Genomic DNA, 57,141 nt, shown 5'->3' with positions numbered 1-57,141 from the left:
GTGGCGACCTCCGCCATCGCCTGCGCCGGGGCATCGTGATTGACCAGCACGTTGAAGATGTTGCGGATGTCGACCTCGATCGTCATGCCGAAGGTCGCCGCCGTGCCGGCCGCGATCTCGCGCATGCGGCGGCGCACCAGCTCGCCCGTCTCCTCCGAGAAGGTACGGATCGTGCCGGCCAGCACCGCCTCCTCCGGAATGACGTTGTAGGCCGAACCGGCATGGACCTGGGTGATCGAGAGCACGGCGGCCTCGCGCGGGTCGGCATTGCGGCTGACAATGGTCTGCAGCGCTGCGGCCAGGCTCATGGCCGCCATGACAGGATCGCGCCCCATATGCGGCATGGCCCCGTGGCTGCCCTTGCCGGTGATCTTGATATCGAAGAAATCCGCGCCGGCCATGGCCGGGCCGGGGAAAACCGAGATCTGGCCGGACTCGAGATTGGGTGCGTTGTGCAACCCGTAGATCTCGTCGCAGGGGAAGCGCTCGAACAGCTTTTCCGCGATCATCCGGCGCGCGCCACCGAGCCCTTCCTCCGCCGGCTGGAAGACGAAGATCGCCGTGCCCTTGAAGCCCCGGTTCTCCGCAAGGTAGCGCGCGGCACCGAGCAGCATGGTGGTGTGCCCGTCATGGCCGCAGGCGTGCATCTTGCCGGCCACGGTCGAACGCCAGGGCAGGTTGGTGGTCTCCTGGATCGGCAGCGCGTCCATATCGGCCCGCAGCCCGATGCGCCGGCCCGGCCCGGCCTGGCCGTGCAGCACGCCGACGACGCCGGTCGTGCCGATACCGGTATGGACCTCGATGCCCAGCTCCCTCAGCTTGTCGGCGACGATGCCGGCGGTACGGACCTCCTCGAAGCCGATCTCGGGATGGGCGTGGAGATCGCGGCGGATCGCCGTGAGGTCATCCTTGAAGGCGTCGATCTGCGGCAGAACGGGCATAGGAACTCCAGGCGATGAAAGGCTGATGCGAGGGAGGACGTGCTCAGGCGAACGGCCTGCCGAGCGGTGATGTGCGCAGGCCCTGGCGCAGCCGGCGCCATGGCAGGACCGCCGGATCGACCGGCATCGGGCCGGGTGCCGCGCAGACGAGGATCGTCTCGGCGATCGGCTCGAAATCGGCGCGGAAATGCACCGAGCTCTTGTTGACGAGAATCGCCTGCTCCTCCGGTTCGATGCCGACCTGCCGATACATCGCCCGGTCGGCCAGCTGCGCCTTGCGCGAGCCGACGACGATGCGCACCCCGCCGATGCGCAGGCAGGCGCTCGGCCCCAGATTCATGCGCGAGCCGCCATAGAAGGGACCCGGCGCGACGAAGCGCCCGTCGGAAAGCTTCTCCACGGTGAAGCTCGCCACGAGCGGGGCGTCGCCGGGAATGCGGGACTTCGCGCCAAGTGCGAGCGTGACGATCGCGCCCTCGCCCGCCTCGTGAGCGGCAGCGGCGGCCTCGGGGTCGACGATGACGCCGATTGCGGCACGCTCAGCGTCGTTGCGCACGAGGGCCGCTGCCATGCCCATCGTGTCGGAATCACCCCCGGCGCCGGGATTGTCCTGCGTATCGGAGATCACGATCGGCTTCGTCGCGCTCGCTGCGAGCCGCATCGCCTCGCGCACCCCGGCATCGGGATCGAAGACCGTGCCCTTGAAGGCGGCCTCGCTCGCCATCACCCGCCGGGCGACCGCGTCGGCCGCCGCGTCGGCCTCGGCCTGCGTCGTGCCGTAGGCGACGACGGTCGGCCCGCAATCCGGAAAGTCGGCGGCCGGGAAGCCGGGCAGGAAGGAAAGGCTCGGCACCGTCTCGCTCTCCAGCGCGGCGAGCTCCGCATAGATCGTACGACAAGGTTCCATCGCCGTTGCCTGCCAGGCAATGGGAATGAGATAGGGAATTTGCCGGAAGGCCTTGGTTGGACGCCTTTTGGTGCCGAGCAGGCCAGCCAGGGCCTGCGCGGCGCGGGCACCGGTCAGGGCCATGTCGACATGCGGATAGGTGCGGTAGGCGACGAGCATGTCGGCAGCCTCGACCATCAGCGGCGTGACGTTGCCATGCAGGTCGAGACTCGCGACCAGCGGCACGTCCGGTCCGATCACGGCGCGTACCCGGCGCAGCAGCTCGCCTTCGCCGTCGTCGAAATTCTCGCTCACCATCGCGCCGTGCAGGTCGAGATAGACGCCGTCGATCGGCAGCGTCGCGCGAATCCGCTCCACCAGCTCGCCTGCGATCGTCTCGAAGGCCCCGGCCGTGACATGGGCCGAAGGGCTGGCGGCACACCATAGCGTCGGCACGGCTTCCCAGCCCTTCTCGCGGGCCACGTCGAGAAAGCCGGAGGCGCCGACATTGACGTTGGTCACGGCCGCGAAGATCGCCTCGCCCCGCGCCAGCGGCGGCCAGCCTCCGCCTTGCTGGAAGGCGTCCATCCCCGCCTTGCTCGGCGCGAAGGTATTGGTTTCATGCAGGAAACCGCCGAAGGCGATGCGGCTGGACATCGAAGGCTCCGATCGAGAAGAGCCGAGGTAAACACGCCACGCCGCGCCGACCAAGTGAGAAATTTCACCGCGGCTGCCCGGATATTGAGCTTTCAATCGCGAAATTCGCACAGGGTCGGCTTCAGGCCCAACTCCTCCCGGGTCTCTCGTGTCCAGGGCGGCCGCTGCCTCCAGCGCGTCTAACGCTGCAGCCCGATGCTCTTGAATGAGGCCTGGCGGGGCATCGGTAAGCTCGTGCGTCAGGCGACAGCGAGCGTCGTCGCGCGAGGTGGCGCCCCCGCCGGTGCGCTCGCCGCATCGAGGCGCGCAATCTGCTCCGCTGAAAGCTTCAGCGCCGCCGCGCCCAGATTACTCTCCAACTGCCCGAGCGAACGCGGGCCGATGATCGGCACGGCCCCGTGTGTCATGGCCCAGGCGATGGCGACGCGATCGGGACTGGCGCTGGCCTCTTCGGCGACCTGCAGTACGGCGTCGACGGTGGCTGAGCGTTGCGGCGTGTTCTCAGCCTGAAAGACGCGGCCACCAAATCCTTCGGCGCGCCCTGTCTCACCCTTGCGATATTTGCCGGTCAGCACGCCGCCGCCCAGAGGCGACCATGTCACAGCGGCGATTCCCAAGGCGTGACAGGCGGGGAACAGATCGGCCTCGGGTTCGCGATGGACGAGGCTGTGCTCGAACTGCGCGGCGGCAATTGGCACGGCTCGCGTCAGCTCAGTCAGCGTCGCCGCGCGTACCAGCCGCCAGGCGGGGAAGTTGGAGAGACCGGCGTAGAGAATCTTGCCGGCGCGCGCGAGATCGTCGAGGCCGCGCACGATCTCTTCCATGGGCGTCAGGCCATCGGGATGATGCACCCAGTAGAGGTCGATCCGATCGGTCTTCAGGCGCCGCAGGCTCGCCTCGACCGAGGCGATCATGGCCTTGCGGCTGTTGCCCTTCACCAGCCGGTTGGCGTCCGGCGAGGCGCCATTGCTAAACTTGGTGGCGAGGACGAAATCCTCGCGCCGCCCCTCCAGCGCCTTGCCCAATATCTCTTCCGACTGGCCGAACTGGTAGACGTCGGCCGTGTCGATGAAATTGCCGCCTGCCGCGGCGTAGGCGTCCAGAATGGCCACCGCCGTTTCAGGATCGGCGCCATACCCCCAGCCGGTGCCGAAATTGCCGGTGCCAAGCGCGAGTCTGGAAAGCTGAAGGCCGGTACGGCCGAACGTCATATGGTCCATCTGATATGTCCTTGTGGGCGGTGCTGGCGTTCAGGCGGCCAGGAAGGCCTTGGCCTTCCTCAGGAAGGCGTCGTGATACTGGAAGATGCCGCCATGGCCGGCGTCGGGGTACAGGACAAGCTGCGCGCCGGGGATGCGTCGCGCCAGATCGACCGAATTCTCGCTCGGCACCATGATGTCATGGTCGCCGTTCGCGACGAGGACGGGCGTGCGGACGCCATCCAGTGGCTGCGGCGCCTGGAGGCCCCAGGCCTTGATGGCCTTCAACTGGCGCAGGAAGGCCGTCAGCGAGACCGCCTTGTCACGATCCCCCGTCCGCTCCTTCAATCGCGCGAGAAACTCGAAGGCCGCTCGCTTGCCTGCCGCGCTCGACGTGAAGAAGAGATAGAACTTGGGATCGCGAAAGGTCAGCAGCCCTTTGATGATGAGTGGCCACGACACCGGACCGACCCGCTCGATCCCGGTCCCGCCCGCAGGACCCGTGCCGGCAAGGATGGCGCGGCGGACAAGATCGGGCGCGTCGAGGAGGATTTGCTGCGCGACGAAGCCGCCGAGGGAAAAGCCGATCAGGTCGACCGATTTCAAGCCAAGCGCGCGGATCGTGGCGATCGTGTCCTTGGCCATTTCTGCCACTGTGAGCGGCGCCCTGCCGCCCGAGCTGCCGATGCCGCGATAGTCGAGCGCATAGACCGGTCGATCGGCAGCCAGGCCCTCGACGATGGGAGGATCGAAATTGTCGAGGTTCGCGCCCCAGTGATTGAGCAGCACCACCGGCACGCCGGTATCAGGCCCGAGACGGCGATAGGCGAAGCGCGTGCCGGCAGCCTCGACGTGGCGAGTGGGTGCCGCCTTCCAGTCTGCGCTGCGGATATGGGTGGCCATGGCGAAATCCTTGTTTCCGAAAATCGCGTCACTTGAGCGTGACGACGACCTTGCCCTTGGCGCGACCAGTGTCGATGTAGGCGAGTGCGTCGTTCACCTGCGCGAAGGGGAAGGCACGATCGACCACCGGGCGGATCGTGCCGTCTTCGATCAGCCTGGTGATCCGCTCAAGCTGCCCTCCGTCGGCGTGCATGAAGAGAAAGGAATACTCGACGCCCGCGCGCTTCGCCTTGCGCCGGATGCCCGCGCTGAGCAGGCGCAGCACGAGCCGAAGCACCACGTTCAAGCCCTGGCTGCGTGCGAAAGCGGGATCGGGAGCGCCGGAGATCGAGATGAGCTTGCCGCCGGGCTTCAGCACCTTCAGCGATTTTTCCAGCGTCGTGGCATCGAGCGTGTGGAGGACGAGGTCGTAGCCCGACAGCTCTTCCTCGAAGTTCTGGCTGCGATAGTCGATGACGACATCAGCCCCGAGCTCCTTCACCATTGCGGCATTGGCGGCGCTCGCCGTCGTCGCGACGGTGGCGCCGAGATGCTTGGCGAGCTGGATGGCGAAGGTGCCGACACCGCCCGACCCGGCGTGGATCAGCACCTTCTGTCCCGGCTTGATCTGCGCGCGCTCGACCAGCGCCTGCCAGACAGTCAGCCCGATCAGCGGGATCGATGCGGCCTCGGCCATCGAGATATTGCCCGGCTTGAGCGCCAGATCGCTCTCGTTGACGACGATCCGTTCGGCAAAGGCGCCGATCCGCCCGTCACGGGGACGGGCATAGACGGCGTCGCCGACTTTGAAGCGCCGCACGTTTGCTCCGACGCTGATCACGGTGCCCGCCAGATCGTGCCCAAGCACGAGCGGCGTCTTGTAGGGTAGGACCAGCTTGAATGCACCGTCCCGGATCTTGGAATCGATCGGGTTGAGCCCTGCCGCGGCAACCTCGACCAGCACGTCGTCGGGACCTGGCACGGGTTCGGGCATGTCGCCCAGACGCAGCGCCTGTTTCTTGCCGTAGCGATCGAGGATGAAGGCCTTCATGATGCTGTTCCTCCAGATCAGGCGTCAGCCATGACGGCGGTGGGATAATCGGTGTTTCGTTTGATGCTCAGGCGCCCGTGCGATACCGCTCGGCGGGACGTGCATTCCGGTAGTTCGGAAGCATGGCCTGACGCGCGGCCTCAAGCGCGTCCCACTGCCCGGCATCGGGAAGCGGCGGGATTGTCACAGCTTCGCGGCGGTCGAAGCCCACCAGCGCCGCATCGACCAGATCGCCCACCTCCATAACCCCGGTCATGGTATCGACCTCGGCACCGACATAGTCCCAGATCTCTGTTCGCGTCGTGGCGGGAAGCACGGCCTGGACGTAGACGCCCTTTGGGCCGAGCTCGAGGCTGAGTCCCTGCGACAGGAACAGAACGAAGGCCTTGGTTGCGCCGTAGACGCTCATTCCGAATTCCGGCGCCAGGCCGACCACGGAGCCGATGTTGACGATCGCCCCTTCGCCGGTCTCTGCAAGTCGCGGAGCGATGGCGCTGGCAAGCCGCAGAGGTGCGGTCGTATTGAGCGCCACGAGGCGTGCCACATCATCGGTGCTCTGCTCGATGAAGCTGCCGCCAATGGCGGTTCCGGCGTTGTTGACGAGAACCCCGATACGGACATCGTCGCGCAGCCTGGTCTCCACCGCCGCAAGGTCTCCCGGTCGCGTAAGGTCGGCCTGGATGATGTCGATCGCCACGCCCGTCTCCTGACGCAGCCGATCCGCCAAGGCTTCCATGCGCGCGGTGTTACGGGCGACCAGCACCAGGTCGTGCCCGCGGCGCGCGAAGCGCTCGGCATAGGCGGCGCCGATGCCGGTGGAGGCGCCGGTGATGAGAACTGACGGAATGACGGTCATAGGGTTGCTCTCTTTTGTGGTCGCATTTATATTCATGACGATCATCATGATTGATGCTAAATATGATGGCCATCATGTAAGTGTCAATGGTGCTCGCGGAGAATTTTGAAATGAAGGTCAGTCGAGAACAGATGGCGGAGAACCGTCGCCGGATCCTGGATGCGGCCAGCCGGCTGTTTCGCGACAAGGGGTTCGACGCGGTCGGCGTCGCGGAGGTGATGAAAGCCGCCGGTCTCACCCATGGCGGATTCTATGGCCACTTCAGCTCGAAGGACGATCTGATCGCGCAGACCCTTGCCCATGTCCTCACCGTGGACGCGGGCGGAGGGGGCGATTTTCGCTCGTATGTAGATGCTTATCTTTCAACCGGTCATCGCGACAACTGCGCCGGTGGTTGCCCGACCGCTGCCCTGGCTGCGGCCGTGCGCCATCAAACCCCGGCTGCACGCGCGGCCATGACCCAGGGGCTGCGGTCGCAGCTTGACCGGATCGGCGAGGCGCTCCCGGAGTTGGATGTGGCGGACAGACGCCGCGTGGCGATCGGAAGCTTTGCGGCGATGGTGGGAGCTATGATCCTCGCCCGGGCGGTAGACGATCCCGCGCTCTCGGATGAGGTCCTGGAGCAGACGCGTGATTGGATCGATGCCGGGATCAATACGGCATCCGCCAGCTAAGGGCTCTGTCCGGTGTCCTGATACGGCCGAATCTGGCCTTGGTGCTAGGTCCCTTCGACGATTTGCTGCACCATCTCGAAGAAGCTCCGGACCAGAGGCAGGCGGCGCCGCTCCGCCCGGCAGGCCACATATTCTCCGACGCTGAAATCAGCGCCGGTCAAGGTCAGCCGCTTCAGGTTGGAGTCAGGTCTGAATTCGGCTTCGAAGACGACGCCAATGCCGAAGCCGGCCGCGACCGCCTCTCGAACAGCTTCGCGCGATTGCACTTCGAGCAGGTTCATCGGTTTGACGGCAGCCATCGACAGCCTGTTCTCGATGACCTCCCTCGTGATGGATCCCCGTTCGCGCAAGACGATATCCTGCCCTGCGAACGCTTCGATGGGGATGCTGTCGTGCCGAGCGAGTTCGTGGTCGGCCGCGATGAACGCGATCAGATTGTCCGACCGCAGCTTGATGCTGTGGATGCGAGGATCGGAGTTCGGGCGCGCCGTGATCGCGACATCGGCGACGAAATCCATGATCTGATCGACGACCTCGGACGAGTTGCCGATGGTCAGCGAGAAGGTGAGCCCCGGGTAGTTCGCACGCATCTTCGCGAGGGCCGCCATGACATGCGTCGCGCTGTCAGCCGCAATCCGCAGATGGCCGCGCTGCAACGTTCGCGTGCCGGCCAGGAGAGCCTGCGCCTCGTCCTGGGCGGTGAACAACCGGGCGGTGATCACGAAAAGGCTCTGCCCGAGCGGGGTGAGCCTAACCTGCCTGCCCATCCGATCGAAGAGACGCACACCATACGCGTCCTCAAGCGCCTTCACCTGCGTGGAGAGCGTAGGCTGGCTGAGATTCTTGGCCTTCGCCGCGCTGGTAAAACTTCCCGCTTCGGCCACGGCATGAAACGCAGCGAGGCCGGAATAGCTGACGGCCATATCTATAGATCCTCTCTATATCAAACATGAAGAGGATGTATTGGACCTATGTCAAGAGCGTGTTCTAGCGTCGGCCATCCGCTGGAAAACGAGAGCGAGACCTGCAATGGCCCAAGCCCGACGCCCCGCCACCTCCGAAACCGGCGACCCGCTGCTTCTGACGCCGGGGCCTTTGACGACCAGCCGCGCCATCAAGGAGGCCATGGTGCATGACTGGGGCTCGCGCGACGCGACCTTCGTCGGCATCAACAAGGCGGTTCTGGAAGAGCTGCCGAAGATCATCCATGGCGGCGAGGATTTCGTCACCGTGCCGATGCAGGGCTCCGGCACCTTCGCCGTCGAGGCGATGCTGACCACCTTCGTGCCGCGCGACGGCAAGATCCTCGTCCTGATAAACGGGGCCTATGGCCAGCGCGCCAGGCGCATCCTGGAGATCGCCGGCCGCGCCGTCGCCGTCCACGAGACCGCCGAGGACACCCCGCCCGATCTCACCGAGATCGACCGGATGCTGGTCACGGATACCGCTATCACCCACATCTTCACCGTCCATTGCGAGACGACCAGCGGCATCCGCAACCCGGTCGAGGCGATCGCCGCGCTCGCCAAGCGTCATGGCCGCCGCCTGTTGATCGACTCGATGAGCGCGTTCGGCGCCCTGCCGCTCGACAGCCGCGAGGTCTATTTCGACGCGGTCGCCGCCTCCTCGAACAAGTGCATCCAGGGCGTTCCCGGGCTCGGCTTCGTCATCGCCCGCAAGAGCGCACTGGCCGAGACCAAAGGCAATGCCACGACGCTGGTGCTCGATCTCCATGACCAGAATGCCGGCTTCGAGCGCACCGGGCAGTACCGCTTCACCCCGCCGATCCATGTCATCGTCGCCTTCCACGCAGCCTTGCAGGAATTCTGGGCCGAGGGCGGCGTCGCAGGCCGCGGCGAGCGCTATGCCGAGAACGCCCGTATCCTGATCGAGGGCATGGAAGGGCTGGGCTTCCGCACGCTGCTGCCGGCGGCCCGGCAGGCGCCGATCATCGTCACCTTCCACATGCCGCAGGACAAGAACTTCGTCTTCCAGCGCTTCTACGACGCGCTGAAGGATGCCGGCTACGTCATCTATCCCGGCAAGCTGACGGTCGCGGACAGTTTCCGCATCGGCTGCATCGGGGCGCTGGGCGCCCAGGACATGCGCGCCTTCGTCGCCACGGTGTCGGATGTCCTTGATGAGATGGGCGTCGGCCTGAAGTCGGCCGCTTGAGGAGGTGATGATGAACATGCATTCGAAAGTCGGGTCGGATGTCGTCGCGAACGGTCGCGGATACGCTCGGCCGCAGCGCCCGACGGTTGTGATCTGCATGGACGGTTCGGAGCCGGCCTATATCGAGGCGGCGAGCGCCAAGGGCCTGACGCCGAACCTCGACCGGATCATGCGGACCGGCGCCAGCACATACGCCTATTCGGTGATCCCGAGCTTCACCAACCCCAACAACCTCTCGATCATCACCGGCCGCCCGCCGGCCTGGCACGGCATCGCCGGCAACTTCTTCTACGACCGCGAGGCCAAGGAAGAGGTGATGATGAACGATGCCCGCTTCCTCCGGGCGCCGACCATCCTCGCCGAGTTCCAGAAGGCCGGCTTCAAGGTCGCGATGGTCACCGCCAAGGACAAGCTGCGCACCTTGCTCGGCAAGGGGCTGGATTTCGCCTCGGGCAGCGCGATCGCCTTCTCCTCGGAGAAGGCCGACAAGGCCAACAAGGCCGAGAACGGCATCGAGAACGTGCTCGGTTTCGTCGGCATGCCGGTGCCGTCGGTCTACTCGGCCGATCTCTCGGAATTCGTCTTCGCCGCCGGCGTCAAGCTGCTGGAGACCTTCAAGCCCGACCTGATGTATCTCTCGACCACCGACTATGTGCAGCACAAGGCCGGCCCCGGCTCCGAGATGGCAGACTCGTTCTACGCCATGTTCGACGGTTATGTCGGCAAGCTCGACGCACTCGGCTGCACGCTGGTCATCACCGCCGACCACGGCATGAACGACAAGCACCTCGCCAATGGCGAGCCGGATGTCGTCTATCTCCAGAGCCTGATGGATGAGTGGTACGGCAAGGGCACGATGCGGGTGATCCTGCCGATCACCGACCCCTATGTCGTCCATCACGGCGCACTCGGCTCCTTCGCCACGGTCTATCTGCCGGATGGCACCAGCCAGGAGGAGGTCGCAGCCCGCATCTCCGGGATCGAGGGCATCGCGCTGGCGGTGACCTCGGCGGAAGCCTGCGAGCGCTTCGAGCTGCCGGCCGACCGGATCGGCGATGTCGTGGTCGTCTCGACGCGCCAGAAGGTCATCGGCACCTCGCCGGACCGGCACGATCTCTCCGGCCTGACCGAGCCCTTGCGCTCGCATGGCGGCATCACCGAGCAGCGCGTGCCGATGATCGCCAACCGGCCGATCACGGTGCCGCAGGGCCGCACGCTCCGCAATTTCGACGTCTTCGACGTCGCCCTGAACCTGGTGAACTAAGATGAACGCGACGGTGAAGCCGCCGGTGCGGCGCGAGGCGATGCGCATCGCCGGCAAGCTGGTCACGACCGACGACATGGTCGAGGTCAGGAACCCCTATGATAACAGCGTGGTCGGCCTGATCCCGGCGGCTCGGCCCGAGCATGTGCGCGAGGCCTTCGCCAAGGCCAGGGCCTTCAAGCCGACGCTCTCGCGCTACGAGCGCCAGCAGATCCTGCAGAAGACCGCCGAGCTGCTGCGCGACCGCAAGGAGCTCTTCGCCAAGCTGATCACGGCGGAAGCCGGCCTGTGCTGGAAGGACTCGCTCTATGAAGCCAGCCGCGCCTACGACGTCTGGTCCTTCGCGGCGCAGCTCACCATCAAGGATGATGGCGAGATGTTCTCCTGCGACATCTCGCCGAACGGCAAGGCGCGCAAGATCTTCACGACGCGCCAGCCGCTGCTCGGCGTGATCTCGGCGATCACCCCGTTCAACCACCCGCTCAACATGGTCAGCCACAAGCTGGCCCCGGCGATCGCGACCAATAACCGTCTCGTCCTGAAGCCGACGGAACTGACCCCGCTGACCGCGCTGGCACTCGCCGACGTGCTCTACGAAGCGGGCCTGCCGCCGGAGATGCTCTCGGTCGTCACCGGAAACCCCTCGACCATGGGCGATGCGATGATCACCGATCCCGACGCGGACCTGGTGACCTTCACCGGCTCGGTGCGCGTCGGCAAGCACATCGCCGCGACCGCAGGCTACAAGCGCATCGTGCTGGAGCTCGGCGGCAACGACCCGCTGATCGTCATGGAGGATGCCGATCTCGATAAGGCTGCCGAACTCGCCGTCACCGGCGCGACCAAGAACTCCGGCCAGCGCTGCACGGCGGTGAAGCGCATCCTGGTGGTCGAGAGCGTCGCCGACGCCTTCGCCAAGCTCGTCGTCGAAAAGGCGAAGAAGCTGAAATGCGGCGATCCGATGGATCCGAATACCGATGTCGGCTGCGTCATCAACGCCCGCTCGGCCGCGCTCTTCCAGGCCCGCGTCGACGACGCCGTCAGCAAGGGCGCCGAGGTGCTCCACGGCAAGCGGGCGGAAGGGGCGCTGTTCCATCCGACCGTTGTCGACAGGATCCCCTACACCTGCGAGCTGGTGCATGAGGAAACCTTCGGCCCGGTGATCCCGATCATCCGCGTGCCCGACGACATCGCGCAGGTGATCGCGATCTCGAACTCGACCGCCTATGGTCTCTCCTCCGGCATCTGCACCAACCGCTACGATTACATCCAGCGCTTTGTCGCCGATCTCGAGGTCGGCACCGTCAATCTCTGGGAAGTCCCGGGCTACCGGATCGAGATGTCCCCCTTCGGCGGCATCAAGGATTCCGGCCTCGGCTACAAGGAGGGCGTCGTCGAGGCCATGAAATCCTTCACCAACGTCAAGACCTGGTCCATGCCCTGGACCGCGTGAACAAGAAAAGCCAGCGCAGGCGGAGCGATCCGCCTGCGTTTTTGCATATCAGGGGAAGAAAACGTCCGAAGAGCGTTCAAACTGATCATAAAGAGGGGATGAGATCATGAAGAACTGGCTAGCTTCCTGCGTCATCGGTGCCTTTGCGCTCGCACTTCCGGGGGTCGCTCACGCGCAGAAGACCAAGGTGACGATCTACACCGCGCTGGAGAATGACCAGCTCGCACCTTTCAAGTCGTCGATCGAGAAGGCGGTGCCAGAGGCGGAGGTCGTCTGGGTCCGCGACTCCACCGGCGTCATCACCGCCCGCTTCCTCGCCGAGAAGGACAATCCCCGCGCCGACATGGTGATGGGCCTGGCGGCGTCCAGCCTCCTGATGTTCGAGAAGGCAGGCCTGCTCGAAACCTACAAGCCTGCCGGGGCCGATGCCCTGAAGCCGGTCTTCCGCGATCCCAACAGCCCCTATACCTGGACCGGCATGGACGCCTATCTCGGCGTCGTCTGCTATAATACCGCCGAGGCCAAGGGCGTCCCGGTCCCGACCTCCTGGAAGGACCTGCTCAACCCGGCCTTCAAGGGCAAGATCGTGATGCCGCATCCGGCTTCGTCGGGCACCGGCTACCTCATGGTCGCCGGCTGGCTGCAGAGCATGGGCGAGGCCGAGGGCTGGAAGTTCATGGATGGTCTGCACGAGAATATCGGCGCCTACCTGCATTCGGGCTCGGCGCCTTGCGTCCAGGCGGCGCGCGGCGAGCGCACGATCGGGCTGGCGCTCGACATGCGCGGCGCCTCCGAGAAGAGCAAGGGCGCGCCGATCGAGGTGGTGATCCCGAAGGAAGGCGTGGGCTGGGAGATGGAAGCCAGCGCCATCGTCAAGGGCTCGAAGAACCTCGCGCTCGCCAAGAAGATCGCCGACTGGTCGACCACGAAGGACGCCAACGAGCTCTACTCCAAGACCTATGCGATCGTCGCCGCGCCCGGCGTCGAGAACAAGCCGGCGAACTACCCCGCCAATGCCGAGGCGGGGATGATCAAAAACGACCTCGGCTGGATGGCCGATAACCGCGAACGGGTGCTTGCCGAGTGGTCGAAGCGCTACGAGTCGAAGGCTGCGCCGAAGAACTGAGCCTCTGCCATGCCGTCGGCCGCGTGGGCGGCCGGCGGCATGATCCGTGCAAGACGCAAGAGAAGTCCCGCCGCTCTTCGCGGGACGGATCTCTGTCCGTTCAGATGAAGGCCGGCATGATGTCCAGCAATACGACACCCTTCCTCTCCATCCGCCAGGTCGCCAAGAATTTCGGCGCGTTCAAGGCGTTGCGCGACATCAACCTGGATATCCATCGCGGCGAATTCGTCTGCTTCCTCGGCCCGTCCGGCTGCGGCAAGACCACCTTGCTGCGCGCGGTCGCCGGCCTCGATCTTCAGGACAGCGGCACGATCCATATGGGCGGGCGCGATGTCTCGCATGCCAGCCCTTCCGAGCGCGATTTCGGCATCGTCTTCCAGTCCTATGCGCTCTTTCCCAATCTCACCGTCGCCGACAATGTCGGCTACGGGCTGGTCAACCGCCGCCGCTCCCGCGACGAGATCAGCAAGCGCGTGAGCGAGCTTCTCGCCCTCGTCGGCCTGCCGGAACAGGGCAGGAAATATCCGGTCCAGCTCTCGGGCGGCCAGCAGCAGCGCGTGGCGCTCGCGCGGGCTCTCGCCACCTCGCCGGAACTGCTGCTGCTCGACGAGCCGCTTTCGGCGCTCGATGCCAAGGTGCGGGTGCGCCTGCGCGACGAGATGCGCTCGCTGCAGCAGCGGCTCGGCGTGACCACGATCATGGTGACCCATGACCAGGAGGAAGCCTTGGCGATGGCCGACCGCATCGTCGTGATGCGGGACGGCGCCGTCGAGCAGGTCGGCTCGCCCGAAGAGATCTACCGGCGCCCCGCGACACCCTTCGTCGCCGATTTCGTCGGGCACATGACCTTCATGGACGCGATCGTGACCGGTCCGGGCAAGGTCCGCGTCGACGAGCTCGACCTCGTCGTCGCCAACGCAGCGCCCTTCGCCGTGGGCACGCCGGTGAGGCTCGCGATGCGGCCCGAGGAAGTCCGCACACGCGGCATCGGCGATGACACGCCGAACCGCTTCGAGGCGACGATCGGGAACCTCGCCTTCCTCGGCTCCTATTGCCGCGCGCATCTCCAGCCGACGAGCTCGCGCGCGACCAGCATCGCCGCCGATTTCTCGACCAATGCGATGCGCGATCTCGGCATCGTTCCCGGACAGGTCCGCGCCGTCGCCTTTCCGCCCGAGGCGCTGCACGTCTTTGCCGGGGATGGACGATGAGCGATCTGGCACAGCCCCTGCCGATGACCGATACGCCCGTGAAAGTCGCGCCGCTGCGGATCAGCGAGCGCCATGTCGCCGGCGCGCTCATCCTGGCGCTCTGCGCGGTGCTGGTCCTGATCATCGCGCTGCCGCTCTGGGCGCTGCTGTCCAAGAGCCTGGAGGACACGCAAGGCAAGTTCGTCGGCCTCGCCAATTTCGTCAGCTACGCGACGACGCCCTCGCTGTTCTATTCGCTGCTCAACAGCCTGCTCGTCGCCGGCGTGACCACCGTGATCGTGGTGCCGCTCGCCTTCCTGTATGCCTATGCTTTGCGCCGGAGCTGCATCCCGGCCAAAGGCGCGTTCTATGCCGCCGCGATGGTGCCGGTCTTCGCGCCCTCGCTGCTGTCGGGTCTCGCGCTGATCTATCTTTTCGGCAATCAGGGCATCCTGAAATCCCTGATGATGGGCGCCTCGCTCTATGGCCCCATCGGCATCATCGCGGCCGAAGTGCTCTACTGCTTCCCGCACGCGATGCTGATCCTCGTCACGGCGCTGGCGCTTTCCGACGGGCGCCTGCGCGAGGCAGCGGACGCGATGGGCACCTCGCGCTGGCGCATCTTCCACACGATCACCTTGCCGGGCGCGCGCTATGGCGTGATCAGCGCGACCTTCGTCGTCTTTACGCTGGTCATCACCGATTTCGGCATTCCCAAGGTCATCGGCGGCCAGTTCAGCGTGCTGGCGACTGATGCCTACCGGCAGGTCGTCGGCCAGCAGAATTTCCCGATGGGCGCCGTCGTCGGCATCATCCTGCTGGTGCCGGCCGTGCTCGCCTTCTTCGTCGACCGCGTCGTGCAGCGGCGTCAAAGCGCCATGCTCTCGGCCCGCGCCGTACCTTACGCCCCGCATCCGGACCGGCGCCGCGACCTCGCGCTGCTCGGCTTCGTCGGCCTGATCGCGCTCGCCATCGTCGGCCCCTATGCGGTCGCCTTCTGGGGCTCCTTCGTCAAATACTGGCCCTATAACCTGTCGCTGACGCTGAGCAATTACGACTTCGCCCAAGTGGAGCCCGACGGCTGGGGCACCTATGCCAACTCGCTGATGCTGGCCTCGCTCACGGCGGTGATCGGCACGGCGCTGATCTTCACCGGTGCCTATCTGATCGAGAAGGTGAAGCTCTTCCCGCGCCTGCGCGCCTTCGCCCAGTTCCTGGCGATGCTGCCGATGGCGGTGCCCGGCCTCGTGCTCGGCCTCGGCTATGTCTTCTTCTACAATGCCGGCTGGAACCCGCTCGGCTTCCTCTACGGGACGCTGACGATCCTGGTGATCAACACCGTCGCGCATTTCTACACGGTCGGGCATATCACGGCGCTGACCAGCCTGAAGCAGCTCGACGGCGAGTTCGAGTCGGTCTCGGCTTCGCTCAAGGTGCCGTTCTGGTCGACCTTCCGGCGCGTCACCGCGCCGATCTGCCTGCCGGCGATCCTCGACATCGCCGTCTATGTCTTCGTCAACGCGCTGACCACGGTCTCCGCCGTGATCTTCCTCTATGGAGCAGACACCAAGCTCGCCTCGATCGCGATCGTCCATATGGACGAGGCCGGCGCCATGGCTTCCGCAGCGGGCATGGCGAGCATCATCATGGTCACCGCCATCGCGGTGAAGCTCGCTCATGTCGGCCTCGACCAACTGGTCTTCGGCCGCTTGCAGCAATGGCGCCAGCGCTAGGATGCCGAGCATGCGCCTGGGCGTGATCGCCGATGTCCATGGAAACCTGCTCGCGCTCGAAGCCGTGCTCGCGAGGCTCGACGAGATGTCCGTCGATCGCCTCATCAATCTCGGCGATTGCGCTTCCGGACCGCTCTGGCCGGCCGAGTCCGTCGCGCTGCTGCGTTCGCGCGACATGAGCCACGTCCGGGGCAATCACGACCGGGCTCTCGGCGCGCCCTCGCCCGAGGGACTGGGGGCATCCGACGGCTATGCCTGGCGCGTGCTCGATCCGCAGGCGCGCGGCTGGCTGGCGGGCCTGCCGGTCGAGACCATGGTCGAAGGGGCGCTCTGCTTCCATGCAACCCCCGACCATGACGAAACCTACCTGATGGAAGAGGTGTATGATGGCCGTCTCGTGCCTTCGTCGATCGCGGCGATCGAACAGCGCCTCAAGGGACGGACGGCGCCGCTGATGCTCTGCGGGCACAGCCATCTGCCGCGCGCTGCGCGACTGAGTTCCGGTGCGATCGTGCTCAATCCCGGCAGCGTCGGGAATCCGGCCTATGACGACACGAACCCGACCCATGTTTCCGAAAGCGGCATGCCTCATGCCCGCTTTGCCGTCGTGACGCTCGGCGAGGAGATCGCGATCGAACATCACCTCGCGATCTACGATTGGGAGCGCTCGGCCAAACGGGCAGAGGCGAATGGACGCGCCGACTGGGCGCACGCCTTGCGAACCGGGACAGCGCTTCCGTAGCACGGCGCGCTCAACCGCGCAGGGATCGTGCCAGCGCGAAGAAGGCCTGGATCGCCTTGCTGTTGCGGCGCTCGTGCAGGCAGATCAGCTTCTCGTGCATCTTGAGCGGCGGCCCGTCGAGCGGAATGCGGACGAGCCGCGGATCGTCCTCGCCGAACTCGGCCGCCGAGACGAAGCCGATCCCGCCGCCCGCCGCCACGATGGCGCGCACCGCCTCGCGGCCCTCGGCCTCGACCGCATGAGCGAGCGTAACGCCCTGCTCCGCCGCATGCTGTTCCAGCAATTGCCGCGTACGCGACCCGCGCTCGCGCATGACCAGCGGCCAGCTCGCCAGCTCTTGCAGCGAAAGCGCTGAGCGCGCCGCAGCCGGATGACCTTTGGCGGCAAAGGCGATGATCGGCGAGACATTGAGCGGCAGCACTTCGAAGGGCCGCTCGTCGCCGAGTTCGCCGAGCACACCGATCTCGGCATCGTAGCCGATCAGCGTCTCGACGATGCTGCCGGTATTGCCCTGCGCGATCGAGACCTGGATGCCGGGATGGCGTTCGCGAAAGGCGGTGAGCACATCGAGCACATGATGCACGGAATCCGCGACGATCCTGAGCGCGCCGGTCCGCAGCGAACGCTCCTCCTGCAACAGCTCCAGCGCCTCGCCCTCGGCACCGAACAGGCGATGCGTGACGGCGAGCAGCTTGTGCCCCGCGGGCGTCAGGACGACCTGGCGGTGCCGGCGGCTGAATAGCGCGACATCGTATTCCTCTTCCAGCTTGCGGACCTGATCCGAAATCGCCGGCTGGGTGAGGTTGAGCGCGAGCGCCGCTTTCGAGAAGCCGCCGGACAACGCGACCTGATGGAAGGCACGGAGCTGAACGTAGCGCATGGCGGGCGGAGCCTCGAAAAGCCGACGCGGAATGATATCGCTGAAATTTATACTAGGATATGAAATAGCGATTTTTCAGATTGATGGAACGAAGGCATTCTGAGCCTCGACAGCGCCCGACAGGCGCGAACCGAGGCCTTTGCCATGCGCGCCGAAACCGCCGCCATCGTCCATACCGAAGGCGAATCCAACACCTCCGCGGCGCGCAGCGACTGGTCCGCCAGCATCGGCGATGCCGGAACCCGCGCATTGCTGGCGCGCGACTCTGCCGCCTTCCTGCACCAGAGCCTGTCCAGCCCATGCCTGACCGCCATCGCCAAGGCCGAGGGCATCTGGATCGAGGACACGATGGGGCGCCGCTACATGGATTTCCATGGCAACAGCGTCCACCATATCGGCTATGGCCACCCGCGCCTGAAGGAGGCGATCAAGGCACAGCTCGACGAGCTCTGCTTTGCGCCGCGGCGCTTTACCTGCGAGCCGGCGGTCGAGCTTGCCGAGACTCTCGGGCGGCTGGCGCCGGGCGATCTCGGCAAGGTGCTCTTCACCACCGGCGGCTCCGACGCCATCGAGGTCGCGCTCAGGCTCGCTCGCGCCGCGACCGGCCGCTTCAAGACGCTGTCCTTCTGGGACGCCTTCCACGGCGCCGGCTTCGGCGCCTCCAGTGTCGGCGGCGAGGCGACTTTTCGGTCCGGCATCGCCGGGCCGCTTCTGCCGGGAGCGGAGCATGTCGCGCCTTGGGCGAACCATCACTGCGCCTATGGCCACAACAGCCTCGAGGATTCGGCACGCGCCTGCGCCAGCATGATCTCCTATGTGCTGGGCCGGGAGGGCGATTTCGCGGCGCTTGTCGCGGAGCCGATGCGGGCGACGCCCAATCCGCCGGCGCCAGGCTTCTGGAAGCAGATCCGCGAAGCGTGTGATCGCCACGGCACGCTCCTGATCTTCGACGAGATCCCGACGGGGCTGGGCAAGACCGGCCGCTTCTTCACATGCGAGCATGACGGGGTGATGCCTGACATCCTCGTCCTCGGCAAGGCGCTGGGCGGCGGCATCCTCCCGATCGCCGCTGCGATCGCCCGGCGCGACCTCGATGTCGCTGGCGACTATGCGATCGGTCACTACACCCATGAAAAGAACCCGGTGACGACGCGCGCAGCGCTGACCACGATCGCGATCATCCGCGAGGAAGGATTGCCGGAGCGCGCGGCCGAGCTCGGCGGCGAGGCGATGCAGCGCCTGCGCATGTTCGCCGAGAGCTCGCGCCATGTCGGCGACGTGCGTGGACGCGGGCTGATGTTCGGCGTCGAGATCGTGGCGGACAAAGACGACATGGCGCCGGACAACGCGCTCGCCGAGCGGGTCTATTATCGCTGCCTCGAGGCCGGGCTCAGTTTCAAGATCAGCCAGGGCAATGTGCTGACGCTGTCGCCGCCGCTGGTCATCGCGCAGTCCGATCTCGAGCGGGCGCTCGGCATCGTCGAGACGGCGATCGCCGCGGGCTGAGCCACGCATTCTCCCCACGAAAGCCAGGGATGTAGCCGTTGAAGGCCGTCAGGACGGATCGCGAATTGGAATGCCCGGATATCGATGCCGGCCTCAGGGCGCGCGGCGTCGAGCTCGTCACCTTGCCGGACGGGATCCCTGAGGCCGAGCTGATCGAAGCCATCGTCGACGCCGATCTGCTGTTGATGTGCTACACGCCGATCACCGCGCGCGTCATCGCCGCCGCGCCGAAGCTGAAGGGAATCGTCAAATACGGCGTCGGCATCGATGCGATCGACATTCCCGCGGCCATCGCGCGCGGGATACCGGTCGTGAACGTGCCCGAATACGCCGAAGAGACGGTTGCCGAGGGCGCCTTTGCCCTCATGATCGCGCTGGCCAAGCGGATGCCGGCGATCGGCCGCGCCATGCCGGCCGAGGGCTGGATCTGGCCGGAGCAGCGCTGGCTCGGCCGCGACATCTCCGGAGCGACGCTCGGCCTCGTCGGCGCGGGCAAGATCGGGCGCAGCATGGCCAGGATGGCGGGGCAAGGGTTTCGTGCCCGCGTGCTCGGCTATGACCCCCATGTCGACGGGGCCACGCTGGCCGCGGCAGGGATCGAAAAAGTCGACGACCTGCGGACGATGCTGCGCGCCTGCGACTTCGTCTCGCTGCATTGCGTCCTGAATGCCGCCACGCGGGGATTGATCGGCCAGACCGAACTCGACTGCCTGAAGCCCTCCGCCGTGCTGGTCAATGTCTCGCGCGGCGCGCTGATCGACGAGGCGGCGCTGGTCGAGGCGGTGCTGGCGGGGAGGCTCGGCGGCGTCGGGCTCGACGTCTACAGCCAGGAGCCGCTCGCCCGTTCCGGCCATCCGCTCAGCCCCTTGTTCGGGCGCGAGGACGTCATCCTGTTCCCGCACCTGACCTTCTTCACGGCCGAGGCGATGCGGCGGCTCTCGGACGACACGCTGGCGCGCTGCTTCGAGATCCTCGACGGCAGGCCGGTCCAGATCCGCTCGCACGACCCGCGCCTGCGGGCGCAGACGCGGAATGTGGCTTTCGCCTGAGCCATCATGGTCCAGGTGATCGTTTTCCTCGGAAACGCAGCGTCATCCCGGGCTTGACCCGGGATCCATCGGAGGGCTCCGGAGCTCTACGATGGATCCCGGATCGGCGCTGCTGCGCAGCTTGTCCGGGATGACGGTGTGGTTCTGAGGAGAACGCGTCGGTCTTATCGGAAGATCACCGTGCGGCGGCCGGCGAGCATCACGCGGCGCTCGATATGGAGCCTGAGCGCCCGCGCCAGCACGACCGCCTCGATATCGCGCCCGGCACTGACCAGATCGTCCGGCGTCAGCGAGTGGTCGGCGCGGCCAACGTCCTGGTCGATGATCGGGCCTTCGTCGAGATCGGAGGTCACATAATGCGCGGTGGCTCCGATCAGCTTCACGCCGCGATCATAGGCCTGATGGTAGGGCTTCGCGCCCTTGAAGCTCGGCAGGAACGAGTGGTGGATGTTGATCGCCCGCCCGTCGAGCGCGCGGCAGAGGTCGTTCGAGAGCACCTGCATGTAGCGGGCGAGGATGACCAGCGATGCTTCGGTCTGCGCGACGATCTCCAGCAGCTTGGCCTCCTGCTCGGCCTTGGTGGCCGCCGCGACCGGCAGGTAATGGAACGGAATGCCGTAATTCTGAGCCAGCGGCTCGAAATCGCGGTGGTTCGAGACGATGGCCGGGATTTCGATGTTGAGATTGCCGGTCGCCTGCCGGAACAGCAGGTCGTTCAGGCAATGGCCGAAGCGCGAAACCATCAGGACGACGCGCTGCGGGCGCGTCGGGTCGATGGTATCCCATGCCATGCGGAAGGTTCCGGCGACGCCGTCGAATTCGCGCCGGAAGGCGGCCTCGTCGAAGCGATCGCCCGCCGCAAAGGCGACGCGCATGAAGAAGTGGGCGTCGCGCGGATCACTGAACTGCGCGCTCTCCAGGATGTTGCAACCGTGCCGGTAAAGCACGCCGCTGACGGCGTGGACGATGCCGGGCCGGTCCTCGCAGGAAAGGGTGAGGATACGGACGGGCTTCTGCACGGCGATGTCGCGGGGAATGCTGAGCGAGAGCGGCGCAAGGTCGGTCATGGCCGCGCGCCTCACGCCGGCTTGCGATCGAGAGGTGCCGCGAGGCTGGCCGTGACGGCGACGGCCGTCCCTGCCAGATCGATCGTCCATTTGCGGGCATCGAGCCAGGCTTGATCGATCGGTTCGTGGCTTTCGGCCCAGCCGAGCGCGACGATTCCATCGACAGTCGCACCGAAGGCCGCCGAGGTGATCTCGCCGACGGGCTTGCCGTCGGCCAGGATCGCCTCGCCGCCCCAAGCCATCTGGCCGGTCGGACGTGGGCCGATGAGCGCGATGAGCCTTTTGATGCGTGGTTCGGCCTTGGCGGCGACAAGGGCTTCGCGACCCATGAATTCGCCCTTGTTCAGATTCACGGCGAAGCCGAGACCGGCCTCGTAGGGATTGATATCGGGCGTCAGCTCACGTCCCCAGGCGCGAAAGCCCTTCTCGATGCGCAGTGAATCGACGGCGTAGTAGCCGACATCCATGAGGCCGAGATCGGCCCCGGCCTTGTGGAGCGCGTCATAGATCGCTGGCGTGAACTCGACGGGAGCGTACAGCTCGAAGCCCTCACCGAGATAGGAACGGCGGCACGCCCAGCTCGTGGCATAACCGATCGTGATCTTGCGGATGGCATTGGCCGGGAAATCGGCGAGGTCGAAGGAGGTCGGCGAGAGACGGGCCAGGATCTCCGCCGCATTCGGCCCGGCAAGCGAGAGCACGGCATAGGCCGAGGTCACGTCCGTCAGCGTCGCGCCCTCCGGGAGCTGGCGCCTGATCCAATGCGCGTCGCGCGTCGCCTGGGCGGTACCGGTCAGCAGAAGATAGGTGTCCGGCGCAATCCGGGCCGCCGTCAGGTCGCTCTCGAAAGTGCCGCGCGCGTTCAGGAGAGCGGTGTAGACGGAGGTGCCCACGGGCACGGCAACGTCGTTGGCGGCCAGACGCTGCAGCGCAGCCTGGGCCTTTGGCCCCTGCAGCAGGAACTTGGCGAAGCTCGACATGTCGACGAGGCCCGCTGCCTCGCGGCAGGCCCGGTGCTCGGCCGCGACCGTCTCGAACCAGTTCTGCGGCCCGAAGGAATAGCGGATCACGCGCTCCTCCTCGGAGCGGGCAAAGTAGTTCGCGCGCTCCCAACCCATTTTCGAGCCGAAGACGGCGCCCTTGGCCGCCAGGCGATCGTAGAGCGGCGAGCGCCGGAAGGGCCTTGCCGTATCGAGCTCGCGGTTCGGCCAGGGCATGGCGTAGTGAAGGCCGAGCGTCTCCTTGATACGGTCCTTCAGCCAGGCCGGGTTGTTGTTGAAATCCGCGAAGCGGCGAATGTCGACCGGCCAGAGATCGCTCGTCGCCTCGCCCTCGACGATCCACTCGGCCAGCGCCCGGCCGGCGCCGCCGGCCGAGGCGATGCCCATCGAGTTGAAGCCGGCCCCGACATAGACGCCGGCCACTTCCGGCGCCTCGCCGAGCAGAAAGTTGTTGTCGGGCGTGAAGCTCTCGGGACCGTTGAGGAAGGTCTTGATCTCGGCTGTCTCCAGCGCCGGCACGCGCTCCAGCGCGTTCTCCATCAGGATGCCGAACTGGTCCCAATCGTCGGGCAGGAGCTGGAACTCGAACGGGTGGGGGATGCCGTCCATGCCCCAGGGCTTCGCGTCCGGCTCGAACCCGCCCATCACGAGCCCGCCGACCTCCTCCTTGAAATAGATATAGCCGTCGGGATCGCGCATCACCGGCAGGTCCGGCGAGACGCCGGCGATCTTGCCGGTGACGATGTACATATGCTCGGCCGAATGCAGCGGCACAGACACACCGCACATCTGGCCGATGGCGCGCGACCATTGCCCGGCGCAGATGACGAGAACCTCGCATTCGACCCGGCCCTGATCGGTCTGCACCGCCTTGACCCGGCCCTTCTCGGTCTCGACGCCGGTGACGCGGATGCCCTCGCGCACGGTCGCGCCGCCGCTGCGGGCGCCGCGTGCCAGCGCCTGCGTGATATCGGAGGGGTTCGCCTTGCCGTCGCCGGGAAGCCAGACCCCGCCAAGCAGATCGTCGGTGCGCATCACCGGCCATTTGTCACCGGCCTCCTGCGGGCTGAGCTCCTCGATCTCGACGCCCTGTGCCCGCGCCGCCGAAATCGTCCGGCGCAACTGCGTCATGCGCTCCGGCGTCCGGGCGACGGAAACCGAACCGCAGCGTTTCCACCCGGTTGCGAGCCCGGTTTCGTTCTCCAGCGAGGCGTAGAGCTCCGTCGAATAGCGGATCAGGCGCGTCATGCTGGACTGGCTGCGGAGCTGCCCGACGAGGCCCGCCGCATGCCAGGTCGTGCCCGAGGAGAGGCGCCCCTGCTCAAGCAGCAGCACGTCGCGCCAGCCGAGCTTGGTCAGGTGGTAGGCGACCGAGCAGCCGATGATACCGCCGCCGATAATGACGACGCGAGATTGGGAAGGAATGGACATGAGCGCCTCCGCGATGAAGGCAGCCTATCGCGTCAAAACACAAAAAACAACAAAAACCACAAAATCAGTCAAATTAACCGGCGAGCACGCGAACCCTGTTTTCGGCGAGTTTTGCACCGATCGTCTCTGGCGGAAGCCGGTCGACCAGCAATGCAGCGCAACGCTCCTCGCCCTCGATCCGACTGGGTAAAACCAGCCCGAACTTGCTGCTGTCGGCCATGAGAAAGCCTTGCTCCGCCGCGTGCAGAAGCGCACCCCGGATCGCCGCTCCGGCGCGGTTGTAGTCGGTGAGCCGACCTTCCATGTCGACCCCTCCGACGCTGACAAAGGAAAGGTCTGCCGAGAGGCGCGCAATCGCCCGCAGGGCCTCGGAACCTGAGGTGGCGTCCTCATTGCGGTCGAACTCGCCGCCGATCAGAAAGACCCGGGCCCCCGGCAAGCGGCTGACCAACCGCGCGTTTTCCAGGGACGTCGTGTGGACCACCAGCCTCTTGCGGTCCGATCTGGCCAGCGCGCGGGCTACGGCTTCGGTCGTCGTGCCGGAATCGAGCAGGATCGTCATGCCGTCGCCGAGCATCGAGGCCGCCAGGCTGGCGATCCGTTCCTTGCCCTCGCGATTCACGGACCGGCGGCTCGCGAACGATGCTTCCGAGCGCTCGTTGCGAATGGCTCCGCCATGAACGATCGACAGCCGTCCGTCTGCGGACAAGACCTTGAGGTCGCGCCGGATGGTTTCGCGCGAAACCTCAAGCGATCGGGCAAGCTCCTCGACAGTGACGGATTCCAGCCGATCGAGGTCGTCCAGGATGGCGCGATGCCGTCGCGCTGCGATATCGCGTGTCATGCAAACGAGACCAAAAGTCCGATCCAGCGGATGAATTCAATCGGCATATGCCCGCGACGGGCGCTTGGCAATCGAGCTCGCTTGGCCATTGGCGCAGCGGGAACAAGCCTCTTCTGGCAGGATCAGGAGCCCAGATTCGCCATCGACCTCCAGTGCCCCGCCAGTGACAGGACGATCGCACAGAGCGCGGCGCCGTTCGGAGTGTCGGCCGCCCGAAGCATTCGTCTGCTCCGCTCCTGCTTCCCGCGAGGGTTTCCAGATATGTAAGGCCGATCTCTTCGCGGCTGCGCGGCTCGGTGCAAGCCGCATATTCGCTGGTCAGCGGCCGCTGCATGGGGATCGGCGGATCCGGTTGCTCGAACGGGATTGGGCGACTGGCGCGGCACGCAAGCCGGAGTTTGCATCGCGGCCCGTTCGCAAACTGTCCGGTGAGATCAACGTCGACCGTTCTGTCGCGGAATCGAACCTAAGATGGCTGCGGGGTCGTTGGTGGCCAGTCCAAACGATCGATGCTATTGGAGGCGGTCTTTGCAGCTTGATCCAATTCGATGCAGCTGAACCCGCTTCTTCACGCTGAGCTTGTCACAGGTCGAAGGCAGTCAGCTCTCATCGATCTTTGGTCGACGACAGGCTTTGCTGCGGCCGTGAGCGAGGTGACCGGCCCACATCTCTACGAGTTTGGCGAACTGCCTGTCCCGACGGTCGCGATCACACTCTACGACGTCCGCCGCCACGTGTTGATCGAAGATGGTCGGATCCGGCGCGACGGGCCTGTTCATGCGGGGCGTTTTCGCATCGGGCAGCCGGGGCGCAGTGTCGTCGTGGATGCGGTGCCCGAGGTCGGATCCGGAAAACTGCTTCTGCTCTACCTTGGCAAAGCGCTGCTCAAGGAGGTCGGTGCCGCGCGCGGATCAGCCGCCCCGATCGCTCTGATGGACATGGCTTGGGATATCGAAGATCCGCTGCTGAAAATGTCGGCCCAGCGGCTGGTCGAAGCGAGCGACAGCGGCCAGCGGCCCAATGCGCTCTTGGCCGAGCAGATCGCCTACACGCTCGCGCTGCACCTGTCGGACCGTTACGCAGCTCCTGGCTCGCCGAAATCCGATCGTCTCCCGAGCCTGGACGAGACGATGCGCGCCCGCGTTGCAGAGTTCGTACAAGCCAACGCCAGCGCTCCGGTCACCTTGGCTGAGATGGCGCAAGTGGCTGGCATGACCCCTTCCAGCTTCATCCGAAGTTTCAAGCGCTCCACCGGTCTTACACCGCACCGTTTCGTGGTGGAACAACGCGTGCTCGCCGCCCGGCGACTGCTCGCGAACTCCAATCTGCCGATCGTCGAGATCGCCCTCGCGGTTGGCTTCTCCTCGCAGTCGCATTTCGGCGTCGCTTTTCGAGCCATAACGGGCGAGAGTCCGGCGCGCTATCGCCGCCTGCAGCGCGGGCACGGATAATTTTTCGACAAAACGGCGGACGTTGGTGTGCCGTTGGAGAATTTTCCGGCAGACGTCTCCCAACGTTTTGGAAGACCTCTCCTTCGAGCTGATCGCCCATGGAAGGCGAATGCAAGGGAGGTTACGAATGCCGACATCTTCAAGCACGATCACGCCGGTCGAGGATACCAGCCTGACCGGCTTCTACAGGGACATGACCGCTCCCGAGAAGCGCACCTTCTGGGCCTGCGCGACGGGCTGGGCGCTCGACGGCATGGACTTCATGATCTATCCGCTGGTGATCGGCACGATCATTATGCTCTGGCAGGTCGATGCCGGCACCGCGGGTCTTGCCGGGACGGTAACCTTGCTTGCCTCAGCGCTCGGCGGCTGGGGGGCCGGCTATCTCGCCGACCGCATCGGCCGGGTCCGTACCCTGCAGCTGACGATCATCTGGTTCTCGTTCTTTTCGCTGCTCTGTGCGTTCGCGCAGAATTTCGAGCAGCTCCTCATCTACCGCGCCTTGCTGGGCCTCGGCTTTGGTGGCGAATGGGCCGCGGGTGCGGTGCTGATGGGCGAGACGATTCGCGCGCAATACCGGGGCCGGGCCGTCGGCTCGGTCCAGTCGGGTTGGGCCGTCGGCTGGGGGCTCGCCGTGCTGGCGCAGGCCGCGCTGTTCTCCCTGCTGCCGGCCGAGCAGGCCTGGCGCTGGATGTTCGCGATGGGAGCGCTGCCGGCGCTGCTGGTCCTCTATCTGCGCGCCTATGTGAAGGAGCCGGAGATCTCGGTCGAGGCTCGCGCCAAGCTGGCCATCTCCGGCGATCGCCCGTCGATCCTCGAGATTTTCCAGGGCCCGATCCTGAAGACGACGATTCTCGCTTCGCTCGTCACCACCGGTTGCCAGGGCGGCTACTACGCCATCACCTTCTGGGTGCCGCGTTTCCTGACGACCGAACGGAAACTCTCCATCGTGAGCTCGACCGGCTATCTCTCGGCGCTCATCATCGGCTCCTTCATAGGCTACCTCGTCGGCGCGTGGTTCGCGGACAAATACGGCCGCCGCAGCCTGTTCCTGACCTTTTCGCTGGGGGCTATGGTGGTCGTCCTCGCCTATACGCAGCTCCCACTCTCGAACGAGCTGCTCTGGGTTCTCGGCTTCCCGCTCGGCTTCTTCGCCTCCGGCTATTTCTCCGGCATGGGCGCCTTCTTGACGGAACTCTATCCGACCAGGCTGCGCGGCTCCGGCCAGGGCTTCTGCTACAACTTCGGGCGCGGTGTCGGCGCGCTCTTCCCCTTCCTCGTCGGCTATCTGTCGCAGATCACGACTCTCGCCAACGCGATCTGCCTCTTTGCTCTGTTCGCCTATGTGCTGTTTTTCTTGGCCGCCTATGGGCTGCCGGAAACGCGCGGCAAGGTGCTGCACGCCGATGGTTGAGATGAATTCTGCAATCGAGCCGGCGCCAGCTTGCCCGGGGCCCGATCCCCATCCGCACCGGCCGACGCGCTTTGTGGTGCCGCAAGGCGCAGTCGATACCCACGCCCATGTCATCGGGCAGCCTCCGGCTCACCCTTTCGTGGCCGACCGCAGCTACACGCCGGGACCAGCCACACCGGAAAGCTACCTCGCTATGCTGGACGCGACCGGCATGACCTATGGCGTCCTCGTCCAGGTCAGCGTGCATGGCATGGACAACAGCCTGATGGTCGAGACCCTGAGGGCGAACCGCGAGCGACTCCGTGGCATCGCCGTCATTCCACTCGGCCTGCCCGACCGGGAGCTGGCGGCGCTCAAGGAGGCTGGCGTTGTCGGCCTGCGCCTCAACATCCTCTATGGCGGCGGCATCGGCTTCGACCAGCTGGACGACTATGCCGCGCTGGCCAGGGAGTTGGGCTGGCATCTGCAGTTCCTGATCGATGCCAGGGACCTGCCACCGCTGGGGCCGAAGCTCGCCCGGCTGCCCGTCCCCTTCGTCGTCGATCACTGGGGACATTTTCCGGTCTCGCGCGGTATCGCCGATCACGGCTTCCGGACGCTTCTCTCGCTCGTGCGCGACGGGGCCTGGGTCAAGCTTTCGGGTGCTTACCGCAACACGGTTGAGGGGCCGCCCTACGCCGACACGATCCCTTTCGCCCGCCTGCTTCACGAGGCTGCACCCGAACGCTGCGTCTGGGGTTCCGACTGGCCGCACGTCGCGCACTGGCAGCATATGATGAATGTCGGCGACCTGCTCGACCTCCTCGCCGATTGGGTGCCCGATCCGGCCGGCCGTGACCGCGTCCTCACCGAAAACGCGCACCGCCTCTATGGCTTCGGGCAGCAAGGCTCATGACAGATTCCACCAGCACATACGACGCGCTCCTGGCGGCACTGCACTCTGTCCTGGGTGACGCCGGTCTCGTCCTGACCGGTGAAGCCATGTCGCCTTACTGCGTGGACTGGCGTGGCGAGTTCGGTGCGCCTGCCCTCGCAGTGGCCCGGCCAAAGACCGTCGATCAGGTCTCTGCCGTGGTGCGGGTCTGCGCCGAACGGAACATCGCGATCGTGCCGCAAGGCGGCAATACCAGCCTCGCTGGCGGCGCGGTTCCGATTGCCGGACGCGCCCAGATCGTGCTCAGCCTGTCGCGGATGAAGGCGATCCGCGCCATCGACCCTGTCGGCATGACCATGACGGCCGAGGCCGGGGTCGTGCTCGAAACCGTGCAGGAGGCGGCGCGGGAGCATGAGCTGCTCTTCCCCATCAGCTTCGCGGCGCAGGGGTCCAGCCAGATCGGCGGCATCATCTCGACGAATGCCGGCGGCATCAATGTGCTGCGCTATGGGATGACGCGCCAGCGCGTGCTTGGGCTGGAAGCGGTCCTTGCCGATGGCTCGATCGTCGAGGGCCTGCGCCATTTGCACAAGGATAATGCCGGATACGACTGGAAGCAGCTCCTGATCGGAGCCGAGGGCACACTCGGGATCGTCACCGCGGCGAGCCTGCGCCTGGCACCTCGGCCGAAACATAAGATCACCGCGCTTCTCGCCGTGCCCGATCCAGAATCTGCGCTGGCCTTGCTCAGACATGCCACCGCCCAGCTCGGCGACGCGATCGCTGCTTTCGAACTGATCTCGCCGTCCGCGCTGGCTCTGGTGAAACAGCATTTCGGGTTGAAGCCGCCGATGGAGATGCAATCCTGGGCGGTGTTGATCGAGGCAGCGGCGAGCCTGTCAGGTTTGCGCGACGCGATGGAAGTGGCTTTGACGATGGCGCTGGAGGCTGGGGACGCCAGCGACGGCGTGATCGCCGAGACGGAGGCGCAGGCCGCGGCCCTGTGGGCCCTGCGAGAGCATGTAACCGAGGCCGAGCTGAAATCCGGACGCAGCGTGAAGCATGACGTATCCGTGCCGATCAACCGCATCCCCGATTTCATTCGCGATGCCACGAGCGCCCTGCACAATGCCTTCGACGGGCTACAGCTCGTCGTGTTCGGCCATGTCGGGGACGGGAACGTCCATTTCAACGTGCTTGGCGCTGCAGTCGAAGCCAAGACGGCCATCAACCGTGTCGTCCATGACGTCGTGGCCGGACATCAGGGCAGCATTTCCGCCGAACACGGAATTGGCAGCTACCGGGTTTCCGAACTGGCGCACTACAAGCAACCGAGCCAGCTCACATTGATGCGGACGTTGAAGCGCGCGCTGGATCCCAGCAACATCTTCAATCCCGGAAAAGTCCTCAATGACGGAAGGTCGTTTTCCGAGAAGTGATGCTTGCCGTCGACCTCGATGACGATGCGCCGACGGCTGGGAAGGAGATTACCGGGCCGCGAGGCGAGCTGGCCTCACCGAAACTTCGCAATCTCCTCATCCGTCACGATCGGCTGCCGCCCGCCCCAGCGAGCCCGCATCCAGTTCGTCAGGTCGGCGAGCGCCTTGTCATCGAGCAGCTCGGTGAAGGCCGGCATCGCCTCCATGCGCTCCAGCCCAGGAAAGCGCTGGGCGGGAATGCCGTGGAGCACGGCGCGGACGAAGTTCCGCGGGCTCGCGAGCCGCAGCGAGGCGTTGGTCGACAGCGGGATTGCGACATGCGGGATGCCCTGGCCGTCGGCGCCATGGCAGCCAGCGCAAAGGTTGAGATAGGTGCCGCGCCCCGCCGCAGCGACGGGTGCCGGAACCTCCACGGGCGCGGGAGCCGGCGGCGGAACCGGCGTTGCGGGCAAAGCGTCGAGGTCGAAGAGATAGGCGGCCATCGCCTGGAGATCGCCCTCGCTCATGTACTGCGTGGAGAAATGGACGACCTCGAACATCTGGTGCGTCATCGAGCCCTGTGCCGACAGGCCCGACTTCATGAAACGGGCGAGCGTCAACGGGTCGAACCCCATCCGCCCGAGGCCTTCCTTCGTGATGTCAGGCGCCTCGACCCCTTCGATCACGGCGCCCTTCAGATAGGCGCCGGATTCCATCCCCTGGAGCAGGTTGCGCGGCGTGTGGCATTCGCCGCAATGCCCCAGCGCATCGACGACGTAGCGGCCGCGGTTCCAGGCTTCGGATCGCGCGGCGTTCGTGGCGAAGCCCTCTCGCCGCAGGTTGAAGAGGTTCCAGAAGGTGAGAGACTGGCGGATGTTGAACGGGAAGGAGAGCTCATTCTCCCGGTTCGGCACCCGCATCGGCTCGCGGGTCATCAGATAGGCGTAGACGGCGTCGACGTCCTCCTCGCTCATCTCGCGATAGGAGGCATAGGGCATGGCCGGGTAGAGGTGCCGCTCGCCCTTGCCGACGCCGTCCCTGACCGAGCGATGGAATTCCGCCCGGGTCCAGGCGCCGATGCCGAATTCCTTGTCCGGCGAGATGTTGGTGGCGTAGAGCGTGCCGAAAGGCGTCTCGAAGGGCAGCCCGCCCGCCCAGGCGGCGCCGTCCTTGGCGGTATGGCAGGCATAGCAGTCGGCGGCGACCGCGACATAGGCGCCGCGCTCGGCGAGCCACTTCATCTCGTCAGCGCCGAGAGGGCGCTCGACGGCCTTGGAGACCACGCTGGTCTCGAGCGCGCCGAAGAACACGCTGCCGGCGACGGCGGCCCCGGCGAGGATCACGGCTGCGGCGGTGAGCAGGAGAGTCCGTTTCTTCATCGCCGGCCCCGTCACCCGCTGACCAGGCCGGGCGTGGCGAGGATGAGGTCGCGTACGGCCGTATGGTAGCGCACATAGCCGGTACACCGGCAGATGTGCTTGTCGAGCGCTTCGGTCACGACCTGCTCCAGTTCCGCACGGGCGACCGGCTTGCGCTTCAGCCGGTCGATCAGGACGGTCGCGCCCGTGACGAAGCCCGGCGTGCAATAGCCGCACTGGAAGGCGAAGTGCTCGATGAAGGCCTGCTGGACCGGCGACAGGACGATCTCGCCCTTCGCGTCATGCCTGGCGTGCCCCTCGACGGTCACGACCGTCCTGCCGGCGAACCAGTGCGCGCCGGTGATACAGGTGCGCATCTCCCTGAGCGCGCCGCCCTCGCCTTCGACGATGACGGTGCAGGCGTGGCAGATACCCTGGCCGCAGCCCATGCGGGAGCCGGTGAGGTTCAGGTACTCGTGCAGGAAGTCCTGCATCATCAGCCCTTCCGGCACGTCGACGGGGCCGACCGGCCTGCCGTTGACGGTGAGGGCGAGCGGTTTCGTCTCGGTCGTCATGACAGGGCCTCCCGGATCTTCTCGGGCGTGATCGGCAGGTCGTGGAAGCGCTTGCCGATCGCATGCGTGACGGCATTGGCGATGGCCGGCACCACGGCGATCATCACCACCTCGGCGATGCCCTTCGGCGGGTCGCTGTCGGAAAGCGGGGGCAGCACCTCCGCCGTCTGCGACCAGAGGGCGACGTCCTTCGCACGTGGCAGCTCGTAGCGGTTCCAGTTCCAGGTGCCGTCGCCAGGACCGTCCTCGTAGAGCGGCAGATACTCCTTGAGGGCGTGCCCGATGCCCATGGCGATGCCGCCCTGGATCTGGCCGGAAACCAGCTCGGGCACGACCTGCCGGCCGCATTCGAGGATGGAGTGGTGGGAAAGCAGGGTGACGGTGCCGCTGCCGATATCGACCGAGACTTCGGCGAGGGTCGCCATCGGCGCGTAATAGGTGACGCCGGCATTGTTGCGTTGGGCGGGCGGATAGGACACTGCGGCCCGCTCGATGAAATGCCAGCCACCCGTCGTCATCGACCGCTTGTGCTCCTCCGACGCCCCTTCGCCGTAGCGCAGGGCGAGTGCATCGATCGACAGCCGCAGGCGGCCGCGCTCGGGCACGTCGAACTCGGCTTCCGTCCATTGCCAGCGGTTGAAGGTATGAACCGTCACGCCGGTCGGCAGGCCGAGGCGATGCGCTTCCGCCGCCACCGCCTCGAAGGCGAGCGAGGGCATGCCGCCTGCGTTGATCATGCCGCCCCCGAGCCGCAGATCCTCGCGGCGCACGTCGTAGGGCGCGAGCGCGCCGCCGCCTGTCCCGCGTGACCAGAGGGACCTGGCCGCCGGCCAAAGCGCGAGGTCGACGAGGATTCGGGCCGCCTCGCGCGTCGCATGGCCGAGATAGTAGACGCTGTTCGTCGCGCTCATCGGCGAGGTGATGCGGGGTGTCCAGCGCGGGTTCTGCTTGCGCCGGTCTTCCTCGTCCTGGCTCAGCGTATAGGGCTCGTCCGTCGTCTCGAGCGGCATCTGCGGCCAGCGCACGACGCCGTACTCGGTCTCGTCCGGCACGCGGCCGAGAATCTCGCCGACCATGATCGCCTGCGAGGTCGTGACGCCGGGCCCCATCTCGTGGGCGACGTGGCGGAAGCTGATCCGGCCGCGCGGGTCGAATTCGAGCGAAGCGAGCGCGGCTTCCGCGCCGGTGCCGTAATCCTTCTGCACATGGCCATAGCCGACACCGTATTTCTTGCCCGGATTGGCCGCCTCGAACGTCTTCTTCTTCTGCGCGCGTGCGCTCCAGAGCGGATGCGCCCTGGCCTTGAGCAGGATCTCCTCATTACGCAGCGCGCCCGCCGGAATGGCGCCCTGGGTGTTCTTCATGCCGGAGCGGAAGACGTTCCTCAGCCGGAGCTCGATCGGATCGATCCCGAGCAGCTCCGCCGCCTCGTCGACCATCATCTCGGTCGCCGACATGGACTGGAGCGTGCCGTAACCGCGAGTGGAACCGGCCTCGACCGCCCGCGACGCGAAGGCGGCGGCCGAGAAGTCGCTCTGCGGCAGATAGTAGATCGACTGCGCCGCCGTGGCGCCGACGAAGGCGACGGAGAAAGAGTAGTTCGCCCGCCCGCCGCCATCGGTCCTGAAATGCCCGGTCATGATGCGGAACTTGCCGGTGCTGCGGTCGACGACCAGCGTGTTGTCCATCCAGAAGGCATGCCGCTTGAGGCCCGTCTGGAACTGCTCGAAGCGGTCGTTGGCGAGCCGCACCGGCCGTCCCTCGCCATAGAGGCCGGCGAGCACGCAGAAGAGCGGGAAGATGTAGTGATCCTTCGTCCCGTAGCCGACGGTGTAGCCGACCTTGAGGTCGACCTCCTTCAGGAGGAATTTCGACGTCGACACCAGCTCGGCCGAGACCTCCGCCACCTCATAGGGCGACTGCGAGGCGGCCATGACGTGGAGCACGCCCGTCGCGGCGTCGTACCAGACATTGCCGTTGTCGGCCTCCATGGCGGAGGCGTCGATCGACTGCGAGAAATAGCTCCGCTTCAGGACGAGCGCGTCGCTGCCGGCTGCGGCGATGTCCTGCTCGATCTGCGCCGCGGCGGCCATGCCGCGCGCCATGGCATCGCCCTCGCCGGGGCTCGGCCAGACGGCCTTGTCGCCGGAGAACTTGCCGAAGATGACGCTGTCCTTGAACGGCGAATAGCGGTCCTCGGCCTCGGGCGAGCCGCCGTCGATGCGCACATAGCGCGAGGCGCCGTAATGCGGCGGCTGGTTGTAGGGGGTCGCCGCGCCGTAGCGCACGACGCTGTCGTCGAAGCGGACCTTGCGCTTGGCGGCGTCGTAGCGGGCGAAATCGCGATAGATCAGCAGCGCGACCGGCTGGCCGAGCAGGCGCGGCGTCTCGCCCTTCGGCACCAAGAAGACGTCGCCGAAGAAGTCGGGGTGGGGCACTGTGATACCGTCCGCGACGAGATCCTCGTGCAGCACCATCCGGTCGGGCTTCAGCGCCTCGCCGAGAACCGTCAGGTCGATGCCCTCGAAGCTCCTGTCGGCCTTGGTCGCGTGGAGGAGGAAGGCGTGCGACTGCTCGCGCGGCCAGCCGGGAAGATCCGCGGCGCGATAGTCTCGCGCAAAGGTCTTGGCTCCGGTGACCTTGGCGATGGCATCGAGGCGATAGCGCGGCCGGCCGGCGGGCGTGAGCCAGTCCGGGCCGGGCCGCGGCGGCGTCTCGATCAGCCGGGCCCCGGCCGGCGGCGCGAGGAAGGAGACGTTGAGCGCGACGCCCGCCGCCGCTCCAGCCCGCAGGAACCCTCTGCGTGAAATGCCGGCTCCCATTCTTCTCCTCCCGCCCTGCGTATCCGCGCTAACGGCGCCGCCCGCCGATCTGCGCCTGTCGTTGTGTCGAGGGCGCAAGCGCGCCCGTCACTTCCAGTCGATCTGGCTCGGGCCCTGCGCGTACTCGGTGCTCGTCTGCCACGGCCAGGCATTGCTCAGGAACGGCGCGAGAGGCGGCAGCATCACCTGTTCGCCGGCTTGGGCCGCCAGATCGGCCATCGCCTTGCGCGTGCCGTCGGTGAGCAGCTCGGAATCCATGAGGTAGTAGTCGTTGAAGAACACCTTGCCGAGCGCGCGATCCGCCACGATGCGGGCGAGCAACTCCAGCATCTGCTGCGGCTTCGTCGTGAAGGCGGAGGTCTCCAGCAGCAGCAGGCGGGTGTTGATCGCCTCTCGCCCCATCTGCTGGGCGAGCAGCGTGAACAGGATGTTGTTGCGCCGGGTGACGTAGAGGGTGTTGGTGGCGGCATAGGTCCGCTCCCAATCGGCCCCCAGCATGCGCCGCCAGTCCTTCAGAACCGTGGTCCAGTGCTGGACCTGGGCAAGGCCGGCGATCTCGGTGGTCTTGCCGATCAGCGGGCGCAGCCCCTGCGCGAAGGCTTCCAACTCCGGATAGGTGAAGCTGCCCTTGGAGAGGCAGGCGTCGAGGAAGGCGATGTTGCGCGTGATGAGCTCGCGCAGCACCGTGCGCTGCTCCGGCGTGAGCTCGATGGCATCGAGGCTGCCGAGCGCCTCGTTCAGGCTGGCCCGATAGGCCGTCGCCGGAGCGCGCCAGGACGTGTCCCCGGCCGGATCGCGCACGGCGGTCGCGACGAGCTGGAAGATCGCCATGGAGCTGTGCGAGACCGACTTGACCAGCCGGTAGACCGGCGCCACCGGCGGCGCGACGATCGGCGCCTTCCCCGGCGGGTACAGGATCATCGAGCCGCCATCGCCGTTGAAGAGGCCGATGATGATCGGGCTCTGCTCACGCAGGTTGCGGATGAACTTCCTGAGATTGTTGTCGTAGATGCCGAACATGACGTTGTTCAGCTCTATGACCTTCCTTTCGGCCGCCGTCGCCTCCCGGCGCACCATGCCGTCGCCCAGAGCCTCGTCCAGCCGGCCGACATCGCCGGCCTGTGGCTGGCTGGGAGCGCCGGCCACGACGTCCATGAATCCCGGGACCTCCTGCGCGACCGCCGCGCCGGGGGCCGTCGCGGAGAGCAGCGCCGCAAGCAGCATGGCCCGATAATGGCGCGCACGGAGCGCTTTCACAGCGCATGTCATCTCGGTCATCCCCTCTTCGACTTGGTATCATGAAGGTTATTAAGATTCGAAATCAGCGGGCGAGCTGTTCTTCCTCCCACCAGCTGAAGAGGATGTCGCGCAGCGCTGCGCCATCGTCGTCATAGAGATCGCTGCGCTTGAGCTGGTCGAGCAGGGCCTGCTCGTCTTCGTCGAGCGGCACTTCGACGGTGGTGGTCCGGATCGGAGCGTTCACGAACTCGGCGACATAGGTGGAATCGCGCCGCAATTCCCTGTCGGCCTTGATCCTCTGCTGCCTGAAGTCCGCGACGGTCCGTTGCGTGCGCCAGACGGGCAGGACGGGGACCGCGGCGAGATCGGCCTCCGTCGCCTGAAGGATGCTGATCCTGGCCGGCTTCAGCGAGAAGTTGCTGGTGCGCATCACGTCGGCCCCGCAAATATTGGGCACGGCCAGCACGTCCATCAGGGCGAGGAAGTCGACATGGTCACCCGGCTTCGACGTCTGCCGGGTGATGTAGGGCCGCCCAGCGTCGTCAACGCCCGTCTCCATGAAGAGGTTGAAGGAGTCGTGGACGTCGTCTGGGGTCAAGCCGTATTCGCGCTGCGCCTCCGCCTGGATATCCTGACAGTTGGTGTGCGTGCAGTACCCGTAGACGGACTCGTAGAGATTGGCGCTGCAGCGCGGGAAGAGCACGTCGTTGGCCCCGGCCGTGTCCGCGGCGATGAACATCATCGCCCGTTCGCGCGGCGGCGCGGACCACAGGAAGTCGCCCTTCGTCGGATGCAGCCCGTGCAGCGTGCGGGTCCGACCGGCGTGGAAATATTCCTTGTAGTCGTGCAGATTGAAGCAGTTGAAATCGAGGCATTGGCCGCCGTCGATCTGCTCCAGGCGCAGGATCTGGCCCTTGCGGACCTCGAGCGCCTTGCCCGTGCCCGGCTCAAGGGCGAAGTCGAGAAGAATCTCTCGCGTCATCGGCTGCCCTCTACTCAACCGACGGCCAGGCTCGGGCGAGTTGCCGCGCCCTGCTCCGGCAGGTGGCGGGCCGCATAGCGCCTCAGCGCATGCCGGATGAGGGCGGCACGATCCTCCGCGAGGCCTTTGGCCAGGGTCCGATCGACGAGTTCGAGCTGCTGCTGGTTCAGCGCGATTGTGACAATGCGTGTTGCCATCCGGGATGCTCCTGCCTGCCTCGCGTTGAGGACCCATTCATGTATACGTGATTTAGGATCATATTGGCAATCATGAATTCGTTGCATGCGCGCGGACGGCGATGCTGCGCATACTTGCGCCTCGAGCGACTCTTGCGATATCCCGTGACCCATGGAAATCTCGTCGCGGTCCGACATTGCCTATCAGGCGCTCAGGCGCGCCATCATCGAGCAGGCGCTCGCGCCGGGAACCAAGCTGCGCGAGGACGAGATCGGCGCGCATTTCGGGATCAGCCGGACGCTGGTCAGGGCGGCCCTGATGCGGCTCAGCCAAGAGGGGCTGGTTGAGATCAAGCGCAAGCGGACGGCAACCGTCGCCATCCCGAGCCTCGACGAGGCGCGGGAAATCTTCGAGGTCCGGCATTGCCTGGAGCAGCAGATCGTCCAGCGCCTGACCGCCCATTGGCGGCCCGAGATGGGCGAGACGCTCGAGGCCCATGTGAACGAGGAGGAGGCCGCGGCCCAGCGCGGCGACACCGCCTCGGCAAGCCGGCTCGCGGGCGAGTTCCATATCGTCCTCGCGCGCCTCGCCGGCAATGCGCTGCTTGCGCGCTATCTTTCCGAGGTGGTCTCGCGCTGCTCCCTGATCCTCGCCGTCTATGGGCGACCGCATGTCGCCGAATGCGCGACCGCCGAGCACAGGAACGTGATCGCGGCGCTGCGCGCGCGCGATGCTGCGGCGTCCATCAGCATCATGAACGAGCATCTTCACGCCGTTGAGGCGCGGGCGCTGCCCAGGCCTCAGGAGGCCGAGGACGTCAGGATCTCCGATATTCTGGCGCGCTACAGCACGGCCGGGTGAGGCGCCCTTCCCTGGCTCGACGCCGGCGAGATGACGCGTCGCCGGGCTTCTCGCCGCCTTTCATGCCTCTCTCCTGATCTACCGAACCCCGGGCGGCGCATGGCGCCTCTCCGCATCCGGCCGACGATGCTCCCGGTCGCACTCCCGGCGTGTTTCGTGCATCGACGCGAAATCGGTGCCGATGCTTTTATGTGCATTTTCGGCAACGCGATGCACATATTGTATTCTTGAATATCAGAATCATGCATACGAGAATATTCGTCATTCAACGGAAGATGTGCGCGACATCGCGGGCATCTTCCCGTCCGATCGAGGGGCAATGACCAGCTCGCACACCCTCTTCGATTTCGCGGCGCTTACCGCCCGCCAACGCTACAAGCTGCTGATCGGCACCGTCGTGCCGCGCCCGATCGCGCTCGTCACCACGGTCGACGAGGAGGGGCGGGTGAACGCCGCGCCCTACAGCTTCTTCAATTGCCTCTCGGCCGATCCCGCGATCGTCGCGCTCGGGGTCGAGAACAAGCCGGACATGGCGTTCAAGGACACGGCGCGAAATATCCGGATGACCGAGGAATTCACGGTCAACATCGTGTCTGATGCCCTGGTCGAGCGCATGAACGTCTGCGCGGTCCCGTTTCCCGCGACGGTGGACGAGCTCGCGCAGGCGGGCCTCACCGCCGTTCCCGGCTCACAGATCAAATGTCCGCGGATCGGCGAAGCGCCGGCAAGCCTGGAATGCCGCCGCTACGTCACGCTCGAACTCGGCCGCTCCCGCGAGATCATTCTCGGTCAGGTGGTCGCGGCCCATATCCGCGAGGACGCCGTCGATCCCGAGAACCATTACGTGGATCAGGCGGCGATCGACGCGATCGGCCGCATGGGTGGGCACGGCTATGTACGGACCCGCGACTATTTCGACCTCCGCACGATGACGGCGGAGGATTGGGACAAGGCGCCGCCGCCGGTGCGGACGCCCGGCCCCGTCGAGGCCTGATGGATACGGCTCGCGCGGCGCATGGCCGCTTCCGGGGAGGGCCCGGCGATGCCGAAACGCAAGAATGACTCGCAAGGCGAAGAGCCAGCGAGGGCGGCGGTTTCCGGTCAGAGGGGAGTGACGAACATGACGGCAGCAGGGATCTCGCGGCGGAGCCTCGTCTTGGGGGCCACGACGGGCGCTGCGGCGCTCGCCTCGGCCGGATGGCCCGGCACGGCCGGCGCGGCAGACAAGCTCGTCGTCGGCGTCATCTATGTCGGCACGCGCGGCGATTTCGGCTGGAACCAGTCGCACGCCACGGCGGTCGAGGCCCTGAAGACGGTTCCGGGCGTTTCCGTCGTCGAAGAGGAGAACGTGCCCGAGACGCTCGCCGTGGCGAACACCATGAAGTCGATGATCGAGCTCGACGGCGCGAAGCTGATCTTCGGCACCTCATTCGGCTATTTCAATCCGTTCATGGTCGATATCGCCAGGCAGTACCCGGATGTGCAGCTCCGCCATCCCACGACGCTCTGGTCGGCCGACAAGCATCCCGCCAATCTCGGCGGCTATTTCGCCTATATGGACCAGGCGCATTACGTGAACGGCGTCGCCGCCGGGCTGTCCTCCAAGACCGGCAAGATCGGCTACGTGGCGGCGAAGCCCATCAGTCTCGTCCTGCGGACCATCAACAGCTTCATGCTGGGCGTGCGCAAGGGAAACCCTGGCGCGACCGTCAAGCTCATCTTCACCGGCGACTGGTCCCTGCCGGTGCGGGAGGCCGAGGCCGCGAACGCGCTCGCGAGCGCGGGCTGCGACGTCGTCGCCTGCCATGTCGACAGCCCCAAGGTCATCGTCGAGACGCTGGAGCGGCGCGGCGTGAAGAGCTGCGGCCACAACACCTCGCAGGCTGCCCTCGCACCCAAGGGCTTCATCACCGGCGCCGAAACCAAGTACGAGACGATCTACAAGGGCTTCGCGGAGCTGCTCGCCAGAGGCGAACCGCTGCCGAACGTCGCGATCGGCGGGTACGACAAGGACATGGTGACCAGCACGCCCTTCGGCGCGGGCGCGAGCGAGGAGGCACGCCGTGCCGCCACGGAAGCGATCGCGGCCCTGAGGGCGGGGCAGCCGATGTTTGCCGGCCCGATCAGGGACAACAAGGGCAACGTGATCGTCGCCCCGGGCAGCGCGCTGGGCAACTACGCGCCCGAGCTCGAGACCGCGAATTATCTCGTCGAGGGCATCGAGGGATCGGTCACCTGAGGTCAGCCGGACCGGAAGGCGGCCCGCTCTGCCTCCGCCCGGCTCCGCAAGGCAACGTCTGGAGCTATGGCGGCGAGATGGAAAGACCTGCGGTTTCCGGAGATCAAGCGACGCATGGCTCGGCGGGCTTCGCGATGCGGGGAGCGGACGAGCTCCGCCGGGCTGCCGAGTTCGTCGTCGTTCCCGCGCTCGCGCTCGCCATCTCGGCCGCGATCTTCTCGGCGATCCTGCTCGCCATGGGACAGTCGCCCGCCGCCTTCTTCCAGCTGCTCTGGCGGGGCGCATTCGGCACGGCCTTTTCCTGGCAGAACACGCTTCAGCGCGCAGCGCCACTGATCCTGACCGCGCTGTGCGTTGCGCTTCCCGCCCGCGCCGGTCTCATGATCATCGGTGGGGAGGGTGCTTTCGTCATGGGCGGGCTCGCCGCCGCAACCGCCGCCCTGCCGCTGCTCGGCTGGGCGCCCGCCCCTCTCGTCCTCCTGCTGATGGCGATCGCCGGAACGGCGGCCGGCGCGCTCTGGATCGGGCTGGTGGGCGTGCTCCGCCATCGGCGCGGCGTCAACGAGACCATCGCGAGCCTGCTCCTCGCCTATATCGCGGTCGCCGTGCTCTCCTTCCTGGTTGAAGGCCCCCTGCGCGACCCGGCCTCGCCCAACAAGCCGTCGACCCATCCGATCGGGGCAGAAACCATGCTCGGTCCGATCCCGGGCACCTCGGTGCACTGGGGTCTGGTGGCCGGCCTCATCGCGTGCCTGGCGGCCCATGTGCTGATCAGCCGGACGACAACCGGCTTCGCCATCCGGATCGCGGGCGGCAATCCGCACGCCGCGCTCGGCCAGGGTCTGCCGGTCGGGCGCCTGCTCGTGCTCTGCTGCCTGCTCGCGGGGGCGGCCGCCGGCCTTGCCGGCTTCTTCGACGTGGCGACGGTCCACGGCGCCGCCAATGTCTCTCTGGTGGCGGGCTACGGCTTCACCGGCATCCTCGTCTCGTTCCTCGCCCGCCACAACGCGCTCGCAATCCCGCCGGTCGCGATCCTCTTCGGCGGGCTCAGCGCCGCAGGAGGCCTGATCCAGCGGCGGCTCGGCCTCCCCGACGCGACGGTCGCGCTCCTCGAAGGCGTGATCTTCGTGACCCTCCTGACCAGCGAGACGCTCTATGGGCGCTTTGCGATCTTCCAGCCTCGCGGCGCGAGGCAGCGGCCATGACCGATGCCGGCCTTTTCGCGGTCCTCGTGGCCATGGTCGCCGGCGCGATCCGCGTGTCGACGCCCTTTCTCTTCGTCTCGCTCGGCGAATGCCTCACTGAGAAGTCGGGACGTGTGAATCTCGGGCTCGAGGGAACCCTCGTGCTCGGCGCGATGGTCGCCTTCGCCGTCTCCTACCATAGCGGCAATCCCTGGCTGGGCGTGGCTGCCGCTGCGGCGGCCGGCTTCGCCCTTGGTGCGCTCCACGGCGCGATCTGCCGCCTGCCGCGCGTCAACGATGTCGCAATCGGCATCGCGATGATGTCGTTCGGCACCGGTCTCGCCGTCTTCCTGGGCAAGCCCTACATCCAGCCGACTGCGCCCCGGCTTCCCTCGCTCCCGCTTGGCGATTGGCTGGGCATCCCGTCGCTCGCTCTCGCGCTCGACGTCAGCCCGCTCTTTCTCCTGGGCATCGCGCTGGCCTTTCTGCTCGACTGGGCGTTTCGCAACACTCGCGCCGGCCTCGTCGTCAGGGTCACGGGAGACGACGCGGCCGCGGCCCGCGCGCTCGGCATCGCCGTCGACCGCGTGCGCCTCGTCGCGACTGCGCTGGGCGGGGCGAGTGCCGGCATCGGCGGGGCCTTCCTGTCGCTCTTCTATCCCGGAAGCTGGAACGAGGGGCTGTCGTCGGGACAGGGGCTGATGGCGGTCGCGCTCGTGATCTTCGCCCGCTGGCAGCCACGGCGCTGCCTCGCCGCCTCGCTTCTCTTCGGCGCGGCCGGCGCGCTCGGACCGGCGCTCCAATCGATCGGCATCACCGCGGGCTATTATTTCTTCAACGCGGCTCCCTACATCCTGACCCTCCTCGTCATGGCCGGCACGGGCAGTGCCAGTCGCGCCGCCCGGCACGCGCCGGGCGAGCTCTCGATCACCCGGTGAGGGAGGCATGATGCCCGAGGCGTTCACCATTCCAGCCGCAAGGGGCGCAGCCCTCGAAGCCATCGGCCTGTCGAAGCGGTTCGGCGCGTTCCAGGCGCTCGACCGCGTCTCGCTCAAGGTCCCGGCCGGCGAGTTCCATGCGCTTTTGGGCGAGAACGGCGCCGGCAAGTCGACGCTCGTCAAATGCCTGATGGGCTTCCACCGCGCCGATGAAGGGGAGGTGCTGCTCGACGGCCGCGAGGCACGGATCCGCAATCCGCGCGAGGCGCAGGCGCTCGGCCTTGGCATGGTCTACCAGCACTTCACGCTGGTGCCCTCGCTGACGGGTGCCGAGAATCTCGTCATCGCGCGGCGCAACGCGCCCGCCGTCATCGACTGGGCAGCGGAGAGGCGACGGCTCGATGCCTTTCTCGACCGCACGCCGTTCCGCGTGCCGCTCGATCGGAACGTGGGCGCACTCTCGGCCGGGGAACGGCAGAAGCTCGAAATCCTGAAGCTGCTCTACCTCGACCAGCGCTTCATGATCCTGGACGAACCGACATCGGTGCTGACCCCGGCCGAGGCCGACGAGATGCTCGGGCATCTCAAGGCGATGGCCGAGCGCGGCGAGATCACCGTGCTGATGATCACCCACAAGTTTCGCGAGGTGAAGGCGTTCGCCGACGCCGTCACGATATTGCGGCATGGGCGGATCGCCGGCTCGGGGCGCGGGCTGACGACCCGGGAAATGGCCGCGATGATGGTCGGCGAAGCGCCCGGGCCGGACAAGGGCAAGGCGGTGCAGCCGCTCAGGCGCGAGATGCCGCGGTCGCACGAGCCTGCGCTGGAGCTCGCCGGGCTCTTCGCCGAGGACGGGGACGGCAGACCGGCCTTGCGCGGCGTGAGCCTTAAAGTCGCTGCGGGCGAGATCGTGGGTTTGGCCGGGGTCTCCGGGAACGGACAGAACGCGTTGGTCGAGGCCTGCTGCGGACAGCGGCCGCTGACGGATGGGCAGATCTTCGTGAACGGGCGCGATTTCGTGCCGACGCGGCGCGCCTTCGACGAAGCCGGCATGTTCGTCGTGCCGGAGGAGCCGCTGCGGAACGCTGCCGTCTTCGGAATGTCGATCGCCGACAACATCGCCTTTCGGCGTTTCGAGAAGCCGCCCCTCAGCCGGCGCGGCTGGTGGCTCGATCGTCGCGCGATCAGCGCGGCCGGCCGCGAGCTGATGGCGCGCTTCCGTGTCGCCGGCCCCTCGCCCGACGCTCCGATCGGAGCGCTGTCAGGCGGCAATGTGCAGAGAGCGGTGCTCGCGCGCGAACTCTCCTCCGAGCGGATCTCCGTGCTCGTCGTCGCCAATCCCTGCTTCGGCCTCGACTTCGCCTCGGCCGCGGACATCCGTGCGCGCATCGTCGAGGCACGGAACAACGGTGCGGCGGTCCTCCTCGTCTCCGAGGATCTCGACGAGGTGCTCGAGCTTGCCGACACGGTCGCAGTGATCTCGAACGGCCGGATCACCTACAAGGCGCCGATCGCCCATGTCGATCGCGGCAGCCTGGGAGTGTATTTGGCCGGTGGATCCGACGGCTAGGCTTGCTCTCGGGATCGCCGGAAAATCACCGGCGTGTCGGGGTCGCGCCACGAGCTAACCTTGGCGCATTGCCCGAAAGCGGACCCCAACGATTCAGGGACCTGCCGGACGTCGGTGGCGCAATGCCTCGACGATCACCTTGAAGGCCGGGAGATTCTGTCGGCGGCTGGGATAATAGAGGAAATAGCCGTCGAAGAAGGGCGACCAGTCGTCCAGCACCTGGACCAGTTCGCCCGATGCGACCTGACGCTCCACGATATCGTTCGGTACGTAGGCGATGCCGTAGCCGTTCACCGCCGCATCGATCATGGCGTAGGAATTGTTGAAGGTGAGCTGACCGCCGACCCGGACGCGCAGCTCCTGTCCATCCTTCTCGAATTCCCAGGTATAGAGTCCGCCGGCTGTCTCGTGGCGCATGTTGATGCAGACGTGCCGGACCAGATCCTGCGGATGTTGCGGTACGCCGTGCATGTCGAGATACGCAGGCGATGCCACGGCCACCAGCCGCCAGTCCGGGCCGATCCGCACGGCGATCATATCCTTCTCGACGCTCTCGCCCAGCCTGACACCGGCGTCGAAACCCTCCTCGACGATGTTGCGGAAGGTGCTGTCGAGGATCAGCTCGACATGGATGTCGGGATAGTCCCGGAGGATCGGCTTCAGCTTCGGCCAGACGACGCTTTCGAGGGCGTGGTCGGAGAGCGTCAGCCTGATCGAGCCCGACGGCTTGTCACCCAGCGCCGTCAGCGCCGCGATCTCGTCCTCGATTTCGGCGATCCGCGGCGTGATGGTCTGGAGCAGGCGCTCGCCGGCGACGGTCGTCGCGACGTTGCGCGTGGTGCGGGTTAGAAGGCGAACGCCCATGCGCTCTTCGAGTTGCTTGATGGCGTAGCTGATCGTCGACTGCGCGACGCCGATCTTCGCCGCCGCCCGGGTGAAGCTGTGCTCCTCGGCGACGACCTGAAACCACCTGAGCTGGTTGAGATCGGTCTTGTCCATAAGGCTTCCCGGTTCTGGCGCAGGCGAGATTAATCGATTTCATCGATTAGTTCATTCAAATTCAGACGGGTAATCGTTCGAAGGTTGAACCGCTATTTTGCACTGCAGCAACGGATGCAGGAGCGAAGCAACATGGCGGTCACCGCCGTATCGCATGAAGGAACCAAGTCGATCGCCTCCTGGGGCGCCGTCCTCTCGATGGCGCTTTGCGTGGCGCTGCTGATCGCCTCGGAGTTCATGCCGGTCAGCCTGCTGACGCCAATGGCCGAAGGACTGCGCGCGACCGAGGGTCAGACCGGACAGGCGATCTCGATCAGCGGTCTCTTCGCGGTCGCGGCGAGCATGATCATCACCACCGCCGCCGGGACGCTGAACCGCAAATGGATCCTGGTCGCAATGACCGCCTTCATGTTGGTCTCGCTGCTACTGGTCGCAGTCGCCCCGAACTTCGCCGTCCTGATGCTCGGTCGCGCCCTGCTCGGAATCTGCATCGGCGGTTTCTGGGCCTTGGCGACGGCCGTTATCATGCGGCTGGTTCCGGAGAGCGAGGTGCCGCGCGCCCTGGCGCTGATGTATGGCGGCCAGGCCATCGCGGCGGCCTTCGCCGCGCCCGTCGGCAGCTATCTAGGCGGCCTGTTCGGCTGGCGCTCCGTGTTCTGGGCGCTGACGCCGATCGTCGCCGTCAACCTCGTCTGGCATCTGCTCGCGTTGCCCTCACTCCCGGCGCGCCAGCGGCAGGATGTCCGGACCATGCTCGGCCTGCTGAAGCGCCCGTATTTCCTGCGCGGCCTCGTCGCCTCGATGCTGTCCTGGGGCTCGGCCTTCACGATGTTCACCTATCTGCGCCCGTTCCTGGAGCTGGTGACGGGGGCGGATGTGACGACGCTCTCCATCCTGCTGCTGGTGCTCGGTTGCGCCGGCTTCGTCGGAACCTGGGCTTCCGGTCGGTTTCTGAGCGGCAGCGTGGCGCCTCTCCTCAGGCTTCCCGCGCTGCTGATGGGCGGCTGCACGCTCGGCCTCCTGCTGCTTGGCGGCTCGGTCGTCGCGGCCGGGGTCTTCCTGGCGGTTTGGGGCGCCATGAACACCGCCATGTCGGTGATCTGGATGACCTGGATGTCGCAGAACGCAGACGATGCGCCGGAGGCCGCCGGCAGCCTGATGGTCGCCGCGATCCAGGCCTCGATCCTGCTCGGGGCCGTCGTCGGCGGGATGCTGCTCGATGGCCTGTCGATCTTCGCGACCTTCATGGGGAGCCTGATCCTGGCCGCCATCGGCGTTGCGCTGATCGGCAACGGTCGACGCCTGCTGAAGCCCGAATAGTCACGGAAGAACGGGAGATATCGATGGATACCAATACAGCCCCGGCGTCGACCACACGCCTGGACCGTCGCGATCTGATGAAACTGACCGGTGCGGGCGCCGCCGTCTTGGCAGCCGCCCCTCTCTTCAACCTCTCCAACGCAAAGGCTCAGAGCATGCCAGCGGACTGGGACAAGACCTTCCCGAAGAGCGAGAAGGTCGATCACCAGAAGGTCTCCTTCAGGAATCGCTACGGCATCACCCTGGCGGGCGATCTGTACCTGCCCAAGGACCGGGCCGGCCGGCGGCTGGCGGCGCTGGCCGTCGGCGGCCCATTCGGCGCGGTGAAGGAGCAGTCATCGGGGTTGTATGCGCAGACGATGGCGGAGCGCGGATTCGTCACGCTGGCCTTCGATGCATCCTTCACCGGCGAAAGCGGTGGCGAGCCCCGCAACGTTGCCTCGCCGGATATCAACACCGAGGATTTCAGTGCCGCCGTCGACCATCTCGGGCTTCTTCCCTCCGTCGACCGCGAGCGGATCGGCGTCATCGGCATTTGCGGCTGGGGTGGCATGGCCTTGAATGCGGTCGCCGTGGACAAGCGGGTCAAGGCCGTCGTCGCCAGCACCATGTACGACATGACCCGCGTGATGTCGAAAGGCTACAACGACAGCGTGACTCTCGAACAGCGCACGCAGGCGCTGGAGCACCTAAGCCGGCAGCGTTGGGATGACGCCGCGAACGGAACCCCGGCCTACCAGCCGCCCTACAACGATCTGAAGGGCGGCGAGGCGCAGTTCCTGGTCGACTACCACGACTATTACCGGACGCCGCGCGGATACCACCCGCGTGCGGTCAACTCGGGCCATTCCTGGACCCGGACGACGCCGCTCTCGTTCATGAACATGCCGCTCCTGACCTACATCAAGGAGATCTCGCCACGCCCGGTCCTGCTGATCCACGGCGAAAAGGCCCATTCGCGCTACTTCGGCGAAACCGCCTATGCAGCCGCAGCCGAACCCAAGGAACTGATGATCATCCCGGGAGCCAGCCACGTCGATCTCTATGACAAGGTCGACGCGATCCCGTTCGACAAGTTGGCCAGCTTCTTCAACCGACACCTCGCCGCCTGACGAAAGCCGGGATCGAAGGAAGTGGCGGCGATCCGAGCGCAACCACTTCCCTTGGCAAGGAGTGCATCGAATGACACCGGGCACAAACCTTCGTCGCGCCTTGGGCGGCTTGACTTCCGGGTCTTCGCCCATTTCGGCCCTGGCAAATATCCGTTCAAGCTGGCATCGCCCGCGGTGCGTTCCGCGAGCGAGCGTTTCAATGAAGACAGCGTCAGCCGACCCAAATCGGGCGGTAGCCATTTCGCAGGGCAGCGATGGCACTGGCGGCCACAAGCATGGTACCGCGCTCCGCGTCCGTCACCGGATCGATGCAGACACGAAATGACCCGTAGGCGCCGTCGGCCTCGATGGCGAATCTGCGCTGCTCCCCGTCGCCAACCGCGACGTGATCGACCGGCGTCCGGTCCAGGCCGCGCGAGGCGAAGGCGGCGGTGGCAATGACGTTCACGCCACGGCTCCTGCCTACGACGGAGCGCGCATCATCGATCACCCCCGACGCGACCGGATTCGACGCCGTGCAAGCCAAGATCGAAACAGTCGAGTCGGGGTCGACCGCCATGGCGGAAAGCGCGTCCAACCCGCCGATCGCGCCCGGCAGCAATCGCAGGCGATGCCCCGTCTGCCCCGCGACCTCGCGCAGATCCCGTTCGAGCGCCGGGGAGACGAGGGCCGCGGCCCCGACCGTCCAGACGTCGGCAAGACGGAGAAGATCGGCTCCGTAAGCGTTGAGTGCGCTCGGCCCGGTGAAGTCGATCAGAAGGTCCGGCGCCAATGCGCCGATTTCGGCAAGCGTGTCGACAACAGGGAAATCCGCCTTTTCGGCGGCTGCGACATTCCGCTTGAGGACACCGACGACTTGCCAGTGCGCATCATCCTCCGCCGTCCGCAGGCTCAGGAATGTCCTGGCGATACGACCCAGCCCGACAAGACCCACACGAAGCATCGTTCCACCCTCGCGCTCGGAGGAAAATTCTCCGGAGGCGCGACACGCCGCCGGGTGCCCGCGATCGGCCGATCGCTGATGACCGCCGCGGCTATCTCTCGAAGGCCGGGTCGATCGGCACGCGATACCCGTTCACCAGTCGGTTGGTTTCATTCGCCATGCCGACGACCGCAATCAGTTCCTGGAACTGTTCAGGCGTCATGCCCGCCTTGGCGGCGGCGGCGCTGTGGCTCGCGATGCAGTAGCCGCAATTATTGGTCACGCTGACGGCGACGTAGATCATTTCCTTGACGAGTGGGTCGAGCGCGCCCGGCGCCATCACCTCCCGGACGCTGTCCCACGTCCGGCGCAGGGTCTTCTCGTCATTGGCGAGGTATTTCCAGAAATTGTTGACGTCGTCGAGCTTTCGCGCCGACTTGATCTCGTCATAGACGGCTTTCACCGCATCGCTGGCTTCGCTGTATTCGATCGCTTTCGGGCGAGGCATCGGCTGTCTCCAAGGGTTCATGCGGCCGGATTGCTTTCGGGGCCGTCACGCGGCCGCGACGACCATGATCTCGACGAGGATATCGGGGTAGGCCATGTCGCCCGTGACGCAGGCGCGCGCCGGCGCATTATCCGGATCGACCCAGCCGTCCCAGACCTCGTTCATGGCCTTGTAGTCGTCCATCGACTTCAGCCAGATGATGCTCGACAGGATCTTGGTGCGGTCACTGCCGCATTGCGCGAGCATGTCGTCGACCTTCGCCAGCGCCTGGGCGGTCTGGCCGGCCACGGAGACCGAGCGGTCATCCGCCACCTGCCCCGCGAGATAGACCGTGCCGTTATGCACCACGGCGCGGCTTCGGCGCCCGTTCGAATCGGCTCTCTTGATCAGCATGGATATCTCCGCGCGGGTTGGCGTCGTTAGGAGCGGTTGACGATCGGGGGCGGATCGAAGGCGGTCACGGGCGGCACATCGCCGTCGTGGCGCTCGATCTCGACGAGGCAGGATTGCGCGCTCGGCCCCTGCCCCAGGCGCGACGTCCCCAGATCATGGGTCAGGACGTTGGGGTTGCCGTGCTTTTCGAGGCTCCCGGAGACACCCGGCATCGCCGGGTCGAACCAGGCGCCGGTGGCGAGCTGCAGGACGCCGGGGCGAACCGCCTCGGACAGCACCGCCGCCGCAAGGCAGGCGCCGCGTTCGTTGAACAGGCGGACAATGTCGCCGTCGCCGATCCCGCGAGCCTTCGCATCTACCGGATGAATCCGGACCGGCTCGCGCCCCCGGATCTTGGCGGCGCGGGAATGCGAGCCCTGATCGTATTGGCTGTGGAGCTTGGTCTTGGGCTGGTTGGAGATCAGATGCAGGGGGAAGCGCGCCGCCTTGCCGGCGCCGAGCCATTCCCGCGGCTCGAGCCAGGCCGGGTGGCCCGGGCAATCGTCGTAGCCGAATGAGGCGATCCTGTCGGACCAGATCTCGATCCGGCCGGACGGCGTCGGCAGGGCGTTGGCGGCAGGGTCCTGCCGGAACGCCTCGAACAGGGATGGCTGCCGTTCCGGCTCCGGGAAGAGCAGCGCCCCCTCCTCCCAGAAGGTCTCGAAATCGGGCGGGTTGAAACCCAGCCCCGCGAGACGCTCCTGCGCCGTCTCGTAGAGGAAGCGCAGCCACGCCTCCTCGGCCCGCCCCTCGGTGAAGGTCGCTTCCGCGCCCAGCGCGGCAGCCAGCGCACCGAAGATATCGTAGTCGTTCCGGGCCTGCCCGAACGGCGCGGCGACCCGGTGCGAAGCCGCGAGAAGGCGATCGCGGCTGGAGCAGACGATATCGTTGCGTTCGAGCTGGGTGGTCACCGGCAGGACGATATCGGCATGGCGGGCGAGTGGATTCCACCAGCTCTCATGGACGATCGTCACCTCCGGCCGCTTCCAGGCTTCGAGGAAGCGGTTGAGGTCCTGATGGTGATGGAAGGGGTTGCCGCCGGCCCAGTAGACGAGGCGGATATCGGCATAGCGCCGCTCCTGCCCGTTGAACTGATAGGGTTCTCCCGGCTTCAGCAGCAGGTCCGAGATCCGCGCCACCGGGATGTAGTCGTCGACGCCGCTGCTCCCCTGCGAGAAGGACGGCCAGGCGAGGTCGAGGATCGGGTTGCCGATGCCGTTGACCGAACCGTAGCCGATGCCGAAGCCCCCGCCGGGCAGGCCGATCTGGCCGAGCATCGCGGCAAGCGTGATCGCCATCCAGCAGGGCTGCTCGCCATGATCCGCACGCTGCACCGCCCAGGCCAGCATGATCATGGTCCGCTGGGCCGCCATCCTGCGGGCGAGGCTCCTGATCGCTTCTGCATCGATGCCGCAGATCGCGGCCGCCCACTCCGCCGTCTTCGCGACGCCGTCGCTCTCGCCCGAGAGATAGGGCAGGAATTTGTCGAAACCGGTGGTGCAGCGCGCGAGGAAGGCCTTGTCGTGCAGCCCCTCGCTCCAGAGTGTGTGGGCGACGCCGAGCATCAGCGCGGTATCGGTATTGGGCGCGATCGGCAGCCAGGTGGCACCGAAACGCTCCTCGACATCGTCCCGGATCGGCGTGACCGATATGAGCTCGCCTCCGTTCGCCGCGAAGGCTTCCAGGCTCTCGGCCAGGATGTGGCGGCCGATCCCGCCCGAGCTCACCTGCGAATTCTTCAGCGGCAGGCCACCGAACATCACCAGCATCCGGGCGTGGCGGATGATGACGGGCCATGAAGTGTGATCGGTGACGAGCCCGCGGCGGTCGCCGACGACATGCGGTACGATCGCATCGGCGGCGGCATAGCTGTAATTGCCGACGGAGCGGGTATAGCCGCCGATGGCGTTGAGGAAGCGGTGGATCTGGCTCTGGGCGTGATGGAAGCGCCCCGCGCTGGCCCAGCCATAGGAGCCGCCGAAGATCGCGCCGTTGCCGTGCTCCTTGCGGACCCGGTCGAGCTCGCCGGCAGCGATGGCGATGGCTTCGGGCCAGTCCACGGCGACGAAGGGCTCCGCGCCGCGCCCTGCCCCCGTCGCGCGATGGCCCTTTTCGAGGAAGGAGGCCCGGATCATCGGCTTCTCGATCCGCGTGGGATCATCGAGCGCGCCGATCATCGACCGGGCGATGGGAGAGGGCGCCGGGTCCTGCTCGAAGCCTTCCAGCTCGGCGGGCCGGCCCTCGGACATCCGCACGCGATAGGTGCCCCAATGGGTGGCGACGGTCGGTCGTGCAGGTGTCTTCAACATCGTCGTCACCCCGGATCGGGAGGTCAGCGGATAGTCAGGCGGTCCTTGCCAGATCGACCGGCGTCGCTGCCGCATTCGCAACTTCGTCGGACGAAACCATGCGCCAGGCGAAGCCGAGATGCTCCGAGACCAGCCGGGCGAGCTCGGACGCATTGCGGTTGAGGAAGGCCTCGGCGATCGGCTCGTGCTCGTTGAAGGCCTTCGCCCAGTTCTCGGCCTGCAGAACCCCGAGATAGCGGGTGCGGTAGAGGCGCAGATTGAGCTGCGCGTGCATCTCGATCAGCACGGGATTGTGCGATGCCGCGGCAATCGCGAGATGGAAGGCCTGGTTGGCGTCGAAATAGGTATAGCGGTCGCCGGCATGATAGGCCTCCGCCATGGTCGCGAGATGCCGGCGGATCGTCTCGTCGTCCAGCGGCGTCGCCTTTTCGCAGGCGAGTTCGGCCGCGAAGACGTCGAGGCGGACATAGACCTCGAGCAGATGGCGGATCTCGTCATCCGACAATGCGACCACGACCGCACCGCGGTTCGGGATGATCTCGATCAGCCGCTGCGTCGCCAGGATCTGCAGGGCCTCACGCAGCGGCGTCCGCGATATCCCGAACTGCTCGGTCAGCGCCTTCTCCCGGATCCACTCGCCCGGCTTGATGTTGTCGTGGATGATCTCGGAGCGGATATGGTCCGAAATCTGCTGGGTCAGCGATTTCGGCGCCACGATGATCGCCGGCCGCCGGGCGCTCACCGCCGTCACGGCACCACCGGGCATTGCCGGCTTGTTCATGCGCGTCTCCCCGTCGAACCGCTGGTCGATGCGAAATCGAATGCGGCGCAAATTTGATGTTGTAAACCTACATGCCTTGCGTATTGTCGACAACATGAAATCGACAATGACCATGTGATGGAGTCGATGGCCGCATCCTCGCTCCTCAGCCGAAGGACAGTGGCGGAGCCCATTTCGTCCGCCCCGGCCTCGGGCCGGCGCGATCGGCGGCTCGATCGACGTTCTCTCGCACCGCATGTCGAACCCCGCATGCGATGCGGCGGCCCGGGCATAGCGGCGGTCGTTCCCAGGATTCGAGATGCCGGCGCTGACATGCCGTCCATCGGGACAGCGATCATCCAGCTAAACTTTCCCCAACCCCGCCGTGATGAGCGTATCGCTTTCCTGAAAGCGCCCGGACACGACGTATTCGTAAATTATTCTACCACAAACGGACGCAAATTAAGTCATTCCATCCCTCGCGGAAGCAGAGAATCGAGCGTAGATGGGTTCGTCCGCTTTGAAAAACAGATTGACCTGTTTGAAGAACAGTCTCTAATTTCGACGCAGGCATAGATGACCATCGAAGACCATTTCTCCACCTGACTCCAAGAAAAAGGGGAATGTCATGCCGGATCACTCGTTCGTTCGTAATGGAATTTCGCGGCGCGGCCTTCTCGGCGGTGGCGCCGGCCTGATCGCCGCGCCCTTCATCATCCGCCCGGCTTCCGCCGCCGAGCGGATCACCGTGGCAGATCCCGGCGGCGTCTACGTCACCGGCTTCACCCCCGCCTTCTATGCGCCTTTCCGCAAGACCGGCGCCGAGCTCGTCAACGTCTCCCGCGACTCCGAGCCGACCAGCCAAGTGAAGGCGCAGGTCGACGCCAAGTCCTATGTCTGGGACGTCGTCTCGATCACCCTGTCGTCACGCAAGCTGCTCTCGGATGCCGGGCTGCTCGAGCCATTGCAGTTCTCGGGCGCGGATTACGACGAGCTTCTGCCGCTGGCGAAGCAGCCGGACTGGCTGGGCACCAACGTCTATGGCAGCGTGCTGGGCTACCGCACCGACAACATGAAGGCCCGCCCCTCGAACTGGGCCGATTTCTACGACGTCGCCAGGTTCCCCGGCCGCCGCGCCCTGCCGAAGAGCCCGATCCATACGCTCGAAGGGGCGCTGCTGGCGGATGGCGTCGACCCGAAAAAGCTCTACCCGCTCGATGTCGACCGGGCCTTCAAGAAGCTCGACACGATCAAGCCGCATATCGCGGTCTGGTGGACGAGCTTCACCCAGACGACGCAGCTTCTGCAGAGCGGTGAGGTCGATTTCCTGCCCTCCAGCAATGCGCGCATCCAGGCGGCGATCGACAATGGCGCGCCGGTCGAGATCATCTGGGATGGCGGGCTCTACGGCATGGAAGGCTGGGCGATTCCGAAGGGCTGCCCGCGGGCGGAGCTCGCCAAGAAGTTCATCGCCTCCTGCGCCAATGGCGAGCGGCAGGCGCTCTATACCAAGGCGCTGGCCTATGGCCCGACCAACCAGACGGCGTTCAAGTTCATCGACCCCGCCCGCGCCAAGCAATTGCCGACGGAGCCGGCCAACTTCAGCAAGCTGATCCCGAGCAACGACGAATGGTGGGGCGCGAACAAGGACAAGATGTTCGAGCGCTTCAACGCCTGGCTGCTCCGTAGCTGAGGCGCAGGCCCGATGTCGGAGAAGCTGCGAACCGAACAGGTCACCAAGCGCTACAACGACGTGGCGGCGCTGCAGCCGACGACGCTCTCGATGCGCGACGGGGAGTTCCTGACGCTGCTCGGGCCGTCCGGCTCGGGCAAGACCACGCTCCTGTCGCTGATCGCCGGGCTGACCGAGCCGACGGGTGGCGACATCTGGATCGACGGGCGGCGCGTCACCGACGAGCCCTCGGCGAAGCGCGGGCTGGGCATGGTCTTCCAGAACTATGCCCTGTTCCCGCATCTCTCGATCTACGAGAACATCGCCTTTCCGCTGCGCATGCGCCGGATGGGCGCGGCCGAGATCGACGCGGCGGTGCGCCGGGTGCTCGACCTCATCCATCTGCCCCATGTCGCGGAGCGCCTGCCGCGCGAATTGTCCGGTGGCCAGCAGCAGCGGATCGCGTTGGCGCGCTGCATCGTCTACGAGCCCTCGATCATCCTGATGGACGAGCCGCTCGGCGCCCTCGACAAGAACCTGCGCGAGCACATGCAGACCGAGATCAAGCGTCTGCATGTCGAGCTCGGCATCACCATCCTCTACGTCACGCATGATCAGGAGGAAGCGCTGTCGATGTCCGACCGCATCTGCCTGATGAACAATGCCCGGGTCGAGCAGATCGGCACGCCGGCGGAATTGTATTTTAAGCCGGCCTCGGTGTTCGCGGCCGGATTCCTCGGCGAATCCAACATCGCCCCTGCGAAGGTGCTTTCGACCGGAACGGAGACCCTACTCGGTTCTGCCGACGGCTCGACGATCAGGGTGGCGGCCGATGCCGGCCACCGCACCGATGTCGAGGTCAACTGGATGGTGCGGCCGGAACGGCTGAAGCTCATCCGCGACGGCGAGGCGCATGAGAACATCCGGCGCGGCCAATTGCTCGACGCCGTCTTTGTCGGCGGCTTCACCAAGATCAATGTCCGGCTCGACGACGGCACGACCCTTCTCGCGAAGGAGCTGACATCCGGGCAGCCGCTGCCGGAGCGCGGGCAGAGCGTGACGCTCGGCTGGTCCGCCGCCGACGCCATCGTGCTGCCGCCGGGCGCCTGACATGACGGCCATGTCCGCGCGCGATTACGAACCCGCCCCCGTTGCCGAGCCCGCGATATCAGCGCTTCAGCCGCGGCTGCGCCGCGCAAGGCCGCTCCTGCCACTGCTCCCGCTCTTCGCCTTCCTGGCGCTCTTCTTCTTTTTCCCGGTCGGGCAGATCCTGTCGCTATCGCTGTTCGACCAGAGCGGAGCGATCACCTCCGCCAACTTCGCCAAGGCCTTCTCCGATCCGCTCTATTTCGACGTCCTGCTGATCACCTTCAAGATCGCCGGCTGGACCACGGTGATCTCGGTCGTCGGCGGCTTCCCGGTCGCCTATTATCTGGCAAACGCCGCGCCCCACAGCCGCAACGCGCTGGTCATCTGGGTTTTGCTGCCGTTCTGGACCAGCTTCCTGGTGCGGACCTTCGCCTGGATGATCCTTCTGGGGCGGAACGGCGCGGTCAACCAGCTCCTGCTCGCGCTCGGCATCGTCGATGCACCGGCTTCGCTGATCTTCAACCTCACGGGCACGCTGATCGGCATGTCGCATGCGATGCTGCCGCTCGCGGTCATGACGATGCTGCCGGTGATGCAGACGATCGACGGCAACCTGTCGCGTGCTGCGGAGACGCTCGGCGCCGGACGCGCCCAGATCTTCTGGCGCATCTATATCCCGCAATGCATGCCGGGCATCAGCGCCGCCGCAATGATGGTCTTCATCAGCTCGCTCGGCTTCTTCATCACCCCTGCCCTGCTCGGCGGCGCGCGCGAGACCATGCTGACGCAGGTGATCATCACCCAGATCCAGGAGTTGCTGAACTGGCCGGCGGCCAGCACGCTCTCGGTCCTGCTGCTCGCAGCCTCGATCCTGGTCTTCGTCGCCTATGACCGAGTCGTCGGACTGTCGAGCCTGGCCGGCGGCTCCGCCGACCGCTCGGCACGAACGGTCTCGGCCTGGTCGCGCATTCTCGACGTGATCGGCCGGGCGGTCGTCAACGGCCTCGGCAGCCTCTGTGCCGGCATCGGCGCGGTCTTCGCCTGGCTGCTTCCCGCGCGCGCCTTCCGCGGGCTCGGCCGGGGCAGCAGCCTCGCGCTGTTCCTCATCGTCGTCGCCTTCCTGCTGATCCCGACGCTCTTCGTGATCCCGGCCTCCTTCACGCCGGGCAATGCGGTGCAGGCCAATCCGGGCGGCTTCTCGCTGCGCTGGTACGAGGCCGTCTTCGCTTCCTCCGACTGGACCAGCGCCGCCTGGAATTCGCTCGTCGTCGGGCTGGCTTCGGGCGCCGTGGCGCTGGTGCTGGGCACGATGGCGGCCTTCGCGATGGCCTGGAACCGCTTTCCGGGCAAGACCGCCGCGCTCGCCGTGATCCTCTCGCCCCTGATCGTGCCGCGCATCGTCATCGCGGTCGCCCTGTTCTTCCTCTATTCGAAGCTCGAACTGGTCGGGACGGTGACCGGGCTGGTCATCGCCCATGCCGTGCTGGCCGTGCCCTATGTCGTCATCACGGTGATGGCGGTGCTCGCAACCTATGACCGGCGGCTCGACCAGGCGGCGGCGGTGATGGGCGCGAGCCGGTGGCAGACGCTGCGCCGGATCACCTTGCCGATCATCAAGCCGGGATTGCTCTCCGCCTTCCTCTTCGCCTTCGTCACCTCCTTCGACGAATTGACGGTGGCGCTGTTCCTGACCGGCGGCTCCTTCAACACGCTGCCGCGCCAGATGTGGTCGGACCTGCTGCTCCAGATCAATCCGACGCTCGCGGCCGTCGCGACCTTGCTGCTGGTGCTGATGACCGGCCTCCTGTTCCTCAACGAGCGGTTCCGGCGTTCGGCCGGCCGCCACTGACGCCCACGCGGCACGATCCGGAAGGGTTCCATGCGCAACAACCTTCGCCAGAAGACCTATTACGGCGTCACCGTCGGCATCCTGATGGTCAACAGCCGCTTCCGGCGCTGGCCGGGCGATATCGGCCATGCCGGCACCTGGGATTTTCCGGTGCAGTACAAGATCGTCCACGACGCCGTGCCCTCGCGCATGACGGAACTGCACCAGTCCAGCCTGCTCGAACCGTTCAAGCGCGCGGCGCAGGAGCTGATCGATGCCGGCGTCGACGGCATCACCACGACCTGCGGCTTCCTCTCGATCTACCAGCGCGAGCTTGCCGATTTCTGCTCCGTGCCGGTCGCGACCAGCGCGCTGCTGCAGGTGCCGATGGTCGAGCGCATGCTGCCGACGGGCAAGAAGGTCGGCATCCTCACCTACAATGCCGAGGTGCTGAACGGCCCCTATCTGCGCGCCGTCGGCA

49 protein-coding genes (2 of these 49 cut by a window edge) are annotated in these 57,141 nt (G+C 66.2%); 26 read left to right on the top strand and 23 right to left on the bottom strand.

Translation table 11 applies throughout. The annotated features are described in order from the left end of the window. The 6 genes from GY40_RS14810 to GY40_RS14785 all read right to left on the bottom strand — a co-directional run. Nucleotides 1-941, bottom strand: partial view of a M20 aminoacylase family protein gene (locus GY40_RS14810; protein WP_038363435.1) — the 5' portion only. 220 nt of this gene lie to the left of the window's left edge; 941 of the gene's 1,161 nt are visible here — the first part of the coding sequence; the start codon lies at nt 939-941; its stop codon lies off the left edge, out of view. Nucleotides 942-984: 43 nt separating this feature from the next. Then, complete coding sequence (locus GY40_RS14805; RefSeq protein ID WP_038363432.1) at nt 985-2,484, bottom strand: M81 family metallopeptidase; 1,500 nt, start codon at nt 2,482-2,484, stop codon at nt 985-987. Nucleotides 2,485-2,723: 239 nt separating this feature from the next. Further along, a complete protein-coding gene (locus GY40_RS14800; protein WP_038363430.1) occupies nt 2,724-3,704 on the bottom strand; it encodes an aldo/keto reductase in 981 nt (326 codons plus the stop codon). 30 nt (nt 3,705-3,734) lie between these two features. After that, on the bottom strand, nt 3,735-4,586 hold the full coding sequence (locus tag GY40_RS14795) for an alpha/beta fold hydrolase (RefSeq protein WP_038363428.1): 852 nt from the start codon (nt 4,584-4,586) through the stop codon (nt 3,735-3,737). A 28-nt stretch (nt 4,587-4,614) separates the two neighbouring features. Next, nucleotides 4,615-5,616: an NADP-dependent oxidoreductase gene (locus tag GY40_RS14790; RefSeq protein WP_038363425.1), complete on the bottom strand. Its 1,002-nt coding sequence runs from the start codon at nt 5,614-5,616 to the stop codon at nt 4,615-4,617. A 67-nt stretch (nt 5,617-5,683) separates the two neighbouring features. After that, nucleotides 5,684-6,472 carry an SDR family NAD(P)-dependent oxidoreductase gene (locus GY40_RS14785; protein ID WP_038363423.1) on the bottom strand — a complete coding sequence of 263 codons (789 nt, stop codon included), beginning with the start codon at nt 6,470-6,472 and terminating at the stop codon, nt 5,684-5,686. A 110-nt stretch (nt 6,473-6,582) separates the two neighbouring features. Between GY40_RS14785 and GY40_RS14780 the strand changes: the two genes are divergently transcribed. Beyond that, nucleotides 6,583-7,146 (top strand): TetR/AcrR family transcriptional regulator, encoded by a 564-nt coding sequence (locus tag GY40_RS14780; RefSeq protein ID WP_038364285.1) that lies wholly within the window; start codon nt 6,583-6,585, stop codon nt 7,144-7,146. A gap of 44 nt (nt 7,147-7,190) precedes the next feature. Here GY40_RS14780 and GY40_RS14775 read toward each other — a convergent pair whose 3' ends face one another. Continuing rightward, a complete protein-coding gene (locus GY40_RS14775) occupies nt 7,191-8,069 on the bottom strand; it encodes a LysR substrate-binding domain-containing protein (RefSeq protein ID WP_038363422.1) in 879 nt (292 codons plus the stop codon). 106 nt (nt 8,070-8,175) lie between these two features. On the opposite strand from GY40_RS14775, the gene GY40_RS14770 reads away from it, so the two are divergent. The 7 genes from GY40_RS14770 (at nt 8,176) to GY40_RS14740 (ending at nt 16,829) form a co-directional block, all read left to right on the top strand. After that, nucleotides 8,176-9,321, top strand: coding sequence for a 2-aminoethylphosphonate--pyruvate transaminase (locus GY40_RS14770; RefSeq protein WP_051988069.1), 1,146 nt, complete (start codon nt 8,176-8,178; stop codon nt 9,319-9,321). Between the two features lie 10 nt (nt 9,322-9,331). Next, nucleotides 9,332-10,585, top strand: coding sequence for a phosphonoacetate hydrolase (phnA, locus tag GY40_RS14765; protein WP_038364280.1), 1,254 nt, complete (start codon nt 9,332-9,334; stop codon nt 10,583-10,585). 1 nt (nt 10,586) lies between these two features. Further along, nucleotides 10,587-12,038 carry a phosphonoacetaldehyde dehydrogenase gene (gene phnY / locus GY40_RS14760; RefSeq protein WP_038363421.1) on the top strand — a complete coding sequence of 484 codons (1,452 nt, stop codon included), beginning with the start codon at nt 10,587-10,589 and terminating at the stop codon, nt 12,036-12,038. Between the two features lie 106 nt (nt 12,039-12,144). Then, entirely contained in the window at nt 12,145-13,164 is a 1,020-nt protein-coding gene (locus GY40_RS14755; protein ID WP_038363419.1) for a putative 2-aminoethylphosphonate ABC transporter substrate-binding protein, read from the top strand. A gap of 116 nt (nt 13,165-13,280) precedes the next feature. Then, a complete protein-coding gene (locus GY40_RS14750; protein ID WP_038364278.1) occupies nt 13,281-14,375 on the top strand; it encodes a putative 2-aminoethylphosphonate ABC transporter ATP-binding protein in 1,095 nt (364 codons plus the stop codon). Next, nucleotides 14,372-16,087 carry a putative 2-aminoethylphosphonate ABC transporter permease subunit gene (locus GY40_RS14745; protein ID WP_038363417.1) on the top strand — a complete coding sequence of 572 codons (1,716 nt, stop codon included), beginning with the start codon at nt 14,372-14,374 and terminating at the stop codon, nt 16,085-16,087. The genes GY40_RS14750 and GY40_RS14745 overlap by 4 nt, the downstream gene beginning before the upstream one ends. Nucleotides 16,088-16,097: 10 nt before the next feature. Beyond that, entirely contained in the window at nt 16,098-16,829 is a 732-nt protein-coding gene (locus GY40_RS14740; protein ID WP_038363416.1) for a metallophosphoesterase family protein, read from the top strand. Between the two features lie 10 nt (nt 16,830-16,839). Here GY40_RS14740 and GY40_RS14735 read toward each other — a convergent pair whose 3' ends face one another. Then, nucleotides 16,840-17,709 carry a LysR substrate-binding domain-containing protein gene (locus GY40_RS14735; RefSeq protein ID WP_038363414.1) on the bottom strand — a complete coding sequence of 290 codons (870 nt, stop codon included), beginning with the start codon at nt 17,707-17,709 and terminating at the stop codon, nt 16,840-16,842. A gap of 144 nt (nt 17,710-17,853) precedes the next feature. Here GY40_RS14735 and GY40_RS14730 point away from each other — a divergent pair, with 144 nt between their 5' ends. Beyond that, entirely contained in the window at nt 17,854-19,215 is a 1,362-nt protein-coding gene (locus GY40_RS14730; RefSeq protein WP_038363413.1) for a (R)-1-hydroxy-2-aminoethylphosphonate ammonia-lyase, read from the top strand. Between the two features lie 38 nt (nt 19,216-19,253). Then, nucleotides 19,254-20,264: a 2-hydroxyacid dehydrogenase gene (locus GY40_RS14725; protein WP_038363412.1), complete on the top strand. Its 1,011-nt coding sequence runs from the start codon at nt 19,254-19,256 to the stop codon at nt 20,262-20,264. A gap of 164 nt (nt 20,265-20,428) precedes the next feature. Here the strand turns inward: GY40_RS14725 and purU are convergent, their stop codons facing one another. From purU to GY40_RS14710, 3 genes are all read right to left on the bottom strand, one after another. After that, nucleotides 20,429-21,331 carry a formyltetrahydrofolate deformylase gene (gene purU, locus GY40_RS14720; RefSeq protein ID WP_081925411.1) on the bottom strand — a complete coding sequence of 301 codons (903 nt, stop codon included), beginning with the start codon at nt 21,329-21,331 and terminating at the stop codon, nt 20,429-20,431. Nucleotides 21,332-21,342: 11 nt separating this feature from the next. Further along, nucleotides 21,343-23,763 (bottom strand): GcvT family protein, encoded by a 2,421-nt coding sequence (locus GY40_RS14715; protein ID WP_038363411.1) that lies wholly within the window; start codon nt 23,761-23,763, stop codon nt 21,343-21,345. 73 nt (nt 23,764-23,836) lie between these two features. Further along, nucleotides 23,837-24,607 (bottom strand): DeoR/GlpR family DNA-binding transcription regulator, encoded by a 771-nt coding sequence (locus GY40_RS14710; RefSeq protein ID WP_038363410.1) that lies wholly within the window; start codon nt 24,605-24,607, stop codon nt 23,837-23,839. Between the two features lie 644 nt (nt 24,608-25,251). Here GY40_RS14710 and GY40_RS14705 point away from each other — a divergent pair. The 4 genes from GY40_RS14705 (at nt 25,252) to GY40_RS14690 (ending at nt 29,785) form a co-directional block, all read left to right on the top strand. Then, nucleotides 25,252-26,058: a helix-turn-helix domain-containing protein gene (locus GY40_RS14705; RefSeq protein ID WP_248311172.1), complete on the top strand. Its 807-nt coding sequence runs from the start codon at nt 25,252-25,254 to the stop codon at nt 26,056-26,058. Nucleotides 26,059-26,185: 127 nt separating this feature from the next. After that, entirely contained in the window at nt 26,186-27,472 is a 1,287-nt protein-coding gene (locus GY40_RS14700; RefSeq protein ID WP_038363408.1) for an MFS transporter, read from the top strand. Further along, nucleotides 27,465-28,367 (top strand): amidohydrolase family protein, encoded by a 903-nt coding sequence (locus GY40_RS14695; RefSeq protein WP_051988066.1) that lies wholly within the window; start codon nt 27,465-27,467, stop codon nt 28,365-28,367. Before GY40_RS14700 ends, GY40_RS14695 begins: the two co-directional genes overlap by 8 nt. Next, nucleotides 28,364-29,785 (top strand): FAD-binding oxidoreductase, encoded by a 1,422-nt coding sequence (locus GY40_RS14690; protein WP_038363405.1) that lies wholly within the window; start codon nt 28,364-28,366, stop codon nt 29,783-29,785. The genes GY40_RS14695 and GY40_RS14690 overlap by 4 nt, the downstream gene beginning before the upstream one ends. A 74-nt stretch (nt 29,786-29,859) precedes the next feature. On the opposite strand, the gene GY40_RS14685 is transcribed toward GY40_RS14690, so the two are convergent. The 6 genes from GY40_RS14685 to GY40_RS27990 form a co-directional block, all read right to left on the bottom strand. Further along, nucleotides 29,860-31,143 carry a cytochrome c gene (locus GY40_RS14685; protein WP_038363403.1) on the bottom strand — a complete coding sequence of 428 codons (1,284 nt, stop codon included), beginning with the start codon at nt 31,141-31,143 and terminating at the stop codon, nt 29,860-29,862. 11 nt (nt 31,144-31,154) lie between these two features. Beyond that, nucleotides 31,155-31,697, bottom strand: a complete 543-nt coding sequence (locus tag GY40_RS14680; RefSeq protein WP_038363401.1) for a (2Fe-2S)-binding protein — start codon at nt 31,695-31,697, stop codon at nt 31,155-31,157. Further along, the gene (locus tag GY40_RS14675; protein ID WP_038363400.1) at nt 31,694-34,519 is read right to left on the bottom strand and encodes a xanthine dehydrogenase family protein molybdopterin-binding subunit; all 2,826 of its coding nucleotides are present in this window, start codon (nt 34,517-34,519) and stop codon (nt 31,694-31,696) included. The genes GY40_RS14680 and GY40_RS14675 overlap by 4 nt, the downstream gene beginning before the upstream one ends. Nucleotides 34,520-34,606: 87 nt before the next feature. Then, nucleotides 34,607-35,797 carry a hypothetical protein gene (locus GY40_RS14670; protein WP_051988064.1) on the bottom strand — a complete coding sequence of 397 codons (1,191 nt, stop codon included), beginning with the start codon at nt 35,795-35,797 and terminating at the stop codon, nt 34,607-34,609. A gap of 43 nt (nt 35,798-35,840) precedes the next feature. Beyond that, a complete protein-coding gene (locus tag GY40_RS14665; RefSeq protein ID WP_038363398.1) occupies nt 35,841-36,740 on the bottom strand; it encodes a DUF1989 domain-containing protein in 900 nt (299 codons plus the stop codon). 14 nt (nt 36,741-36,754) lie between these two features. Further along, nucleotides 36,755-36,937, bottom strand: coding sequence for a ribbon-helix-helix domain-containing protein (locus GY40_RS27990; RefSeq protein ID WP_038363396.1), 183 nt, complete (start codon nt 36,935-36,937; stop codon nt 36,755-36,757). A 151-nt stretch (nt 36,938-37,088) separates the two neighbouring features. Here GY40_RS27990 and GY40_RS14655 point away from each other — a divergent pair, with 151 nt between their 5' ends. The 6 genes from GY40_RS14655 (at nt 37,089) to GY40_RS14630 (ending at nt 43,709) form a co-directional block, all read left to right on the top strand. Beyond that, a complete protein-coding gene (locus GY40_RS14655) occupies nt 37,089-37,778 on the top strand; it encodes a GntR family transcriptional regulator (protein WP_038363394.1) in 690 nt (229 codons plus the stop codon). Nucleotides 37,779-38,097: 319 nt separating this feature from the next. Next, nucleotides 38,098-38,772 carry a flavin reductase family protein gene (locus GY40_RS14650; RefSeq protein WP_051988062.1) on the top strand — a complete coding sequence of 225 codons (675 nt, stop codon included), beginning with the start codon at nt 38,098-38,100 and terminating at the stop codon, nt 38,770-38,772. A gap of 126 nt (nt 38,773-38,898) precedes the next feature. Next, nucleotides 38,899-40,017, top strand: coding sequence for a BMP family ABC transporter substrate-binding protein (locus GY40_RS14645; protein WP_081925407.1), 1,119 nt, complete (start codon nt 38,899-38,901; stop codon nt 40,015-40,017). A gap of 134 nt (nt 40,018-40,151) precedes the next feature. Beyond that, the gene (locus GY40_RS14640; RefSeq protein ID WP_248311171.1) at nt 40,152-41,222 is read left to right on the top strand and encodes an ABC transporter permease; all 1,071 of its coding nucleotides are present in this window, start codon (nt 40,152-40,154) and stop codon (nt 41,220-41,222) included. Further along, nucleotides 41,219-42,139 (top strand): ABC transporter permease, encoded by a 921-nt coding sequence (locus tag GY40_RS14635; RefSeq protein ID WP_038363389.1) that lies wholly within the window; start codon nt 41,219-41,221, stop codon nt 42,137-42,139. Before GY40_RS14640 ends, GY40_RS14635 begins: the two co-directional genes overlap by 4 nt. 10 nt (nt 42,140-42,149) lie before the next feature. Continuing rightward, nucleotides 42,150-43,709, top strand: a complete 1,560-nt coding sequence (locus tag GY40_RS14630; protein WP_156115961.1) for an ABC transporter ATP-binding protein — start codon at nt 42,150-42,152, stop codon at nt 43,707-43,709. 93 nt (nt 43,710-43,802) lie between these two features. On the opposite strand, the gene GY40_RS14625 is transcribed toward GY40_RS14630, so the two are convergent. Then, a complete protein-coding gene (locus tag GY40_RS14625) occupies nt 43,803-44,708 on the bottom strand; it encodes a LysR family transcriptional regulator (RefSeq protein ID WP_038363385.1) in 906 nt (301 codons plus the stop codon). A gap of 132 nt (nt 44,709-44,840) precedes the next feature. Between GY40_RS14625 and GY40_RS14620 the strand changes: the two genes are divergently transcribed. Beyond that, a complete protein-coding gene (locus GY40_RS14620; RefSeq protein ID WP_051988060.1) occupies nt 44,841-46,028 on the top strand; it encodes an MFS transporter in 1,188 nt (395 codons plus the stop codon). Nucleotides 46,029-46,105: 77 nt separating this feature from the next. After that, a complete protein-coding gene (locus tag GY40_RS14615; RefSeq protein WP_248311195.1) occupies nt 46,106-47,140 on the top strand; it encodes an alpha/beta hydrolase in 1,035 nt (344 codons plus the stop codon). Between the two features lie 211 nt (nt 47,141-47,351). Here GY40_RS14615 and GY40_RS14610 read toward each other — a convergent pair whose 3' ends face one another. The 5 genes from GY40_RS14610 to GY40_RS14590 form a co-directional block, all read right to left on the bottom strand. After that, nucleotides 47,352-48,083, bottom strand: coding sequence for a DUF108 domain-containing protein (locus GY40_RS14610; RefSeq protein ID WP_081925406.1), 732 nt, complete (start codon nt 48,081-48,083; stop codon nt 47,352-47,354). 91 nt (nt 48,084-48,174) lie between these two features. After that, nucleotides 48,175-48,570, bottom strand: coding sequence for a carboxymuconolactone decarboxylase family protein (locus GY40_RS14605; protein ID WP_038363377.1), 396 nt, complete (start codon nt 48,568-48,570; stop codon nt 48,175-48,177). Between the two features lie 45 nt (nt 48,571-48,615). Beyond that, nucleotides 48,616-48,963, bottom strand: a complete 348-nt coding sequence (locus GY40_RS14600; RefSeq protein ID WP_038363375.1) for a RidA family protein — start codon at nt 48,961-48,963, stop codon at nt 48,616-48,618. Between the two features lie 26 nt (nt 48,964-48,989). Beyond that, on the bottom strand, nt 48,990-51,311 hold the full coding sequence (locus GY40_RS14595; RefSeq protein ID WP_038364268.1) for a molybdopterin-dependent oxidoreductase: 2,322 nt from the start codon (nt 51,309-51,311) through the stop codon (nt 48,990-48,992). A gap of 34 nt (nt 51,312-51,345) precedes the next feature. Then, nucleotides 51,346-52,092 (bottom strand): GntR family transcriptional regulator, encoded by a 747-nt coding sequence (locus GY40_RS14590; RefSeq protein WP_051988058.1) that lies wholly within the window; start codon nt 52,090-52,092, stop codon nt 51,346-51,348. Nucleotides 52,093-52,699: 607 nt separating this feature from the next. Here GY40_RS14590 and GY40_RS14585 point away from each other — a divergent pair. The 4 genes in view from GY40_RS14585 to GY40_RS14570 are tightly spaced (at most 30 nt apart) and all read left to right on the top strand, a layout consistent with a single transcriptional unit that may run on beyond the window. After that, entirely contained in the window at nt 52,700-53,764 is a 1,065-nt protein-coding gene (locus GY40_RS14585; RefSeq protein ID WP_051988055.1) for an ABC transporter substrate-binding protein, read from the top strand. Nucleotides 53,765-53,776: 12 nt separating this feature from the next. Next, complete coding sequence (locus GY40_RS14580) at nt 53,777-54,853, top strand: ABC transporter ATP-binding protein (RefSeq protein ID WP_038363373.1); 1,077 nt, start codon at nt 53,777-53,779, stop codon at nt 54,851-54,853. Nucleotide 54,854: 1 nt separating this feature from the next. Further along, complete coding sequence (locus GY40_RS14575) at nt 54,855-56,681, top strand: ABC transporter permease subunit (RefSeq protein ID WP_038363371.1); 1,827 nt, start codon at nt 54,855-54,857, stop codon at nt 56,679-56,681. Between the two features lie 30 nt (nt 56,682-56,711). Continuing rightward, nucleotides 56,712-57,141 carry the 5' portion of an aspartate/glutamate racemase family protein gene (locus tag GY40_RS14570; RefSeq protein WP_038363369.1) on the top strand. 293 nt of this gene lie beyond the right edge of the window, so 430 of the gene's 723 nt are visible here — the first part of the coding sequence; its start codon is at nt 56,712-56,714; its stop codon lies beyond the right edge, outside the window.

Origin of the sequence: Allobosea sp. UNC402CLCol (genome assembly GCF_000745475.1) — a bacterium.
In the GTDB taxonomy this organism is placed as follows: domain Bacteria; phylum Pseudomonadota; class Alphaproteobacteria; order Rhizobiales; family Beijerinckiaceae; genus Allobosea; species Allobosea spartocytisi.
Note: the sequence above shows the minus strand (reverse complement) of the source record. Positions and strands in the feature narration are given on the sequence as shown.

Bases quoted from the DNA above. Each gene is read 5' to 3' on its own strand.
- GY40_RS14590 (WP_051988058.1), bottom strand. From the start codon at position 52,092: ATGAACAAGCCGGCAATGCCCGGTGGTGCCGTGACGGCGGTGAGCGCC.
- GY40_RS14740 (WP_038363416.1), top strand. From the start codon at position 16,098: ATGCGCCTGGGCGTGATCGCCGATGTCCATGGAAACCTGCTCGCGCTC.
- GY40_RS14650 (WP_051988062.1), top strand. From the start codon at position 38,098: ATGACCAGCTCGCACACCCTCTTCGATTTCGCGGCGCTTACCGCCCGC.
- GY40_RS14600 (WP_038363375.1), bottom strand. From the start codon at position 48,963: ATGCTGATCAAGAGAGCCGATTCGAACGGGCGCCGAAGCCGCGCCGTG.
- GY40_RS14700 (WP_038363408.1), top strand. From the start codon at position 26,186: ATGCCGACATCTTCAAGCACGATCACGCCGGTCGAGGATACCAGCCTG.
- GY40_RS14770 (WP_051988069.1), top strand. From the start codon at position 8,176: ATGGCCCAAGCCCGACGCCCCGCCACCTCCGAAACCGGCGACCCGCTG.
- GY40_RS14775 (WP_038363422.1), bottom strand. From the start codon at position 8,069: ATGGCCGTCAGCTATTCCGGCCTCGCTGCGTTTCATGCCGTGGCCGAA.
- GY40_RS14665 (WP_038363398.1), bottom strand. From the start codon at position 36,740: ATGACGCGAGAGATTCTTCTCGACTTCGCCCTTGAGCCGGGCACGGGC.
- GY40_RS14630 (WP_156115961.1), top strand. From the start codon at position 42,150: ATGCCCGAGGCGTTCACCATTCCAGCCGCAAGGGGCGCAGCCCTCGAA.
- phnY (WP_038363421.1), top strand. From the start codon at position 10,587: ATGAACGCGACGGTGAAGCCGCCGGTGCGGCGCGAGGCGATGCGCATC.
- GY40_RS14615 (WP_248311195.1), top strand. From the start codon at position 46,106: ATGAAACTGACCGGTGCGGGCGCCGCCGTCTTGGCAGCCGCCCCTCTC.
- GY40_RS14585 (WP_051988055.1), top strand. From the start codon at position 52,700: ATGCCGGATCACTCGTTCGTTCGTAATGGAATTTCGCGGCGCGGCCTT.
- GY40_RS14605 (WP_038363377.1), bottom strand. From the start codon at position 48,570: ATGCCTCGCCCGAAAGCGATCGAATACAGCGAAGCCAGCGATGCGGTG.
- GY40_RS14785 (WP_038363423.1), bottom strand. From the start codon at position 6,472: ATGACCGTCATTCCGTCAGTTCTCATCACCGGCGCCTCCACCGGCATC.
- GY40_RS14575 (WP_038363371.1), top strand. From the start codon at position 54,855: ATGACGGCCATGTCCGCGCGCGATTACGAACCCGCCCCCGTTGCCGAG.
- GY40_RS14625 (WP_038363385.1), bottom strand. From the start codon at position 44,708: ATGGACAAGACCGATCTCAACCAGCTCAGGTGGTTTCAGGTCGTCGCC.
- GY40_RS14750 (WP_038364278.1), top strand. From the start codon at position 13,281: ATGATGTCCAGCAATACGACACCCTTCCTCTCCATCCGCCAGGTCGCC.
- GY40_RS14680 (WP_038363401.1), bottom strand. From the start codon at position 31,697: ATGACGACCGAGACGAAACCGCTCGCCCTCACCGTCAACGGCAGGCCG.
- phnA (WP_038364280.1), top strand. From the start codon at position 9,332: ATGAACATGCATTCGAAAGTCGGGTCGGATGTCGTCGCGAACGGTCGC.
- GY40_RS14580 (WP_038363373.1), top strand. From the start codon at position 53,777: ATGTCGGAGAAGCTGCGAACCGAACAGGTCACCAAGCGCTACAACGAC.
- GY40_RS14790 (WP_038363425.1), bottom strand. From the start codon at position 5,616: ATGAAGGCCTTCATCCTCGATCGCTACGGCAAGAAACAGGCGCTGCGT.
- GY40_RS14710 (WP_038363410.1), bottom strand. From the start codon at position 24,607: ATGACACGCGATATCGCAGCGCGACGGCATCGCGCCATCCTGGACGAC.
- GY40_RS14610 (WP_081925406.1), bottom strand. From the start codon at position 48,083: ATGCTTCGTGTGGGTCTTGTCGGGCTGGGTCGTATCGCCAGGACATTC.
- GY40_RS27990 (WP_038363396.1), bottom strand. From the start codon at position 36,937: ATGGCAACACGCATTGTCACAATCGCGCTGAACCAGCAGCAGCTCGAA.
- GY40_RS14595 (WP_038364268.1), bottom strand. From the start codon at position 51,311: ATGTTGAAGACACCTGCACGACCGACCGTCGCCACCCATTGGGGCACC.
- GY40_RS14795 (WP_038363428.1), bottom strand. From the start codon at position 4,586: ATGGCCACCCATATCCGCAGCGCAGACTGGAAGGCGGCACCCACTCGC.
- GY40_RS14690 (WP_038363405.1), top strand. From the start codon at position 28,364: ATGACAGATTCCACCAGCACATACGACGCGCTCCTGGCGGCACTGCAC.
- GY40_RS14695 (WP_051988066.1), top strand. From the start codon at position 27,465: ATGGTTGAGATGAATTCTGCAATCGAGCCGGCGCCAGCTTGCCCGGGG.
- purU (WP_081925411.1), bottom strand. From the start codon at position 21,331: ATGACCGACCTTGCGCCGCTCTCGCTCAGCATTCCCCGCGACATCGCC.
- GY40_RS14715 (WP_038363411.1), bottom strand. From the start codon at position 23,763: ATGTCCATTCCTTCCCAATCTCGCGTCGTCATTATCGGCGGCGGTATC.
- GY40_RS14685 (WP_038363403.1), bottom strand. From the start codon at position 31,143: ATGAAGAAACGGACTCTCCTGCTCACCGCCGCAGCCGTGATCCTCGCC.
- GY40_RS14620 (WP_051988060.1), top strand. From the start codon at position 44,841: ATGGCGGTCACCGCCGTATCGCATGAAGGAACCAAGTCGATCGCCTCC.
- GY40_RS14655 (WP_038363394.1), top strand. From the start codon at position 37,089: ATGGAAATCTCGTCGCGGTCCGACATTGCCTATCAGGCGCTCAGGCGC.
- GY40_RS14675 (WP_038363400.1), bottom strand. From the start codon at position 34,519: ATGGGAGCCGGCATTTCACGCAGAGGGTTCCTGCGGGCTGGAGCGGCG.
- GY40_RS14805 (WP_038363432.1), bottom strand. From the start codon at position 2,484: ATGTCCAGCCGCATCGCCTTCGGCGGTTTCCTGCATGAAACCAATACC.
- GY40_RS14745 (WP_038363417.1), top strand. From the start codon at position 14,372: ATGAGCGATCTGGCACAGCCCCTGCCGATGACCGATACGCCCGTGAAA.
- GY40_RS14800 (WP_038363430.1), bottom strand. From the start codon at position 3,704: ATGGACCATATGACGTTCGGCCGTACCGGCCTTCAGCTTTCCAGACTC.
- GY40_RS14730 (WP_038363413.1), top strand. From the start codon at position 17,854: ATGCGCGCCGAAACCGCCGCCATCGTCCATACCGAAGGCGAATCCAAC.
- GY40_RS14780 (WP_038364285.1), top strand. From the start codon at position 6,583: ATGAAGGTCAGTCGAGAACAGATGGCGGAGAACCGTCGCCGGATCCTG.
- GY40_RS14735 (WP_038363414.1), bottom strand. From the start codon at position 17,709: ATGCGCTACGTTCAGCTCCGTGCCTTCCATCAGGTCGCGTTGTCCGGC.
- GY40_RS14670 (WP_051988064.1), bottom strand. From the start codon at position 35,797: ATGACCGAGATGACATGCGCTGTGAAAGCGCTCCGTGCGCGCCATTAT.
- GY40_RS14645 (WP_081925407.1), top strand. From the start codon at position 38,899: ATGACGGCAGCAGGGATCTCGCGGCGGAGCCTCGTCTTGGGGGCCACG.
- GY40_RS14640 (WP_248311171.1), top strand. From the start codon at position 40,152: ATGCGGGGAGCGGACGAGCTCCGCCGGGCTGCCGAGTTCGTCGTCGTT.
- GY40_RS14755 (WP_038363419.1), top strand. From the start codon at position 12,145: ATGAAGAACTGGCTAGCTTCCTGCGTCATCGGTGCCTTTGCGCTCGCA.
- GY40_RS14635 (WP_038363389.1), top strand. From the start codon at position 41,219: ATGACCGATGCCGGCCTTTTCGCGGTCCTCGTGGCCATGGTCGCCGGC.